Raw genomic sequence first — 57,431 nt, 5'->3', positions numbered from 1 at the left:
CTCCAGCGTCTTACGAATTTTTTCGCCGCCGGGAATTTCGCCGACGCCCGTGTGGCCGGAATTATCTTTAACGATAACGATATTGCGGGTAAAAAATGGCGCGTGGGCGCCGCTGAGGTTCAGCAACATGCTGTCGTGACCGGCGACCGGGATGACCTGCATTTCTGTGATCAGTGGAGTAGCCTGACTCATAACGTATTCCTTCTGTAAGGTTCAGCGCCCAAAGGCCGGGCGCTTGCGATCGAATGTCCAGCCGGGGATCAGGTATTGCATGGCGGCGGCATCGTTGCGCGCGCCGCCGGGCAGCGTTTTATAGAGCGCATGGGCTTTTTCAATTTGCGCCCAGTCCAGCTCAATGCCCAGTCCCGGCGCGTCCGGCACGGCAATCTTGCCGTTGCGGATCTGTAACGGTTCTTTGGTCAGGCGCTGATCGCCTTCCTGCCAGATCCAGTGGGTATCAATGGCCGTCGGCTTGCCCGGCGCGGCGGCGCCCACGTGCGTAAACATCGCCAGCGAAATATCGAAGTGGTTATTGGAATGGCAGCCCCAGGTCAGCCCCCAGTCGTCACACAGCTGGGCGACGCGCACCGCACCGCTCAGCGTCCAGAAGTGCGGATCGGCCAGCGGAATATCGACGGCGTTTAGCATCACGGCGTGGTTCATTTCCCGCCAGTTAGTGGCGATCATATTAGTGGCAACCGGCAGGCCGGTCGCACGGCGGAATTCCGCCATCACCTCACGGCCTGAAAACCCCTGCTCCGCGCCGCACGGATCTTCCGCATAGGTCAAAATACCCTGCGTGTCTTTACACAGCGCGATAGCTTCATCAAGCAGCCAGGCACCATTGGGATCGACGGTGATCCGTGCTTCGGGGAAGCGTTTTTTCATCGCTTTCACCGCCTCGATCTCCTGCTCGCCGGGCAACACGCCGCCTTTGAGCTTGAAATCTTTGAAGCCATATTTATCCTGCGCGGCTTCCGCCAGCCGCACCACGGCCTCGCTGTCCATCGCTTTCTGATGACGCAGGCGATACCAGTCGTGCGTGGCGTTCTCGCCGCTCAGGTAGGGAAGATCGGTTTTTTCCCGGTCGCCGATATAGAACAGATAACCCAGCACCGTCACTTCATCACGCTGTTTGCCCGGCCCCAGCAGTTCCGCAACCGGCACGTTCAGGCACTGTCCCAGCAGATCCAGCAGCGCCGCTTCCAGCGCGGCCACCGCGTTGACGCGCAGTTCAAACGTCCACGCGCCTTTGCCGAAGGTATCAAAATCCGCTGACTGGTTGCCCTGATGCACCTCCTGCACCAGCCGGTTCATCCTGGCGACTTCCCGCCCTTTAACCTGGTGGGCGGCATCCAGCAGCGTCTGGTAAATCGTCTCGCCGCCCGGCGCTTCTCCCACGCCGGTGTGTCCGGCGCTGTCGGTCAGCACCACGATATTGCGGGTAAAGTAGGCGCCGTGCGCGCCGCCGATATTCAGCAGCATGCTGTCGTGTCCCGCTACCTGGATCACTTTCATATCGGTGATCACCGGGCTGCTTTGCGTCGTCATAACTCGTCCTTACAAAGGTTTCAGTTCAATACGCTTGATGTCGCGTACCAGCACCAGGTAGCTCATCACTGCGACAAACGCATGAATACAAACGTAAATCAGCGCGCCGTTATAGGAGCCAGTGGTGGCGATGATGTAACCGATAACCACCGGCGTGACGATGCCGGAGATATTGCCGAACATATTGAACAGCCCGCCGCTAAGCCCGCTGATCTCTTTCGGCGCGGTATCCGCCATCACCGCCCAGCCCAGCGCGCCAATCCCTTTGCCGAAGAAAGCCAGTGCCATAAAGAACACCACCACCCATTCCGTTTCGACGTAGTTACAGACCACCATGGTGATAGAGAGCAGCATGCCGAGAACGATCGGGGTTTTACGGGCGATATTCAGCGATCCGGTTTTACGCATCAGCCAGTCGGAAATAATGCCGCCCAGCACGCCGCCCAGGAAACCGCAGATGGCCGGAATCGACGCCACCATGCCGGCCTTAAGAATGGACATGCCGCGCGCCTGCACCAGATAAACCGGGAACCAGGTGATAAAGAAGTAGGTTAAGGCGTTGATGCAGTACTGACCCAGGTAGATACCTATCATCATTTTTGACGTAATCAGCTGCTTTATCTGGGCTTTCTTCTCCGCCCAGCTGACTTTACGCTCGGCTTTTTTCATATCCATATTAATCAGCGCGCCGCCCTGCTCCATATATTCCAGCTCGGCTTTATTGACCCCCGGATGGTCGTTCGGATCGTGGATGACTTTGAGCCAGATAAAGCTGATGATGATGCCCAGCCCGCCCATAAACCAGAACACGTGCGCCCAGCCGACTTCGGAGGTAAGCCAGCCCATGATCGGAGCGAAGATCACCGTGGCGAAGTACTGCGCCGAGTTAAAAATAGCAACGGCGGTACCGCGCTCCTGCGCGGGGAACCAGGCGGCGACGATGCGGCTGTTGCCGGGAAAAGAAGGCGCTTCCGCCAGGCCGACCATAAACCTGAGCATAAACAGCGTGACGATAATGCTAAAGCCGCTGAGCAGATCGACAAAGCCCTGCAGCAGCGTAAACAGCGACCACAGGAAGATGCTCCAGAAATAGACGCGCTTTGAGCCGAACCGGTCCAGCAGCCAGCCGCCGGGGATCTGCCCTATTACGTAAGCCCATGAGAAAGCCGAGAAGATATAGCCCAGTCCGACCGGATCCAGCCCGATGTCTTTCGACATTGCCGAACCGGCGATAGCGATAGTGGCGCGGTCGCCGTAGTTAAATGAGGTGACGATAAATAGCATCACCACTATCCAGTAGCGAGCATTAGTTCTTTTTTGCACGGTGCTCGCAGCACTGCTGATTGAATCCATGATGCACTCCTGAAATATAGCGGTCAGGCAAACTCACTCTGGACTGCATACACATCGCGTTGGGTATCAGAATGATGTCAGGTTAAACACAGCGATTAAGTGGCAGAATAATCACAACGTTCAAAGCTTTCGTCCCGTTTGTTAAAAAGTATAGGGAGGCCTCCCGGCTAAAGCACCGGTAAAATGCCCTGTTAAAACGGGAAAAACCCGGAGATGTTGTTGCATATGCCCAATCCCTTGCGGAGTGGCTCACGGAAATACACGGTTCTGCGGGTGCGGTCACGTTCCCTTTTCCTTTGTGAGCCTCCTCACTACCGCCTGTACTCTTGCCTGAAAATATGCTGATTGTTACCGCGCCATGTCGGACATTTGCATAATGTTTTCGGCCTTAAGCCTCTCTATACTGTCCAACAGCAGAATAATTCCACCCGAAAACGCGTCTCACCCACCTTTAAAATAAAGAACGTGCCGATTCATTTATCTCAGGACTTGTCGAGCAATGAACATTTCCAGAAACGATCTCCCCCTTTATATAAAGGTGCATGAAAATGATAACGTCGCCATTGTTGTAAATAATAATGGATTAAAGGCTGGTACGACTTTTTCATGCGGACTGGTACTAAAAGAACATATTCCCCAGGGGCACAAAGTTGCACTAAACGATATTGCGCAAGGCGGCAATATTATTCGCTATGGCGAAGTGATTGGTTATGCGGTGCGCGATATTCCTCGCGGCGGCTGGATTGACGAGTCGCTGGTGGTACTGCCCGAAGCGCCGGATCTTGCCAGCCTGCCGCTGGCCAACAACGTGCCGCCCGCACTGCCGCCGCTTGAAGGCTATACCTTTGAAGGCTATCGCAACGCCGACGGCAGCGTGGGCACGCGCAACCTGCTGGGTATTACCACCAGCGTGCACTGCGTGGCGGGCGTGGTCGACTACGTGGTACAGATTATTGAGCGTGAATTGCTGCCAAAATATCCTAACGTCGATGGCGTGGTGGCGCTGAATCACCTTTACGGCTGCGGCGTGGCGATTAACGCGCCGGCCGCCGTGGTCCCAATCCGTACCATTCACAATCTGGCGCTGAACGCCAACTTCGGCGGCGAAGTAATGATTGTCGGCCTGGGCTGTGAAAAATTGCAGCCCGAGCGCCTGCTGGAAGGCACGCCCGACGTGCAGGCGATTTCGCTGGATGATAATGACGTGGTGCGCCTACAGGATGAGAAGCATGTTGGCTTTGAATCTATGGTTGCCGATATTTTACAGGTTGCCGAGCGCCATCTGCAGCGTCTGAACCAGCGCCAGCGTGAAACGGTGCCGGCAGCGGAACTGATCGTCGGCATGCAGTGCGGCGGCAGCGATGCCTTTTCCGGCGTAACCGCCAACCCGGCGGTAGGTTTCGCTTCCGATCTGCTGGTGCGCTGTGGCGCGACGGTGATGTTCTCAGAAGTGACCGAAGTGCGCGATGCGGTGCACCTGCTAACGCCGCGCGTGGCGACACAAGAAGTCGGTCAGCGTCTGCTGGAAGAGATGGCCTGGTACGATGACTATCTGAACATGGGCAAAACCGATCGCAGCGCTAACCCTTCGCCCGGCAACAAAAAAGGCGGGCTGGCGAACGTGGTCGAAAAGGCGCTGGGTTCTATCGCCAAATCGGGACGCAGCGCTATCGTCGAGGTGCTGTCGCCAGGCCAGCGGCCAACCAAACGCGGCCTGATCTATGCCGCCACGCCGGCCAGTGACTTCGTCTGCGGCACGCAGCAGATGGCCTCGGGCATTACTTTGCAAGTGTTTACTACAGGACGCGGTACGCCTTACGGCCTGGCGGCCATCCCCGTAATCAAAATGGCGACGCGCAATGCGCTGGCGGACAGGTGGCATGATTTGATGGATATTAATGCGGGCACCATTGCGACCGGCGAGGAAACCATAGAACAGGTAGGCTGGCGGCTATTTGAGCTGATCCTGGATATCGCCAGCGGCCGGAAACAAACCTGGTCCGACCGCTGGGGGATCCGTAACTCGCTGGCGGTATTCAATCCGGCACCGGTTACCTGATGCTGCGGGCCTTCCCTTCAGGGCGAAGGCCCGGCTATTAATCCAGCCGCTTCAGCCAGGCCTCAACCCACGGCGAAGAAAGCGTTTCAGGCTCCGGATAGTCGTTGGCATCGATCAGCAGTACATCACCAATCCGCTTCGCCGAGTGTTCCTGCAACAGCGCATCGAACTTTTTCCCCGCGCCACAGAAATCATCGTAGTTGCTGTCGCCCAGCGCTATCACGCCGTAGCGCAGATTGGGCTGATGGCCCAGCTTGTCTTTGATAGCACAAAACAGCGGCGTGATGCTGTCCGGCAGATCGCCCTGAGCCGTGGTCGAGGTGATGACCAATGCCACGCCGTCGGCGTACCGCTGCCACTGTTCAAGCGTGGGATCTTCAAAAATTTCCACCTGATGACCGGCATCCGTCAATAAAGGCTCCGCTTCTTCCGCCACCAGCAGCGCGTTACCGTAAACCGTCCCTACAAAAATGCCTATTTGCGCCATGCTTATCTCCTCGTTGCCTGGTCTGAACCGCTATCCTGCAGGCAAGATGCCGCAAACTCAACCCTGGGAAGAGTGGGGAGAGCCTCTTCCCAGCCAAACTGCGCCATCATTCCCTGCCAGACCGGATCCAGGCCCGCGCGCAGCAGCAGAGGCTCACCCGTTACCGGATGCGTCAGCCGCAGTTCGCTGGCGTGCAGCATCAGCCGCGTCATACCGAAGTGCTGCGCCGCGCTGCGATTTTGCCGCAGATCGCCATGCGCGCTATCGCCGATAATCGGATGACGCAGATGGGTCATATGCCGCCGCAGCTGGTGCTTGCGGCCCGTCTGCGGCTTCAGCTCCATCAGCGTATAGCGCGAGGTATCGTACCGGCTGACCGGCACCGGCAGCTCCGCTTTATCCAGCGCGCGCCAGTGGGTCACGGCAGGCTGCGGTTCCTTATTCTGCTCGCTGAACTTGTCAGCGATCTTATCCAGCTCTTCAGTTAATGGATAATTCAGCGTTTCTTCGCCATCCAGCCAGCCTCTGACCACGGCATGATAGGTTTTTTGCAGCTGGTGCTGCTCAAACTGCTGCGAAAGCAGGCGGGCCACCTCGCTGGATAAACCCATCAACAGCACGCCCGACGTGGGGCGATCGAGCCGATGAACGGTAAATACGTGCTGGCCTATCTGATCGCGCACGGTTTGCATTACGAAAACGCTTTCATGCCTGTCGAGCCAGCTGCGGTGCACCAGCCAGCCTGAGGGTTTATTCACCGCGACCAGCCACTCGTCCTGATAAAGGATCTCCAGCATCAGGCGTCGTGCTCGAACAGTTGATCAAGCTGGTTCAGCATGTGCAGCAGATTGGCGCGGCCCGGAATAGCGCCTTCCAGCGCCACTTCATAATAAGGGGCGATAGCCAGCTTTACCGGCAAAGCAGACTGAGCATCCAGCAGCGCCTGCATACGCGGCAGGAAAACCCACTGTAGCCACTGGATCGGCATCATGGTATCTACGCAAAAAGGTTCGGTGCTTTCAAACGCCTCGGCGTTTGGCGCGCAGGTTTGCCACAGCCCGGCGTCATGTAAGGCCTGCTCAATAGCCTGCAGGCGATTGCGGATTTCAAGTTCCCGGCTCATCTAAGCTCTCCTGGTCAGTTTTAAAGGGTCGCAAGCATAGCATTACCGCCGACAACGGGATAAGTATGGACGAAAAAAAGGGAGCACTGTAAAAACAGTGCTCCCGGTTCGTTCGCAGCAATCCAGCTACATTTAGTGCTCCCTGCTCATCCCTGATAACTTTGTCCTGCAGTTTTCCCTACAATTTCACCGTCAATGGCGATGTCCCTAAGCATCCTGGCTTACCGCTCTCCGGCAGTACGTTTCTCCTTCCTGGAGGTGTCCCTTTTTCTCACTCCTGAGATATCTTGCGCAGATCTGAAGTCCTTAACGGGTTCTTTCAGGCTGCCGACCGGCTTGTTCCTTAAGCCACCATCCCTTGTGACAGGCTCAAGTTTGCCTTAATGAACCTGACAAACAATAGGCTGAAAAATTTTTTTTGACCCCGGCAGGTTTTCTTACAAAAAGCGTCATAACAACTTTATGATTTACTTTACTTTTACCGGAGAAAACGTCTTTTTTTCTTAAGATATAAAAGCGATCTCTTACAGAGTCTGTAAGAGATCTCTCACAAGATAAATAACATTTTAGCTTAAGGGATCAATAATTGGTAAAGAAACAAGGAATTGCTCCAGGTTAGCGGCCAGTACCGTTTGCTTTTTGGTACCCAACTTTTCCAGAATCACTTCCCCGCTCAAATTACATACGGAAATGATTTCCAGCTCGGATGGCGTGGTGGCAATAAAAAACGTTGGCGAGTGTTTAAGACGGCGCTTCATAACCAGATGACCGATCAAATTTTCCTGCATACGCTCGAAATCATCTTCGCTCCATATTTGCAGCAGCGTGCAGGGCTGGTCGTTGACCAGCGTCTTCATATCGCCTGCAAATTGTGAAGTATACCAGGCAACGACGGCAGGCTGAATTTGTAAATCGAGCGCGCGCTCTATGTTTTCCAGGTTTTTGGCGAGGGTAAAGGGCTGCGGCAGCCACCAGACCTCATCGCCAACGATTTGCTGCACGCAGGGCGAGGGAACGCCATACAGCTCGCTGCTGGCGGGCGGGTGACCGCATTCGCTGACCCACCGATCACAATAGTTGCGGGTAAAATCAGCCAGGGCGCGGGAGGTTTCATCAATCATTCTTTTTTCACTCTCTGGTGCCTGAGTTACACTAAGGCTATACGTTTTTAGTTGCGTCGCCCGGGCCTTCCCGGCCGCAGACGATTGATCACTTCACCTGTCATATCAGGCTATAAGGTAATGCAATGTCTTCAGATACACATCAGGCACTGAGCGGCCTGACGTTAGGAAAACCCACAGAGTACCACGACCAGTATCAGCCTTCTTTGCTCCAGGCAGTGCCAAGAAGCATGAACCGTGAGCCGCTGGGGCTTTATCCTGACAGTTTGCCCTTCCACGGCGCCGATATCTGGACGCTGTACGAACTCTCCTGGCTGAATGCCAAAGGCCTGCCGCAGGTGGCGATTGGCGAAGTCTGCCTGGATGCCCACAGCGTTAACCTGATCGAGTCCAAGAGCTTTAAGCTCTATCTTAACAGTTTTAATCAGACCCGCTTTGGTGACTGGGGCGAAGTCCGGGCGACGCTGGAGCGCGACCTCAGCGCCTGCGCGCAGGGCGAGGTCAGCGTTGCGCTGTTCCGGCTGCGGGAAATTGAAGGACAGCCAATAGGCCACTTCAGCGGCCACTGCATTGACGAACAGGATATTGAGATCGACAGCTATACCTTCAGCACCGACTATCTCCAGCAGGCCACGCAGCCGGAAGTGGTGGAAGAAAAACTGGTCAGCCATCTGCTGAAGTCTAACTGCCTGATCACCAACCAGCCGGACTGGGGTTCAGTGCAAATCAGCTATCGCGGCCCGCGTATTCAGCGTGAGGCGCTGCTGCGCTACCTGGTGTCGTTCCGGCACCATAACGAATTTCATGAGCAGTGCGTTGAGCGCATTTTCAATGATATCTTGCGCTTCTGCCAGCCGGAAAGCCTGAGCGTTTATGCCCGCTATACCCGTCGCGGCGGCCTGGACATCAATCCCTGGCGCAGCAACGGCGCATTTAAACCCGGTCTGTCCAGGCTGGTACGCCAGTAGCACTTTGCGTACCGTCGCGCATAAACGCACGATAACATTGTTAACTGTTTGAGAATAAGGCTAATCTGAAGCGGGCATCGGGTGCCCGGGAACCTTTTTTCGCCGTCACGCTCGCCGTCTGTTCGGCGGGCTTTTGATGGGGAGCGACCACCGCCCGGACGGGTGCAAAGGAGTTAATTTGATCACACATATCAGCCCATTAGGCTCCATGGATCTGTTGTCTCAACTGGAAGTCGATATGCTGAAGCGCACCGCCAGCAGCGACCTTTACCAACTCTTCCGCAACTGTTCCCTTGCCGTACTCAACTCCGGCAGCCAGACAGACAGCAGCCATGAACTGCTGTCGCGTTTTGAAAACTTTGATATTAACGTGCTGCGGCGCGAGCGCGGCGTCAAGCTGGAGCTGATCAATCCGCCGGAGGAAGCCTTTGTCGACGGTCGCATCATTCGTTCTCTGCAGGCCAACCTGTTTGCCGTGCTGCGCGATATTCTGTTTGTAAATGGCCAGTTTGACAGCGGTTTTCAGCAGCAGGACGTGGATGACTCGGTGCGCATCACTAACCTGGTGTTTTCGCTGCTGCGCAACGCCAGAGCGCTGCACGTCGGCGAGCTGCCGAATACCGTGGTTTGCTGGGGCGGCCACTCGATTAACGCCGTTGAATATCAGTACTGCCGCAACGTCGGTTCGCAGCTGGGCCTGCGCGAGCTGAATATCTGTACCGGCTGCGGGCCGGGCGTCATGGAAGCGCCGATGAAAGGTGCCGCCGTGGGCCACGCGCAGCAGCGTTACAAAGAGAGCCGTTTTATCGGTCTGACCGAACCGTCGATCATTGCCGCAGAGCCGCCGAATCCGTTGGTCAACGAACTGATTATCATGCCGGACATCGAAAAACGTCTGGAAGCCTTTGTCCGTATCGCCCACGGCATCATTATTTTCCCGGGCGGCGTGGGCACGGCGGAAGAGCTGCTCTATCTGCTTGGCATCCTCATGAACCCACAGAACCGCGATCAGGTGCTGCCGCTGATCCTCACTGGTCCGAAAGAGAGCGCCGATTACTTCCGCGTGCTGGATGAGTTTATCGTCAGCACGTTGGGCGAGGCCGCTCGTCAGCACTACACCATTATTATCGATGACGCGGCGGAAGTGGCGCGCCTGATGAAAAACGCGATGCCGAAAGTGAAAGAATATCGGCGCGAGACGGGCGACGCCTATAGCTTTAACTGGTCAATACGCATCGCGCCGAATTTGCAGGTGCCGTTTATGCCCACGCACGAAAATATGGCCAATCTTAATCTCTATCCCAATCAGCCTGCCGAACAGCTGGCGGCCTCGCTGCGCCGCGCGTTTTCCGGCATTGTGGCGGGCAACGTCAAGGAGCCCGGGATCAAAGCGATTAAGGAACAAGGCCCGTATAAGATACACGGCGATGCAGAAATCATGCGCCGCATGGACGATTTGTTACAGGGATTTGTTGCCCAGCACCGCATGAAGCTGCCGGGAACGGCCTACATCCCCTGTTACGAAATCATTAAGTAACCCTCAGCGGAGCGGCAGCCGTGCCGCTCAGTATCCCCTATGACTATTCATCTGTTGATTATCGATGCGCTGAATCTGATTCGTCGCATCCACGCCGTGCAGGATTCCCCCTGCCAGGAAACCTGCATTCATGCTGTGCAGCAGCTTATCCTGCACAGTAAACCGACCCATGCGGTAGCGGTATTTGACGACGACGATCGCCACGAAGGCTGGCGTTATCACCGCCTGCCGGACTATAAAGCCGGACGCACGCCCATGCCGGAGACGTTAAAAACAGAGATGCCGCAGATCCGGGCGGCGTTTGAAGCGGCGGGCGTGGCCTGCTGGCACGCGCCGGGCGAAGAAGCGGACGATCTGGCCGCCACTTTGGCGGTAAAGGTTGCCGACAGCGGCCATCAGGCCACCATCGTATCGACCGATAAGGGCTACTGCCAGCTGCTGGCTCCGAATATTCAAATCCGCGACTACTTTCAGAAGCGCTGGCTGGATTTGCCGTTTATCGAAAAGGAGTTTGGCGTAGCGCCCGCGCAGCTGACGGATTACTGGGGGCTGGCCGGTATCAGCAGCAGTAAAATCCCGGGCGTGGCGGGCATTGGGGCGAAAAGTGCGGCAGAGCTGCTGCAAACCTACGGCTCGCTGGCGGCGATTTACGAGCGGCTGCCGGAAGTGGCGGATAAATGGCGCAAGAAGCTGGAGCAGCAGCAGGAGATGGCGCATATCTGCCGCGAGGTGGCGACACTGAAAACCGATCTGCATCTGGCCGGCAACCTGAAGGATCTGCGGCTGCCGTAAAGGCAAGCGCGCGTCCGGGGCCTGCCGTTGATAGCGGACATAGCGGCAACTTCATTGCCGCCTGTCTTTTGCCAGCGGGCTGCGGCCCGGAGCCGCTTTAGCGCTCGTCGCGGCGTCCTGGCGTCGCGCCCCAGATGCGGCGAATATGCACGGTAACTTCTTCGCGGTCATGATAAAGCTGGCGCGCCTGAATTTGCGCGTTGATGCCGTTGGCCTTCAGCTTCTCGTCAATCATCGCCAGGTTTTGTGAGACTTCTTCATAGCGCTTTTTCATCGGCAGCTTGAGGTTGAAGATAGTTTCACGGCACCAGCCGTTCACCAGCCAGTCGGCTATCAGGTTAGCCACGCGTACCGGTTTTTCTACCATATCGCATACCAGCCAGTAGATGTTGCTGCGCGTCGGGCGATATTTAAAGCCGTCCTCGCGATGGTGGAAAACCTGCCCGGTATCCATCAGGCTCGGCGCCATCGGACCGTTATCGACGGCGTGCACCATCATGCTGCGCTTCACCAGCTGCCAGGTCCAGCCGCCGGGACAGGCGCCTAAATCAACCGCATAAAGGCCGCTGCCCAGGCGTTCTTCCCATTCGTCGGCCGGTATAAAAACGTGAAACGCTTCTTCCAGCTTTAACGTCGAGCGGCTTGGCGCATCGGACGGGAACTTCAGCCGTGGAATGCCCATAAAGAACGGGGAGTTGTTCTGCGGCAGCGAGTAGCCGACGTAGCAGTAGCCCGGCGCGATAAAAAAGACGTGCACCACGGGACGCTTGTCGCTTTCGTAATTCAGCAGGATGCCCGCCGAGCGCAGGCTGGAACGCAGCGGCACGGTGAACTTGCGGCAGAATTTCAGCAGCTCTTTGCTCTCATTGGTGTCCGGTACTTCAACCCGCAGCTCGCCGCCCTTTTCCACCACGCCGGTCAGCATCCCCGTCACCGGCGTGACGCGATCCTCCGGAGGCAAATCGCGCAGCAGCTCGCCCACTACGATCATCTGACGCGAGAAAATCAGCTCGCTGAAAGGCAGCTCGCGCAGCAGTTTTTCGGCGTCTTCAGGCTGATAGCATTCGAACAGCACGTAAGCGGAATCTTCTTTTACCCGCGCGAAGCCAAATACTTCTCTGGCTGCGGCTTTCGCGGTGATCTCCGCCGCGCACTCTTTCTCAAAGCCCTGACGGCAATAGAGTAAAACTTTATTCATGGCGTTCTGCCCTTTTTTTCAGACGCAGTGCGCCAATCAACATTAAAACCCAGCCGATCAGGAAGCAAAAGCCCCCTACCGGCGTAACATAAACCCAAAGCTTAAGATGGGACAGCGCCAGACAGTAAAGACTGCCGCTAAACAGTACGGTGCCCAGCGCCAGCAGCGCGCTGCTCCAGTAAAACCAGATATTGGCGCGGCTGCGCATCGCTGCCGCCAGCCCCAGGATTGCCAGCGTGTGGAACCCCTGATACTCCAGGCCGGTTTTCAGCCAGGCCATCTCGCCCGGCCCCAGCGACCTGCTTAATATATGAGCACCAAATGCGCCCAGCATGACAAAAACAAACCCGCTGATGGCCGCAAAAATCAGCATTGCACGACTCGACATTCTTATCATCCTCTGAGACAGCACGCGCCGCCGCCCTGGCAACGCATGATTAAGGGTTCAGCTTTCGTAGCGGAAGCGGAATTTTTCCTGTTCGCTGGCCGCTTTTGCCAGGATCCACTGACGAAAGGCGGCTATTTTACCCAGTTCTGCCTGACTGTCATGACAAACCAGATAAAAAGCGTTTTTACTTACCAGCACGTCGTTAAAGGGACAGGCCAGCCTGCCCGCTTCTATTTCCGTTTGCGCCATCACGTTGTTCGCCAGCGCCACGCCCTGGCCGTGGATAGCCGCCTGTAAAACCATCGCGCTGTGGCTGAAAATAGGGCCGTGCTGCACGTTAATATTTACGCCCAGCTGGCGCGTATAGGCCTGCCAGTCGCGACGGGAAGCGTCATGCAGCAGCGTAAAGCGCGTCAGATCGGCCGGCGTTTTAAGAGGATTATCGCCGGTTAGCAGCAAAGGTGAACAGACAGGCAGCAAATATTCGGCATAAAGTTTTTCCACCCGCAGGCCCGGCCAGTTGCCGCGCCCATAAAAAATCGCCACGTCGACGTCATCTGCCAGCTTCTCTTCTTCCCGATCGACGGCCTGGATACGCACGTCTATCCCCGGATAAGCTGAGTTAAAGCTGGAAAGACGCGGCACCAGCCATTGGATCGCAAAGCTGGGCAGCAGGCTGACCGTCAGTGCGCCCTTTGCGCTTCGCGCCTGAAGCTTGCGGGTAGCGTCGTTCAGCGCAGTAAAAATTTCTTTGATATCCAGGTAGTAGCTCTGGCCTTCCTCAGTAAGCAACAAGGAGCGATTGCGCCGCCGGAACAGCTTAAGGCCCAGAAAGTCCTCCAGTGACTTGATCTGGTGGCTTACCGCAGCCTGGGTCACAAAAAGCTCTTCCGCGGCCCGGGTAAAACTGAGATGACGTGCGGCAGCATCAAATACGCGCAGAGCATTTAAAGGAGGAAGACGTTTCGACATGATTACCGGTTACAGAGTGTTGGCTTTAGATATAAGACCGCTGACGCAGCTTTACGTATTAGTTTTTTTTATCCGAGCCATTATAATTTGTCCGTTGAGGATGCACCAGCAAATACCTATAGTTGCCGCACTTCCTGAGCCGGAACGAAAAGCAGTTTGAAATTGAAGCGCTTGCGCGGGGATTTTAGAAGGCTTTTGGCTTGTGGTCGTGATGTTGTGTTTGCAATTGATCTGCCTTTTGCAGATCGGGTAGTCCGACTACCGCTTTTAGATTTACCCTGTCTGTCCATAGAGATTTAATAGCACCGCAAATTGCGGTGCTTTTTTTTGTCTGGAACTTACTGGCCCATTTCAACCATTTCTTTTACGTCTGAACGGTTGATCTGCTGCTTGTTGCCGTTAGCATCTTTGTAGCTAATCATACCGGTATCGTCGTCCACTACAGGTTTGCCGTCGGCGACGATGGTACGGCCATCATTGGTATGCATGACATAATTGCTTGAGCAGGCGGCCAGGCTAAAGGTCATGGCACAGGCGGCCATAATAGCAGCAAATTTTTTCATCTTTATATCTCCTTGCAGATAGTAATGCGATAAACCACCCGCAACGCGCGACCCCGAGGCAAAAAGCGAGTAAATTGCCTGTCCTGAGAAAGCTTATTTGCGGGTAATAGTTTAAACCTTGCATAAATCAGGATAACTCGCTTTTCAGACATTGCCAGGAAAGCGCCTGTAATTCAGTTGGATTCGGTAAAAACCGCATTAATTCACCCTTATCCGAGGAGAACATGAGCATATTTTCGCCTGTTCATTTTCGCCAGCAGTTTCCCGCGCTGGACGAAGCCGGCATCTATCTTGACAGCGCGGCCACCACATTGAAGCCGGCGGCGGTGATTGCAGCCACGCAGGCGTTCTACAGTCAGGGGGCCGGAACGGTACATCGCAGCCAGTTTACCGCCGCGCGTGCGCTAACCGACCGCTACGAAAATGCCCGTGGTCAGGCGGCGCGATTGCTGAACGCCCCGCTCGCCAGCAATATCGTCTGGACCAAAGGCACCACGGAAGCGATCAACCTGGTTGCCCAGGGCTATTTTCGACCACGCCTGCGGCCAGGCGACGAGATTATCGTCAGCGAAGCCGAGCATCATGCCAATCTGGTGCCGTGGCTGATGGTGGCTGAGCAGACCGGCGCAAAAGTGGTGAAGTGGCCGATCGGCAAAGATTTGCTGCCCGGCATCGCCACGCTGGAAACCTTACTGAATGCGCGTACGCGGGTGCTGGCGCTTGGACAAATGTCCAACGTCACCGGTGGCTGTCCGGATTTAAGCAGGGCCGTTGCACTGGCGCATCACGCAGGTGCAAAGGTGGTAATAGACGGCGCTCAGGGCGTAGCGCATCGGCCGCCCGACGTAGCGGCGCTGGATATCGACTTTTATGCTTTTTCCGCCCATAAACTTTATGGGCCGATGGGAACGGGCGTGCTCTATGGCAAAACGGCGCTGCTGGAAGAGATGCAGCCCTGGCAGGGCGGCGGCAAAATGCTGACCGCCGTCAGCTTTGACGGCTTTACGCCGCAGGCGGTGCCGTGGCGTTTTGAGGCGGGAACGCCCAACGTAGCGGGCGTCATCGGGCTGAGCGCCGCGCTGAGCTGGCTGGGATCCGTAGATATGCCGGCGGCAGAAAGCTGGAGCTGTGGGCTGGCAGACGTGGCGGAAGAGCGGCTGGCGGATCTACCCGGCTTTCGCAGTTTCCGTGCCAGCGGATCCAGCCTGCTCGCCTTTGATATCGCGGGCGTGCACCACAGCGATATTGTTACGCTGCTGGCGGAAAGCGGTATCGCGCTGCGCGCCGGCCAGCACTGCGCCCAGCCGCTGCTCCAGGCGCTTGGCGTCAACGGCACCCTGCGCGCCTCGTTTGCGCCCTATAATACGCTTAACGATGTTGAAGCGCTGGTCAGCGCCATGACCACCGCACTGGAACTTTTGGCAGATTAACTATGACGACTTTACCGGCTCCGCACCCGTTCGGCACGCTGATTACCGCCGACGGCTTAAAACAGACTTTTTCCGCCTTTACGCAGTGGGAAGAACGCTATCGCCAGCTGATTTTGCTGGGAAAACAGCTGCCCGCGCTGGCAGATGAGTGGAAAACCGCGGAAATCGAACTGAGCGGCTGTGAAAACCGCGTCTGGCTGGGACATCGACAGTCGCCCGACGGTAGCCTGCACTTTTACGGCGACAGCGAAGGCCGCATCGTGCGTGGGCTGCTGGCGGTGCTGCTGGTCAGCGTGGAAGGAAAGCTGCCCGAAGAGATATTGCAGAGCGATCCGCTGGCGCTGTTTGATGACCTCGGGCTGCGCGATCAGCTCAGCGCCTCGCGCAGCGCCGGACTGGCGGCACTGGCGGAAGCGGTGATGAAGGCGGCGAGCGAAGCGGGTTAAGGAAAGCAGAAGCGGCGTCAGGCGCGCGCCGCTTTCGCCATCATTTTTTTCAGCACGTGGGAAACGGCCACGAAGCCGAAGGTGGCGGTGACCATAGTAGCCGCGCCGAAGCCGGAAGCGCAGTCCATCCGCTTTGGCCCTTCCGCCGTACTGCGTGAAGCGCAAACGGAACCGTCCGGCTGCGGATACATCAGCGCCTCGGTGGAAAACACGCAGTCAATACCCAGCTTGCCCTTGCTGTTTTTAACGATATTGAAATCACTTTTTAACCGTTCGCGCAGCTTAGCCGCCAGCGGATCCTGAATCGTTTTCGCCAGATCCGCCACCTGGATCTGCGTGGGATCGATCTGCCCACCCGCGCCGCCGGTGGTCACCAGCGGGATTTTATTGCGGCGGCACCAGGCCAGCAGCGCCGCTTTTGGCCGCACGCTGTCGATGGCGTCGATCACCCAGGTAAAGCCACCGCTCATCAGCTCAGCCGTATTTTCCGCAGTGATAAAGTCATCCACGCAGGTCACTTTGCATTCCGGGTTAATGGCCAGGATGCGTTCCGCCATTACCTCGGTTTTCGCCTGCCCTACCGTACCTTTCAGCGCGTGGATCTGCCTGTTGGTATTGGTCATGCAGACATCGTCCATATCGATTAGCGTGATTGCACCGATACCGGTGCGCGCCAAGGCTTCAGCGGCCCAGGATCCTACGCCACCAATGCCGATCACGCAGATATGCGCCTCGGCGAAAAGTTGCAGAGCAGACTGACCATATAAGCGTGCCGTGCCGCCAAAGCGCTGTAGCCAGGCGTCGGAAAGAACCCTCATGATTTACCTCAACGTCGGCAGCGGGCCGGAAACGCCGGCCCGCTGACCTTAATTATCGACTGACCAGCGCCGCGCTGCCATTTTGCGCGGTGGAGACCGTGGAGAAAGGAGAAACGCCCGCACCCGGCGCCGCTTTCAGCACCCAGACGCGACCATAGTGATTATACCAGCCAGCCATATGGCCCGCCTGCTCGCCGATGCCCTGATAGATATCAAAGTGCTGGCCCTTAATAGCGCCGCCCACGTCGAGCGCCACCATCACGCGCATTTCATATTTGCCGTTGAACTTGCCTTTATCGTTCAGCAAAGGCACCTCCGCCAGCAGCACCGTACCCGGCGGGATCAGCGAACGATCGGCGGCCACCGAGGCTTTGGCGATCAGCGGCACCGCGCTCGCACCGCGCACCGGCGCAAACTCTTCCGGCTTAAAGAAGACAAAGGACGGATTCTGCTCCAGCAGCTCGCGCACCTCGGCCGGACTGTGATTTTCGCCCCACTGGCGGATAGCCTGCATCGACATATCTTCGCGCTTCACTTCGCCGCGATCGATCAGCACCTTACCAATGCTGCGATAAGCATGGCCGTTCTTGCCGCCGTAGCCGAAGAAGGTCAACGGACGGCCGTCGCCATAGTCAACGTAGCCGCTGCCCTGCACATCCATAATAAAGTTATCCATCAGCGAATTGCTGTAACCGATAACGTAACGTTCATCCAGGCCGCCGCTGTAGATTTCCGCACGATCTGGCAAACGGCGCTTGCCGCGCGGCGGCAAGCGGTATAAAGGATACTGAAATTCGCCCTGGCGGGTATAGCGGGCGTGGATAACCGGCGTGTAGTAACCGGTAAACTGCACGTTGCCGTAGTTGTCGGTGCCTTCCATCTGATACGCATCCACGCCGTACTGGCGCAGCTGCCGCGTATCCCCGCCCGCCATCAGCCAGCTTTTTAGCGCGCTGTAGGTGGAGAGCTGGCGGGAAAACATGGCTGGCGAGGCGGCCTGGATTTCCAGCAGCTGATCGGCAAAATCTTTGCCGTTAACGGGGCGCCCTTTGGCGTTAGGTTGATTAACCAGCCCCAGCGGCTGCTGCAGCTTGCCGTCCTTATACTGCTGGCCGCGATCGGTAGGTTTGGAGGAACATCCCGCAAGCAGGGCGATTAACGCCCCGGTGACCATATACTTTGCCCAACGTCCTTTCATTATTCTCTACCTTTATACGCAATTGCAGGCGAAGATAGCAAAGCGCCCTACAGATTAAAACGTTCTCGCCAAAAAGAAGCGTTGTTTTTGCACAACAATACAACAATCGGCTGACAAATTAAGCAGTAAGGGCGATTTCAGGCGTTAATTTGCAAAAAGGGGTTGCAACAAAATCGCCGGAGAGTATAGTGCGCATCCACGGACGCGGGATGGAGCAGCCTGGTAGCTCGTCGGGCTCATAACCCGAAGGTCGTCGGTTCAAATCCGGCTCCCGCAACCAATCCCCTCTGGGGAAAAGCAGTAAACCTGTCGTGATGGAAGCGTCAGCAAGTTCGGACGCGGGATGGAGCAGCCTGGTAGCTCGTCGGGCTCATAACCCGAAGGTCGTCGGTTCAAATCCGGCTCCCGCAACCAACTAAACACCCTTCCGGGTGTTTTTTTGTTTCTGGCGTTCTGACTTTCTTATTTTATCGGACGACTTATCGCCGTCCGCTTTCCTAACGTGGTGCTAACGGTGCGCCGTGGGCAAAATAGCCTTTAATCCCTGCCAGAATCGACTCCGCCACCTGACGCTGAAACGCTGCCGTACGCAGTTTGCGCTCCTCCTCCAGGTTACTGATAAAAGCCGTTTCCACCAGAATGGAAGGAATGTCCGGCGCTTTCAGCACCGCAAAAGCCGCTTGCTCCACCTTCTTCTTGTGCAGATGATTAATTTTGCCCATATGTCCCAGCACTTCTTTGCCAAACTTCAGGCTGTCGTTAACGGTCAGGCTCTGCACCATATCGAACATAGTGTGGTCAAGGTAGCGATCGCCGCTCATGCTGACGCCGCCAATCAGATCCGATTCGTTCTGCGTTTGCGCCAGATAGCGCGCGGCGGTGCTGGTTGCGCCTTTAGTCGACAGCGCGAACACGGAAGAGCCCCGCGCCGCCCGGCTGGTAAAGGCATCGGCATGAATAGAAACAAACAGATCGGCGCGCAATCTGCGCGCTTTTGCCACCCGCACCTTCAACGGAATAAATACGTCTTCGCTGCGGGTCATATGCGCGCGCATATTGGGCTGTTTATCGATTAGCGCTTTCAACCGACGAGCAATTTTCAGCACTACGTCTTTTTCTTTGGTTTTATGCTTGCCGATAGCACCGGTATCTTCGCCGCCGTGACCGGGATCGATCATGATAATAATCGGACGATCCCGCCCCGCTTTGCCGGGCAGCGGCGCGGAAGCGGGCTGGCCGCTCTCCAGCTCGCCTTTATTGTAATCCTGCAGCAGCGCCAGCAGCGGATCGTCTTCATGGTTATGGCTGCGGTTTCTGGCCGGATAGAGATCCAGCACCAGGCGGTTTTTGATGCCGGCGACCGGATCGAGCGTAAAAATTTTTGGCGTCACGCTCTGCTTCAGCTCCAGCACCAGCCGCACCGTATGGCGATCGAACTGGCCGACGCGCGCGCTTTTGATATAGGGATCGTCGCTGCGCACCAGATGCCCGACCTGATGCAGGGTCTGATTCAGGTGCACGCCGGCGATATCCACCACTACGCGTTCAGGGTGGCTTAACGCAAACTGTTTATATTTCAGCGGAGTATTGGATTCCAGCGTGACGCGGGAATAGGTTGACGACGGCCAGATGCGCACGGCCACAATATGGCTGCTTGCCGCCAGTCCCGCTTTGCTGACGCTCAGCAGCAGCGCTGCGCCAGCGCCCTGTAGCCAGCGACGTCGGCCGGGCGAAGGTAAATCAGACATGCCACTCCAGTAAGAAATTGCTGTTTTGTAGGGAAAAATAAAACCAAAAAACCACCAGGCGCAAAACTGTAGCGAATCCTGCTGTCGGTGTCACCCCCAAAAACCCTTCACCAGCCGTAGCGTTAAGCTATGTTAAAGAGAAGGTTGAAAATTGGCACTTGCGCCCGCGCGATAAAAGAATAAAAATACATTTTTAGCGAATAATAATTCATAGAGGGTTTGCCGTGAAGGAACGGAGTACCGAGCTGGTTCAGGGGTTTCGCCATACCGTGCCCTATATCAATGCCCATCGTGGTAAGACGTTTGTCATTATGCTGGGCGGCGAAGCCATCGAGCATGATAACTTCTCAAGCATCGTTAATGATATTGGCCTTCTGCACAGCCTCGGCATTCGCCTGGTAGTGGTATACGGCGCCAGGCCACAGATCGACGCCAATCTGGCAGAGCATCAGCTGGAGCCGGTTTATCACAAGCATACCCGCGTCACCGACGCACAGTCGCTGGAGCTGGTCAAGCAGGCGGCAGGCCGTTTACAGCTGGATATTACCGCGCGCCTGTCGATGAGCCTGAACAATACGCCGCTCCAGGGCGCGCATATCAACGTCGTCAGCGGCAACTTTATTATCGCGCAGCCGCTGGGCGTGGATGACGGCGTGGATTACTGTCACAGCGGTCGTATCCGCCGCATTGATGAAGAGGCTATCCACCGCCAGCTCGACAGCGGCGCTATCGTGCTGCTGGGACCGGTGGCTGTTTCCGTGACCGGCGAAAGCTTTAACCTGACCTCGGAAGAAGTTGCCACCCAGCTGGCGATCAAGCTGAAAGCGGAAAAAATGATTGGTTTCTGTGCGGAACAGGGCGTGACCGACGGCGAAGGCGCGATTATCTCCGAACTGTTCCCGAACGAAGCGCAGCAGCGCATTATCGAGCTGGAAGAAGGCAATGACTATCTTTCTGCAACCGTGCGTTTTTTACGCGGCGCGGTAAAGGCCTGCCGCAGCGGCGTGCGCCGCAGCCATCTGATTAGCTACCAGGAAGACGGCACGCTGTTGCAGGAACTGTTCTCGCGTGACGGTATCGGTACGCAGATTGTGATGGAAAGCGCCGAACAGATCCGCCGCGCCACCATCAACGACATCGGCGGCATTCTTGAGCTGATCCGCCCGCTGGAGCAGCAGGGCATTCTGGTGCGTCGCTCGCGCGAGCAGTTAGAGATCGAAATCGATAAATTTACCATTATCGAGCGAGACAACCTCACCATCGGCTGCGCGGCGCTCTATCCTTTCCCGGAAGAGAAAATCGGCGAGATGGCCTGCGTCGCGGTACACCCGGACTACCGCAGCTCGTCGCGCGGCGAAGCGCTGCTGGAAAGAGTGGCGCTACAGGCGCGGCAGATGGGGCTGAAAAAGCTGTTTGTGCTGACCACGCGCAGCATTCACTGGTTCCAGGAGCGCGGCTTTACGCCGGTCGATATCGAAGAGCTGCCGGAAAGCAAAAAGCAGATGTATAACTACCAGCGCCGCTCAAAGGTGCTGATGGCCGATCTGAGCCATGCGAGGATGGCGTAGCGAAAAAGCTATGTACCTGCCTCCAGGGGGAGATTAAATCAGCCGTGGAGGCAGTTGAACTCATCGCAGGTGTGTTAACCAGTTATGTATTGACGACCCCGTCAACATTCCAGAGCAGGATTTAGCTATGTCGCCGCGTGAACTTAAAGAAAACAACATCAGGTCTATGCAGAGCGTATGAAAGCGCTTAACAAAGGCCAGCTTGCTTCTCAATCTTTGAGTGAAAAGCCCTGCTATAGCGCCAGCCCTAAGTCGTCTCGTCGGGCTAACGTTAGCTTTGCATAATGAAAATAAACCCTCCTCGGGATGGTTATTTTTGTATTAAAAATGATTAACTCAACTTCCTGATTTGCCTTACTGACTTTAATTTCCTGAGACCATCCGCTATCGACATCCTTTTTAATTTTGTCGGTTAACGCTATGGCAGAACTACACATTCCCACTTCTGGGCAGGTTTACCTACTGAATCATGCGCTGATAGCACATGCGGATGAACTACAGGATCCGGTAATCACGGTCGGCGGTCAGGCCGTTTTTTATTGGGCATTTTATTATCAGGAACTTTACCCCGCCAGCCGTTCCACCAGGCCGCTGCGGCGGCGCGTGCGCATCTTCACCGCGCTGTTCAGCACCTGATTATCCGCATACAGCGTCAGGCGTTCTCTGGCGCGGGTAATGGCGGTGTAAACCAGCTCGCGCGTCAGTACCGGCGCGAACTGATTCGGCAGCACCAGCAGCGTATGATCAAACTCCGAGCCCTGTGATTTATGCACGGTCATCGCATAGGCGGTTTCATGCGGCGGCAGGCGGCTGGGCTGCACGGCCCGAATGCTGCCGTCGGGCAGCGGGAAAAACACCTTCAGCGCGCCTTCCGCATCGTTCATCGCAATGCCGATATCGCCGTTAAACAGCCCCAGCGCGCTGTCGTTGCGGGCGATCATTACCGGCCTGCCGATATACCATTTGTTACCAGGCTGGCGCTGGATCAGCCGTTTTTTCTGCAGGGCGGCCTCAATACGCTCATTGAGTCCGAACACGCCAAACGGCCCCTCACGCAGCGCGCACAGCAGCTGAAAACGGCCAAACGCCTCAATCACCCGCCGGGGTTCCGCCTGGTCGGCAATCTGCTCAAGATACTCGCGGTAGCCTGCCACGCTGGCGTCCAGCAGATGCTGATACTCTGCGCTGCTGCTTAGCGTAAAGCGGGTAATATCAGCAAAATCCGCATTAAATACTTTTTCAACCTGATGGATATCGCCCGCGTTGACCGCCAGCGCCAGCTGACCGATACCGGATGAGGCGTCGAAACGGTAGCTTTTACGCAGCAGGCAAATGCTGTCGCGCACCTCTGGCGCCAGCTTGTCTTCCTGGCTTGCAATCTCGCAGCCGGTCAGGCGCATCAGCATTTCCGCGCGCTGGCTGCTGTAGCCGGACTCCGCGCAGCGGCAGATATCGCCGAGCACCGCGCCCGCCTCCACCGAGGCAAGCTGGTCGCGATCGCCCAGAAAGATCACCCTTGCGTGCGGCGGCAGCGCGGCGATCAGGCTCGCCATCATCGGCAAATCCACCATAGAAGCCTCATCTACCACCAACAGATCCAGATGCAGCGGATTGCTCGCGTGATAGCGCATCCGCTGGCTGCCCGGCACCGCGCCAAGCAGGCGGTGCAGCGTGGTGGCCTCGGCAGGAAAACGCTGTTTTTCCGCTTCGCTGACCTCAAGCTGCTGCAACGCTTTGCCCAAGGATTCGGTCAGCCGCGCCGCCGCTTTACCCGTCGGGGCGGCCAGGCGAATACGCAGCGAGCCGGAAGAAAGCTCCAGCAGCGTCGCCAGCAGTTTGGCTACCGTGGTGGTTTTACCCGTTCCCGGCCCACCGGAGATCACCGCAATTTGCCGCGTGATCGCCACTGCTGCGGCAATTTTCTGCCAGTTATCCGGCTGCTCGCCAAAATGCCTGTCGAGCGCGCTGCGCAGCCGCTGTTCATCAAAGGGCGTATGGGCTTCACGCACGATAAACTGCGCCACCTGCCCTTCAGACTGCCACATGCGATGCAGATAGAGACGCTGCTGATGAAGCACCAGCGGCGTTGCCGTCGTGCCGTCGCCCACGGCCTGCGCCGATGACAGCAGATGATGCCAGTCCGGCTCGCCAACGGCCCGCCATAGCTGAGCGGCCAGCTCGGGATGGCGCCCGCCGAACAGCAGCGCTTCGCTAAGATGCGTCAGCGGCAGGCACACGTGCCCCTCGCCCGCTTCGGCGCTGACGCAGGCGGCAGCCAGCATCAGCGCCGGATGATCGTCGCCCGCCACCATGCGGGCGAACTGCACGTCCAGCGGACGCAGCAGTCGCGCCTCACAGGCGGACAGCAACAGTTGCGCTATGGCCATAGTTCCTCCTGAAATTCCCCGGCAAACAGCGCGTCGAGCGACTGAACAAAAGCCGCTTCCGGGCAGGTGCGGAAGATGCCGTTTTCACGCGCCGTGCCGTCCACGCCGCGCAGGAAAAGATAGATAACGCCGCCGAAGTGGCGCTGATAATCGTAGTCAGCCAGACGATGACGCAAATAGCGGTGCAGCGCCAGCGTATAAAGCTGATATTGCAGATCGTAACGGTGCGCGCGCATCGCTTCCGCCATCGCTTCCGGCGTGTAGTGCTCGCCCGACTCGCCCAGCCAGTTGGATTTATAATCCAGCAGATAATATTTTCCCTGCCAGCAAAACACCAGATCGATAAAGCCTTTCAGCATTCCCTGCACCTGCTGAAAGTTAAGCGGCGGGCAGCCGGCCGACAGCGGATCGTAATGGCGCACCAGCCGATCCAGCTTTTCCGCCATCAGCATTTGTTTGATGGGTAGATAAAACTGCAGCTCCACCTGACGGCTTTCCGCCGGTAGCTGGCTCAGGCTGACGCCGGTTTCATTCAGCGGCGTGGTCAGCACGTTTTCCAGCCACTGTTTCATTACCGGCAGCCAGGCAAGATCGTGCCCCTGTCCGGCAAGCTGTTCGCTCAGCCAGGCTTCATCCACCGGCTGGGTAAAGTCGAGGTTTTCAAACAGACCGTGCAGAAAAGTCCCCGGCGCCGCGCCGCGAGGAAAAGTATGCGGCGTCAATTGCGCAACCTGCTGGCTTTGCGCCTCGCCCGCCGCGTCAACGTCCAGGCGCGGCAGCAGATCCAGCGTGACGGAATGGCCGTGCTGCTGTAGCCCGGAATAGCTGGTCACCCGCCATTCGTCGCGCAGCTTGCGCGCCATCGCTTTGCTGCTGAGCGCGTGTAAGGGGTGCTGCTGCGGCTGCCAGGGGGCGCTTTCCGGCGGCTCCGCCAGCACGGTTTCTACCGCCTCGTTTTGCATGGTAAGCAGCCGTTCACGCAGCGCGGTGGCGTCAGCCGGTTCGCCCTGCTGCAACAGCCAGCCCAGCGCGCTGCGGTGCAGATCGCTGTTGCCTTCTTTTTTACGGTTGCCCTTGATCAGCGGCGCAACGCCCACGCTACAGTGATGAACGGAACGCGTTAGCGCCACGTAAAGCAGGCGTAAATCCTCGGCGAGGCGCTCCTGCTCGGCCAGTTCGATACTTTCCTCATCCTCGCGCAGATCCAGCAGCGCCTGATAATTTTGCCGATCGTGATAGATGCCCGTCGCCGCTTCGCGGTAGTTGGCGACAAACGGCAGCCATACCAGCGGATACTGCAGGCCTTTCGATTTATGGATGGTGACGATCTGCACGAGGTGGCGATCGCTCTCCAGCCGCAGCTGCTGGCTGGCCGACTGCCCGTTGGGCTGCGCCACTTCCTGCGCCAGCCAGCGCACCAGCGCGTGTTCGCTGTCGAGCGAAGCGGACGCTTCCTGCAACAGCTCGCCCAGATGCAGCAGATCGGTCAGGCGGCGCTCGCCGCTTTCCGAAGCCAGCAGGTTTTCCGCAATCTGTCGGTTTACCATCAGCTCGCGCAGCATCGGCAGCACGCCCCGCTTCAGCCAGCGCTGACGGTAGTGGTCGAACTCGTCCACCAGCGCATCCCATTTGCGCTCGTCCTCGCTCAGATCCTGCAAGGTCGGCGCATCCAGCCCGAAAATGCTGGTGGCAAGCGCGCTGCGCAGAATGCGCTCCTGCTCCGGCGCGAGCACCGCCTGCAGCAGCCACAGCATTTCACGCGCTTCCTGGGTAGCGAACACGCTGTCGCGGTTGGAAAGGTAGACCGACGGAATATTCAGGGCGTTGAGCGCTTCCCGTACCAGCGCGGCTTCGCTGCGGCTGCGCACCAGTACCGTGACGTCCGAAGCCTGCACCGGCCTTAGCTCGTCGCCCTTGCCGATCTGCGCCGTGCCTTGCTGTCCCGCGCTCAGCCAGCGGCAGATCTCCGCCGCGCACTGGCGGGCCATAAACTGCTGATATTCCGTTACGCCCACGCCGTCGCCCGGCTGTAGCCAGAAGCGCAGCGCGGGCTGCTCTTTGCCCTCGACGCTAAAGCTCAGCGCGGCGTTGGGCGCGGCTGGCTCAACGCGAATAAAGGGAATTTCGCTGAACAGAAAGGGGGCCTGCATGCGGGAAAAGAGCTGGTTAACGCTGTTAACCATCATCGGCGACGAGCGCCAGTTAGTCTCCAGCGTGTAGTGAGCGCTGACTTCCCCGCGCGCTTTCATATAGGTAAAAATATCCGCGCCGCGAAAAGCGTAAATCGCCTGTTTGGGATCGCCAATCAGCAGCAGCGCGTTATCGGGCTGCTGGCCGTAGATACCGCGAAAGATGCGATACTGCTGCGGATCGGTATCCTGGAATTCATCAATCAGCGCGACCGGATAGCGGGTTCTGATCGCCTGCGCCAGCGCCTCGCCGCCCGGCTGCCGTAGCGCGCTGTCGAGACGCTGTAGCAAATCGTCGAAGCCCAGCAGCGCGTTCTGCCGCTTCTCTTTCTGGGTTGCCTGGCGGATTTCCTCCAGCGCGGTGGCGATCACCAAATCGCGCAGCGACAGCGGCTCGGCCAGAAAACGGTCGATTTCGTCGAACAGCGGATGCTGCGGTGGCTCGCCCTTTTTGGTTTTTTCATGCAGCACGCGCTGCCCGAAGCGTTCCAGCTCTTTAGGAAACAGGTAGTCCAGCGTTTCCGCCATTGCCCACTGGTTCAGCTTGTCCAGCCAGTTAGGTAAGTGCTTGCTGCTGTAGCTTCGCTTATCCACGCCCGACTGCGCGATCAGATCGTGCAAATTACCGGCCGCCAGCCAGGCCGCTTTCAGGCCGTCGATCTGCGCGATAATTTTGTCATGACGTTCGCTGAAGGTTTCCTGCAAATCAAGCGGATATTTCAGTACCGGCGCTTCGCCGTTCAGCCAGGGCAGCAGCGTGGTCAGCAGCTGCTCCGGCCCCTGCCACATTTGGGTCATTACCCGCGCTATCGGCAGCGGCAGCGGATAGCAGTAGCGGCGCCAGAAGTCGGCGGCGGCCTGACGGCGCAGCGGAAACTCATCCTCAATCAGCTGCTGCTCAAACAGCATGCCTGACTCAAAGGCGTTCAGATTCAGCATCCGCTGGCAAAAGCCGTGGATGGTAAAAATACCGGCGTCGTCCATCTGGCGCTCTGCGGCCAGCAGCTGCGCGGCCGCCTGCGGCAGGTCGCCAATTTCCGTCAGCAGCTGGGCCAGTACGCCGTCAGTCGTATACCCGCGCACGCAGGCGATACGCAGCCGGTGAATGTTTTCACGGATGCGGCCGCGCAGCTCTGCGGTGGCCGCTTCGGTAAAGGTCACCACCAGGATCTCTTCAACCGACAGCGGCCGCCCGAACGACGCTTCGCCGCCCAGCCCCAGCAGCAGACGCAGATAGAGCAGGCCGATGGTAAAGGTTTTCCCCGTGCCCGCCGAGGCTTCTATCAGCCTTTCGCCTTGCAGCGGCAGCGTCAGGGGATCGAGACGCTGTACCTTCATTTATCGCTTTGCACCGGAAAAGATTGCTGTAGCTTCGACACTTCCTGCCAGGTGGTAAAGCCCGCCGGCCTGGCATAGTCGGCCTTGTCGTGCTGGCTGCCGGAGATCTGCGACAGTAACGTCAGGCCCTGCGGTTTGCTGACCGCATCGTGGAAAAAGGCCGCCAGCTTCTCTGGCGTCAGCGCCTGAATACTGGCAACCACTTTTTCACGGGTGTCGAAACGGTAGTTCTGCCGGTTGAAATCTTTACTGTAGCGGCCCGCCTCTTCATCCAACGTTTGCGGACGCTGCTTCAGCTCGTTGATCATCGCCGTCTGATACTGGGCGAAATCCTCTTTGCTCATCTCACGCAGGCGCTTTTCCGCCGTCGGGTAGAACGCCTCAAAGCGCTGCAGCAGATAAGCGGGCTGTTTAACGTTGCTTTGCAGCAGGAAGCCGATGCCCCACTGGCGCCCAACCGGCATCTGGAAGGCGAATACCGCATAGCCAAGCTGTTCCTCAGTACGCAGCTGGTTATAGAACCACGGCTGCACAATCTGGCTGAGCATGGCGCTGCTGGCGATGCTGTCGAACTCCTCATAGCCAAGCGGCACGTACAGCGCGGCCAGCGCGGAATCGGTGCTGCTGCCGGCCTGTTGTAAATTGGCGTTTGCCGCTTTATCCACCCTCAGATAATCGCTGTGCCAGCTGCTCTGCCCTTCACAGTTAAGCTGTGCTTTCAGCGTGGTCGCCAGCGCCTTGACGCTCTCCGGCGTCATATTGCCGACCACCATCAGCTCCGGCGTCGCTTTTTCTAACAGCATACTGCGGTAATTTTTCAGATCGGACAGCGTAATATCGGCCACCAGCTTACGACGCTCGCTGCGTTGGGTATAGGGCAGCTGCGACAGCATTTGTGCGGGCTGAATAGCCAGCTCGAAGGCCTTTCCTTTTTCGGCGGCGTCCAGACGCTCCAGATACCAGGACTTTGCCTGATCCAGCTGCTGCTGCGTTGGCTGATAGCTGGCGTACTGTTTCAGCAGCGCCTGCATCAGCTCCGGGAGGTGCTGAGTAAAGCCGCTGGCGTTAAAGGTCACGCCGTCGTTTTCGCTGGTAGAAAAGCTAATGCCGCCAACCGAAGCCTGCGAGTTCAGCTCGTCCAGCGCCTGGCCCGCCAGGTAATCATTCATGCCAAACAGCACCTGATTTTTGGCGGTGCTCATCGCCTCTTTATTACGCAACGCCAGCGTGATGTTGGCTTTGGGATCGTCCGCGTAAAAGCGGCTTGGCATATAGAACACGCGCAGGCCCGGCTGGTTAATCAGCGTCTGCGGACGATCAACCTGCTGCGCCGGTTTAATCAGCGTGAAATCAGACGGGATATAGGGGTTCAGCACGGGCAGGTCCAGCGAAATAGCCGCGCTTTCCTTTTGCCAGGCGGCAAAACGTTCCGGCGTGATGCGATCGACCTGATAAGGCGCATTGACGAAATAGGCGGTCTTGTTGTGCGGCTCGTTCGGGCTGATAAACCAGATCCGGGCGTTCTGCGGCGTCATGCCATCCAGACGCGCTTTGATGGCCTGCGGATCGTAGCGATCGGCGATATAGGACGCGACCAGCGTGTCGGTAACCGGCACGCGCAGCATGGTGTCCACCAGCCATTCGATATAGTCCATGTCGCGCGTGATCGACGGATAGCGGAAGTCCAGATCCAACACGTGCGCCATTTCATCAAAATAGCGTTTGTCGATGCCTTCATTACGCAGCTTGTTCAGATAGCTGAACACGGCGGCCACCACCCGATCGCGGTTTGCCTGACCCCGATCGGTCAGCGAAATGGAGATGGAAAAGACGCCGCCGTTGCGATCGATAACCGGATCGGCGCCGGCATCAATGGAATCGGCCAGGCCCTGGCTTTGCAACCAGTCGGAGAGCGTGTTCTTGCTGCGGTTGCCGATCAGATAGGCGATTAGCGTGTCGGTCTTGCTGCGAAACTGATCGCTGTTATTATCGATGCGAAACTCGATCCTGACCTGCTTGCGCGGCTGGGCCGGCACGTAGTGGATCACAATGCCTTTCTGCTGCTCCGTCACCACCGGCACGGTAATCGCAGGCACCGCGGCGTTGTGGTTCGCCACTCTGCCAAAGGTAGTGGCCGCGATTTTTTGCAGTTCCACCAGCGGCTTATTGCTGTAGATCACCGCTTTCATCAGGTTGGCCGAATAGTAGCGCTGATAGAAATCCTGCAACGCGTCGTGCAGCCTGCTGCCCGGTTTATCTTTCAGCGTGTCCAGGTTACCGCCGGAAAAAAGCGAGCTGGGATGGTCGGGATTCAGCGTTTCCGCACCGACCTGCGCCATGCGCAATCCGTCGCGCGAGCGTGCCATAGTCAGCTCCGCATTCACCGCGTGGCGCTCGCGATCGGCATTAACCGGATCCAACAGCGGCTCGGCAATGGCATCCGCCAGCCGATCCACCGCCGGTGCCAGCGCGTCGTTTTCCACTTCCAGATAGAAAGCCGTGCGGTAGGACGCCGTGCTGGCATTGTGGCTGCCGCCGTGCTTTTTCAGGAATTCCGCCAGATTATCCGGCTGCGGATAGCGTTTTGAACCCATCAGCAGCATATGCTCAAGATAGTGTGCCAGGCCCTGCTGGTTACGCGGGTTGTCCAGCGAGCCGATGGGCAGCGTCAGCGCCGACAGGGATTTTGTCGCCTGCGGATCGGAAACCAGCAGTACCGTCATGCCGTTGTCGAGTTTGATCGCCTGATACTGGCGCGGATCTTTTTCACTTTTGCGGATCGCTTCGGGGATCGGCTGCCAGCCTGACCGTGCCTGGCTCAGCGGACTCCAGAAGGTAAAAAGCAGAAACAGCGTGGTGAACCAGACTGCATAACGACGCATTCAAACTCCTCGACAATCTAACGTGCTTTCTGTGCGCCCCCGGAGCGGCGACAGCTAAACGACGACCCTAAAGATTCCGCTGGCTAAGAGCGGACAGAAAAAAAAGCGAAATGGGGTTATAAAGTAACACTACAGGATGTCTCAGTTAATGTCATTCATCCGCAGCAGCGGCAACAGCCAGACTTCGGCGTTGTGCGTGATTTGCTGCAACGTTGCTTCATCCAGTGTGCGGAACAGCCGTGCCAGATAGGGATCGCTGCCCTCACCTTCTGTTTGTATGTTGCCCTGCCAGGCCTGCAGCAGCTTATTGCGCGCTTTTGCCTGCGTCGCCTCATCGTAAGAGACCGCCGCCGCCTTTTCGTCATAGCAGGCTTCCAGCCAGGCACCGCCGGTTTTGGGCAGCAGCAGCAGCGGCGCGCACATGCCGGCTTTATAGCCTTCGATATAGCGTTCAAGCCAGCCGCTGGCTTCAACGGCGGAGAGCGGCGGGAACCACCAGCGGCTCTCTTTACGTCCGTACATGCGGCTGGCGCCGCTGCCGCCCAGCACGCAGTAGACCAGGTGTTCCAGCCACAGCGCCAGCCCGTCGGTAAAGTTAAGGTGGCCCGGCCGCCAGCGCAGCAGGCCATCGTCCTGTACGGCAGGCAGCCAGCCGCTCAGCTGAAGTCCGCCAACCTGAAGATTGATTTCCTGGCTGACGGCATCCTTGCGCTGCTCGCGCACCACGCCGGCCAGTTCGGCCATATCCGCCAGCTGATCCTGCCAGAACAGTTCACCCCAGGCGCCATACGGCAGATTGCCCGCCGCGCGATGACGATCGAACAGCGGTTCGCCCGGCTGGCCTTCAATCAGGGTATTCAGCAGCTGGGTGTTAAGCTGGTAACGGCTGAGGTTATCCAGAATAAAAGGTTCCGCATCCGGCAGTTCCATGTCTTCCGCGCTGAAGCTGACGCCCAATCGCAGGCTGAAAAAGGCGCGAACCGGATGACGCCAGAAACGCAGCAGCTGGTCGAAGTTAAGCTCGGTAATATTTTCCTCCGGCAGCGGCTGCATAAATGGCGGATGCGGCACGCCGCTCGCCTTCGCTGCCGGTAGCCACTCCGCCGCATAGCTCTGATAGCGCGCCTGCGGCAGAAAGTTTTCCGCCGCAAACGGCATCCTGCTGTGCAGGTGATGCAGATGCGCGATAACCCGCGCCGCGCTGGTATCCACATCGCTCTGACGGTCTTCCGGCAGACAGAAGCTTTGCCCGATATAATCCACCAGCTCGCTGACCAGCACCGAAGGGAAACGTTCTGAATTGTCCTGAATGGTGCGGCCGATATAGCTGATGTAGAGCTGATGCTGGGCGGAGTTAATGGCTTCCAGAAACAGGTAGCGGTCGTCGTCGCGACGGCTACGATCGCCTTTTTTCGGCTGCTGGCTCATCAGATCGAAGCCCGGCGGCGGCAGCGTGCGCGGATAGACGCCGTCGTTCATGCCCAGCAGGCAAACCACCTTAAAGGGAATGGATCGCATCGGCATCAGCGTACAGAAGTTAACCGGACCAGCAAGAAAGCGCTGGCTGATCCGCTCCTGATCCAGCCTCGCGCGCAGCTCGTCGCGCAGCAGCGACAGCGGGATAGCCTGCTGATACTCGGCCTGAATGCCGTAGCTGATGGCCTGCTGCCACTGCTCTTCAATCAGCGCCAGCGCCGCTTCCGCCTCGGCATCGCCGGCAAAGAAATCGCCCAGCAGCTCGCGACAGAGCGGCAGCCACGCCTCCAGCGCTCTTGGCTCGCTCAGCCGCTCGCGCCAGCGACGCAGCTGCATTAACAGCTCGGCCAAATGCCCTACCAGCTCGGCAATCAGGCCGCTGGATTCATCATAGGGCAGCACGCCCTGCCAGTGGCCGATATCGCTGTGCATAGCGTAGCCCAATAGCATTCTCGTCAGGCCGAACTGCCAGGTATGCTGTCCGGTTGGCGGCAGATCTAGCTCGCGCACCGTATCGTCATCCAGCCCCCAACGAATGCCGCACTCACCAACCCAGTGCCGCAGCCGCCGCAGCCCTTCTTCATCAATGGAGAAACGGCTGGCGACCGCCGGCACTTCCAACAGCGCCAGTACGCTTTCGGAAGTAAAGCGGCTGTCCGGCAGGCTCAGCAGCGAAATAAAGGCCTGCAAAGCGGGATGCGCCTGGCTGGCGCGACGGTCGGAGATGGAAAAAGGCAGCCAGCGTTCCGCAGGCGCATTGCCGAAAACCGCCTGGATAAAAGGCGTATAGGCGTCGATATCTGCCACCATCACGATAATGTCGCGCGGCGAAAGCTGCGGATCTTCCGCCATGATCGCCAATAGTCTGTCCTGCAATACTTCCACTTCGCGCTGCGGGCTGTGGCAGAGGTGAAAAGTCACCGACTGGTCATCGGGATCCAGCACCCGTTTACCCAGGCTGGATTCCCACTCTTCCCGCTTCAGGCCAATCACGGCATTATCTTCCAGCTCCAGCAGATCGCGCTGTAGCGTTTGCAGCAGCGTGGTCGGTTCGATATCGACAAAGGCGTCGATTTCCCGGCATTCCATCTGCGCCAGCAAAAACAGGTTGTCGCGCCCGAGCTTGCCCCAGGAAGCCAGCAGCGGATTGCTCAGCTGCTGCTCGCCCGCGTCGTTAAACAGGCTGGCGGCGTCTTCTTCACGAAACAGCGCGCTTTCCCGCTGCTGTTTGTAGTGCTCGCGGCGGCGGCTTTGCAGCTTAGCCAGAAAAGCGTAATCCTGAATGTCACCCCAATAATGGCGGCACGGATTGGTAAACAACAGGTGGATATCGATATGCTTGCCGAGCGCCTGAAGCGCCTGGAGGTAGACCGGCGGCAGCGCGGAGATACCGCAGATAAATACGCGATCCGGCAGATTTGGCGGCCGGGTGCTGCTTTGTTCCAGCGTGGCGATAAACCGCGCGTAAAGATTAGCGCGATGCCATTCCGGGTGGCCCAGCTCGCGGTTCCACGCAACCAGCTCTGCCCACAGCGGCGCCTGCCACTGCTGCGCTTCGCCCAGCCCTTCGATCTGCTGCCCCTTTTCCCAGCTGTTAAGCCACTCCGAGCGGTAAACCAGGTACTGGTCGTAAAGATCGGCCACCCGCGACGCGAGCTGAAACAGCTTACGCTTGTCCTCGTCGTCAGAAAGGTAGTGGCTCAGCATAACGAATTCCGGCCGCGCCAGCAGCTTTGGCAGAATAGTCATCAGCTTCCAGCTCATGCTGGCTTTGCTGAAGGCGCTCTCTTTAGGTATGCCCGGCAGAACGCGAACAAACATATCCCAGATAAAGGAGGCGGGCAGCGGAAAGGCGATATTAGCCGCAATGCCGAACTGCTCGGCCAGCGACATTTGCAGCCACTGCGCCATCCCCGGACTCTGCACCAGAACCACTTCGGACTGGAATGGATCGCGCAACGGCTGGTTTTCAATATGAAAAGCCGCCAGCGTTTTTAAAAGATCCAGCTGATTCGAGTGATAAACGGTAAACATGCCTGCTCCTAGTACGGTATTGCGCTCTGCGTGCACACTCTACCCCGTCCGGAGGCTGTTGCAAATGCAGCTGTCGGGTCGTTTACCGTTTATATGGCCGAAAGTTATTTAAAGGTGTAAGCGACCCCCAGCCTTAAGCGCAGCTGGCGCTCGCTGGACCAGGCGCTGCGGCCGATATCGGCGAAGGTGACATAAGGGCGCCACTCTCTGTTTGCGCCCACTACGTAATCAAACTGTAGCTCCTGCTCGTAGTTATTTTTCTTATTGGCGAACAGTAAATCATCACCATGCATATAAATATATTTATAGGTGGTGGTTAAATCTTTCCAGCGGTAACGGAAATAGGCATCAAAGCGGTTAACGGTACGGTGTTTATCCAGGCTGCAATAGTCGTGACCGGCTTCACCGCACCGACCGTCATGCGCATAGTCGCTTAGCTCCAGGCGATACATGCCGCCAACAGACCAGCTGTCATTAATTTTATACCAGGGCACGACGCCAAATTTCCATTCCGTTCTCACCGAACTGAACTCTGGTTGAACAAATGGGGTAAAACTCCAGCCGTCGTAAAAAAAGTTTTTCATCAGCGTCATTTCTACTACGTTCAATACTATGTCATTATAATATTTATCTTTCGGGTCCGGGCCGCCGGTTTTAAATTTGGTTTCGACGCTAAAAACGTAATTATCAGGCAGGCTGGCGCCTAACGCCAGCTTATCGTAGTGGGTGCGGTCGCGCAGGCGGTAGCCGTGTCGATAATCTAAAGTCACATCTTTGACGGCATCTGCGCCCGCCGGGGGAAGAAATACCGCGGATAAAGAGAGGGAAAGTAAAATGCGCGTGGCTATTTTCATTTTATTTCATCCATGAAGGTTTATTAAAAATTCCTGTTACTGACTTCAGTAATTTCCAATCAGATTCAGCTGGGATAGTTAACCGTCCTGGTATACCTCCTTACTGCGCAAGCTGCTGTCGAACTGCGTTAATCCTCACCTGGGAAAAGATATTTTTATAAAAAAATTAAAACCATCTAAAAAATAAATTCTCTTGATGAAAAATGTTATAACAGGAAAAGTAATGGATAGTTACGTCCTGAACCTTCGCTATTTTGTCAGCTTATTTTTTTCTGTGGCAGCAGAAAAAAGATTTCTGGCTGCTATCTCTCATAAAAAGATAATCGTCCGCTGGCTGCTTTCAGGCTTTATCAAAACCACGAAAGCATAAACTACCTGCGCCGCTCTGCACTTTCCTGTTCGTCTTCGCTTCTACAGCTCAGCTGCGATAATGCGGCTTTAGCCCCGGCAGGACTGATAACCCGTGCCGTTAACAGCACGCAGCTGCCGGTCAGCGCTTGCTGTTCGAGCGTCGTCTGCCAGCCCGGCGCCTGATAGCCTTCGAACCGCTGCCGGGCCAGCCTGACCGCTTCCCGCTGCTGTAGCTGCAGCTGAAAGCTTCTTCCCAGCGCCAGCTGATACTGAGTCAGCGCCAGCGAGCTCAGGCCAAACAACAGCAGCGCCACCAGCGTTTCCGGCAGGCTAAAGCCCTGCGGTTTCCCTGTCCGGCAGGCAATCTTCTTCCTCCGCCAACGGACAAAAATCAAGCCAGCCGTGCGGCTGTGGATGTACGCGCCCATTTTGCTCATCGTGGGTTACCCATTGATAAAAGGCGATAGTGTCTTTGCCGCCGTCACCACGTAATAAGGCTTCACCTTTCGTTGTCACTTTAAAACAGGCCCGCCAGGCAGGCTGCTGCCGTGCCGTAAGGCAGCGCCAGGCCACCGTCGACGCCCATTTTTCCCGTATTCCCGCTTCCAGCGCCGAAGTGGCCAGGCTGGCCTGCCGCAGATAAAGCCGTTCGTCCACCACAAGGCTTAACGATGCATCCAGCTGCTGTCGGGTGGCGTTGAGCAGCGCCGTCGACATCAGCAACAGCAGGATCACCATCAGCAGCGCACCGCTTCCCTGCTGCTTATTCACAAGTTTTCCGCCGTGACCCAGCGCTCGAGGGTTAGCGGCAGCTGCGGCAAACGTCTGGCATAGCCGCCAAGCAGCAGCCGGATCTGTCTTGCCTGCTTAAGCGCGCGAAAATCGCTGATTACCAGGGCGTCCGGATCGTTCATTTTCTCCCATCCGCCGCCGTCGCAGCTCTGTACGCCGCGCTGCGCCTCCAGATTGCCGTCGCGCAGCCGGAAGCCATAATAGTCACTGTTGTCATTGCCCGGCCCTTCCCAGCGGCCGTTGCTGTTCTCGTCCCAGCGCACCAGCAGGCATGTGTTTTTTTCGCCGATCGTCTGCAGCCCTTCTCCCTGGCATTTACCTTGACAGTAGCCCGCGCGCCGCACGTTTTTTTCCAGCGTGCTCATCATCAGCTGTAGTTCTTCGTGGAGCTGAAAGGTCTGCAGGATACGCAGATTGCCGATCTGCAACAGCGGCAGAAATTTTGCTGCGCCCAACATTAGTACGCCGCCGATCGCCAACGCCACCAACATTTCCGGCAGGGTAAAACCTCCACGCTTCACGGGCAGGCCTCCTGACAAATGCGCACCCTCGCCCTCGACGACAGGATAATATGGCGTTCGCCCGCCGCGCCGACGATCACAATCCGGCCCGGTTTGGCCACGTTGCGGCGGCCATAAAATCCCATCCCCTCCGTGAGCGAGGCTATTTTTATCGCAGGCCAGGGCGCAATTAGCGTTTGGCGCTGGTGGCCATGACAGGACGCCTGCACCGGGCCGCTGCCCAGGCACCACAAAGCGCCATCCGTTTTCCATAGCAGCGCCTGCCGGTTATGCCAGTTTGCCTCGCTGCGCAGCCGCAGTAAAAAATGCTGGATTTGCTGCGCGCTCGCGTTTAGCCGCTGCGTCTGCTGCCACTGCTGCCAGCCACCGACCGCGCCGACCATCAGCATGCTGGCGATAGTCATAACGATCAGCAATTCCGGTAAGGTAAAGCCTGCTCTGTTCATACACTCTATTGTGCCGCTGGCGAGTAAAGTTACCAGCGACAAAAAGTCATCATGCGAGCGGCTTTCCAGCCGTTTACGCTTTGGATGTTTCATTAACTTTTTTTTGCGCCCTGCCTCGGAAAAACAACCTTTGCGGCACGGTTTTATCGCGTCATCCTGTCGGCAAAAACTAAAGTTCAGACAGGTGCGGCGCTTAAACTCAGGTCAGGACAGGAAAGAAGCCGAGGAAACAATGGCGTCAAGATAGCGACGTTTAAAATCAGGTCAGGAAAGAAAGAAGCTGCGACAACGGCAGCAGCTTTGCCGGGTCGTAAAAAAGGGAGCGAAAACTCGCTCCCTTGGTTGGTCAAATGGCGACCGGTGCCTTAATGGCAGGATGCGGATCGTAACCTTCGATATCGAAATCTTCAAAACGATAATCAAACAGCGAAGCGGGCTTACGTTTGATCACCAGCTTCGGCATCTCACGCGGCTCGCGGGTCAGCTGCAGAGTCGCCTGCTCCAGATGGTTGCTGTAGAGGTGCGTGTCACCCCCCGTCCAGACAAAGTCGCCCGGTTCCAGATCGCATTGCTGCGCCACCATATGCACCAGCAGCGCATAGCTGGCGATATTAAACGGCAGGCCAAGGAACACATCGCAAGAGCGCTGATAGAGCTGGCAGGAAAGCTTGCCGTCCGCCACGTAGAACTGGAAGAAGGCGTGGCACGGTGCCAGCGCCATCTCATCAAGCTCGCCCACGTTCCACGCGGAGACGATAATGCGGCGCGAGTCCGGATCGTTTTTCAGCTGGGCCATCACTTTTGCCAGCTGATCAATCTGGCGGCCGTCCGGCGCGCCCCAGCTGCGCCATTGCTTGCCGTATACCGGGCCAAGGTCGCCATTTTCATCGGCCCACTCGTCCCAGATTGTCACTTTATTTTCTTTCAGATAGGCGATATTGGTGTCGCCCTTCAGAAACCACAGCAGCTCATGAATAATCGAGCGCAAATGACACTTTTTGGTGGTCACCAGCGGAAAGCCTTCCTGTAGGTTGAAACGCATCTGATGACCAAAAATCGACAGCGTGCCGGTGCCGGTACGGTCATTTTTCGGCGTGCCCCCGTTGAGCACTTTCTGCATTAAGTCCAGATACTGTTTCATTTTTCCTCACGAACGTGTTGCACGGTACGGCGGCGATACGCCCAAATCATCATAATGGCGCCGGCGATAATCATCGGCGTCGAAAGGATTTGTCCCATGCTGATAAAATTGTCGAACAGGCCCAGCTGGGCGTCTGGCTGACGGAAATATTCCACGATAAAGCGAAATACGCCGTAGCCGATCAGGAACAAACCTGATACCGCGCCCATCGGACGATTTTTACGGATAAAAACATTCAAAATGATAAACAGCACCACGCCTTCCAGCAGCAGCTCATAGAGCTGAGAAGGATGGCGCGGCAGCACGCCGTAAGTAGCCAGCAGCGACTGCCATTCAGGATGGGTGGCGGCCAGCGCTACGTCTTCGCCGCGCGAGCCGGGAAACAGCATCGCCCATGGCAGATCGGGCGCTACGCGTCCCCAGAGTTCACCATTGATAAAGTTGCCCAGGCGTCCGGCGCCCAGTCCGAAAGGGATCAGCGGCGCGATAAAATCCGCCACCTGGAAGAAGTTACGTTTGGTACGATGGGCGAACCACAACATCACACAGATAACGCCTATCAGGCCGCCGTGGAACGACATGCCGCCATCCCAGACCTTAAACAGATACAGCGGATTATCCAGAAACAGCGGCAGATTATAAAACAGCACGTAGCCGATGCGGCCGCCCAGGAAAACGCCGAGAAAACCCGCATAGAGCAGGTTTTCCACCTCTTCTTTTTTCCAGCCGCTGCCCGGCTTGTTGGCGCGGCGTACGGCCAGCCACATAGCAAAGATAAAGCCGACCAGATACATCAGACCATACCAGTGCAGGGCGACAGGCCCGACGGAGAAAATTACCGGATCAAATTGGGGGAAAGCCAGATAGCCGTTAGTCATCTTTCACCATTATTAATAGTCCCTGATTTCAGGTGACGGAATGAATAAAGCGCGCGTGCGGCGCGGCGCAGAGGCGCGCATCATAGCACAGGCCGCACGAAGGCGGCCCGATGGAACTTTGTAAACTTTAATAAGAGAGCTATCGACCGCCGCGGATCAGACCGCCCAGCCCGCGCCGTTCCATAAAGGCGGCGACCAGGTGGCGTACCTCGTTAGCCTGTTCCGCCTGCAGCCCCGCTTCCGCCAGCTTCTGCGCCTCTTCGTAATCGATGTGGTGCAAAAGATATTTCACCCTGGCGACGTTGCGTCCGTTCATGCTCAGATGGTGATAGCCCAGCCCCACCAGCAGGGCAACGCAGCTGGAATCGCCCGCCATTTCGCCGCACAGACAGAGTTCGATATCGGCCCGCTTCGCCTCTTCTGCAATGGTTTTCAGCGCGCGCAGCATCGCCGGATGCAGGCTGTCGTAAAGGCTGGCGACGCGCGTATTGTTGCGATCGACGGCCAGCAGGTACTGCGTCAGATCGTTAGTGCCGACAGAGATAAAATCGACCCGCTTTGCCAGATGACCGATCATAAAGATCATCGAGGGCACCTCAATCATCACGCCGACGCGCGGCCTGGGAATGGGGTAGCCCAGCATCTCTTCCACTTCCTTTCCGGCTCGTTCGATCAGCCTGAGCGCCTCGTCGATTTCATCGATGCTGGTGATCATCGGCAGCAGAATGCTAAGGTTGTCGCTGGCGACGTTAGCGCGCAGCATGGCACGAACCTGAACCAGAAAAATCTCCGGCTGATCCAGCGTCAACCGGATACCGCGCCAGCCCAGGCAAGGGTTCTCCTCGCTTATCGGCATGTAGGGCAGCTGTTTATCAGCGCCGATATCCAGCGTGCGCAGCGTAACCGGCTTTTCCAGGAAGAGTTGCAGCATCCCCTGATACTGCGCGACCTGCTCCTCTTCGGAGGGGAAACCGTTTTGCAGCATAAAGGGGATTTCCGTACGGTAAAGCCCGACGCCATCCACGCGGCCGCCCTGCGCCTGCTCATGCTCCGCGCTCAGGCCCGCGTTGAGCATTACCTTTACCGGCTCGCCCGACTTCAGGGTCGCAGGCCGCTCCACCACGTCTTCCGCCAGCTTACTCAGCTCGTTTTCTTCGCTAATCAGCCGCTGATATTCCTGCACCAGCACCGGTTCCGGATCCACCAGCAGCTCGCCGCGATAGCCGTCCACGATCAGCAGCCTGCCGTTGAGCGCCTCGGGCTGAATATCCGCGCCCATCACGGTCGGAATACCCATCGCACGCACCATAATCGCCGCGTGCGAGTTGGCCGCGCCATCCCTGACCACCACGCCTGCCAAACGATCGTGCGGCAGCTCGGCCAGCGTCGTGGCGGTCAGCTCGTCGGCCACCAGCACGAAGCGTTCGGGCCAGGTATTGGTGCCCTGCATGGTGTCATCGAGGTGAAACAGTAAACGCTGCCCCAGCGCGCGCAGATCGCCCGCCCTTTCACGCAGATAGCTGTCCTGCAGGCTGGCAAACTGGGCGGCGAACTTCTCAATGACCTTTTTTACCGCCCATTCCGCCACGAAGCCGTTGTCGATCTCCGCAAAGAGATCTTTTTTCAGCCTGTTATCGCTGAGCAGGTGCGAATAGAGATCGAAAATGGCGGCGCTTTCTTTATGTACGCTGGAGGTGAAACGTTTGCTGTAGCGGCGGAACTCGCCGGAAGCCTCGTCCATCGCCAGCGACAGCCTTTCACGTTCGCGCACCGCATCCAGCGTGGAGGCCGCCGAAACGGTATCCAGCGATGGCTGGTTGCTTTCTACCCAGCCTGCCGCCACCGCCACGCCCGGCGCGGCGGCCAGGGCACGCACACGGGTTTGCCGGTACTGTCCGAACAGCGCATTCAGCTGCGATTGAGAGAGAATGGTGGCCATTTGCGTAGCCAGCGTCACCAGAAACGATTCTTCGCTCTCGTCAAACTGGCGGTGCTCGCGCTGCTGAACGACCAGTACGCCCAGCAGCTGGCGGCGGCTGATAACCGGCACGCCGAGAAAAGAACGGAAGCGCTCTTCTTTTACGGAAGGAATATACTTGAAGCTGGGATGACTTTGCGCATCGGCAAGGTTGATAGGTTCAGCAAGGCGCCCTACCAGCCCGACAATCCCTTCGTCGAAAGCCAGCGCGACGGTGCGGCCGCGCGGCTTTTTCAGGCCGCGCGTCGCCATCAGGTAATAGCAGCGACGGTCGTGATCGGCCAGGTAGACCGAACAGACCTCGGTATCCATCGCCAGACAGATTTCGCTGACCAGAATGTCGAGCGCCTCGGTCAGCCGGGGCGCTCCTGCCACTTTCTCCACTATCTCGCGCAGCTGTATAAGCATATCTGAGCGGCTTACCCTCTCTTCCGTCGATAAGGCGTATTTCGCGGTACGGCATTCTCCTGCAGGGGCATCACCACGCTGGCGAACTCCTTCATCACCCGGCGATAGACGTCGCGTTTAAAAGAGACAACCTGACGTACAGGATACCAGAAGCTCACCCAGCGCCAGCCATCGAACTCCGGCGTGCTGCTGGTTTGCATGTTGATATCCGCGTCATTGCACAAGAGTTGCAGAAGAAACCACTTCTGTTTCTGGCCGATACAAACCGGCTTTGTGTCCCAACGCACCAAACGTTTCGGCAACTTATAGCGTAACCAGTTCCGGGTAGAGGCAAGGATGCGCACATCTTTGCGGTGCAAACCGACTTCCTCAAAGAGTTCTCGATACATCGCCTGTTCTGCCGTTTCGCCAGGGTTGATGCCTCCCTGAGGAAACTGCCAGGAGTGCTGGCCATACCTTCTGGCCCACAACACTTGTCCCTGCCTGTTACAAATTACGATACCAACATTCGGGCGGTAGCCATCATCATCGATCACTGGACTACCTCAAAACTAATACTCGGATAGCCTGATTGTTTCATACTCCTTACAGACGGTAAACCACTGCTTTCGGGGCGTTACCGGCGGCATTCACGGGATAACTTACAGACATTTGTAGAGTTATAAACAGAAAACGCTACTTTTGCGCGATCTTATTCACCTTTTCTGTGGATATCTTTGTGCAGAACTCTCCTGGCCACTGGGGAAAACTCAGACTGGCGCCTTTTATCCCGAGGTTAACACTTTGGTTAACGCTTTATAAATATTGGAATTTATCCGATCCCACTGCGTCCCCGTGCTGTTTCAGGCCTCCCGCTTAATGACGGCACCGGGCAGGTGGCGAAAGATCGAACACCGACTTTTTTATCCACAGGATATGTTGCTATCCTAAGCAAAAAATACGGCAACCCGGGTAAAACCGCCCCGTCAAGCCTGTAAATCGAAACAGTATTATTTAAAAAAACGACTTATCCCATTTTTCTGTGGATAACTACGTGTAAGATCCTGTTCATTGTCGGTGTGCAGACAGGCATAACCTTTTCAACTTCACGATCGCGACCGCAAAGTGGCAAAAAAAAGCCGCGATTAATCATGCTATTATTGCGCTTTTCCTCAGGGAGAGACGTCTCTCTTTTGACAGGGAAAACCACCGTTCATTTTTTAACCAACAAGCAAGAGCAGGCGATGCCAGACTATTATTCTCCGGTTTTACCGCCGGAAAACGAAGCCGCGTTACTGGAACGCGCGCGCCAGCTGGCTGGCTTTACGCTGGACGAACTGGCGTTGAGAGCGGGCCTTACGATACCGCGCGATCTGCGTCGCGATAAGGGCTGGGTGGGTATGCTGCTGGAGCGCTATCTGGGCGCCAGCGCAGGCAGCAAGCCGGAACAGGATTTTGCCAACATCGGCGTAGAGCTGAAAACCATTCCTGTCGACGCGCAAGGCCGTCCTTTGGAAACCACCTTTGTTTGCGTGGCGCCGTTGACCGGCAACAGCGGGCTGGTCTGGGAAACCAGCCATGTGCGGCATAAGCTGGCGAGAGTGTTGTGGATACCGGTGGAAGGCGATCGGGCTATTCCGCTGGCCGAACGTCGCGTCGGCGCCCCGCTGCTGTGGAGTCCCAGCGAAGAAGAAGAGTTACTGCTGCGGCGCGACTGGGAAGAGCTGATGGACATGATCGTGCTGGGACAGGTAGAGCGTATTACCGCCCGGCACGGCGAAGTGCTGCAAATTCGGCCCAAGGCTGCCAACAGTAAAGCCCTGACGGAAGGCATCGGTGAAAACGGCCAGCCGGTGATGACGCTGCCCAGGGGCTTCTACCTGAAAAAGGCTTTCACCGCGCCCTTACTGGCACGTCATTTTTTACTGTAAAGCTTTAGCTGAGCGGCATCCGGATGAGTATACTCTTCGTTTAACTTTCGTTTAGGATGCAACGTTGTATGTTTGACTGGATTGCCGATCCCAACGCCTGGCTGGCGCTGGGTACACTGACGATTCTGGAAATCGTTCTGGGTATTGATAATATTATTTTTCTCTCTCTGGTGGTGGCTAAACTTCCCAAACAGCAGCAGAACGCCGCGCGCCGTATCGGCCTGGCGGGCGCCATGCTGATGCGCCTGGGTCTGTTGGCCTCGATTGCCTGGGTCATTCGCCTGACCACGCCGCTGTTTACGCTGATGGATCACTCTTTTTCCGCGCGCGATTTAATTCTGCTGTTCGGGGGGCTTTTTCTGCTGTGGAAGTCCAGTATGGAGATCCACGAAACAATAGAAGGTGGCGAAGAAGAACATAAAAGCAATGTTCATTCCTTCGTCGGCGCGATTGTGCAGATTATGCTGCTGGATATTATCTTCAGTCTTGATTCGGTAATTACTGCCGTAGGCCTGTCCGATCATCTGATTATTATGATGGCGGCAGTGGTGATTGCAGTGGGGGTGATGATGTTTGCCGCCCGCGCTATCGGTGAATTCGTTGAACGCCATCCTTCGGTAAAAATGCTGGCGCTGACTTTCCTGATCCTGGTAGGTTTCACCCTGATGCTGGAAAGTTTCAATATCCACGTGCCAAAAGGCTATATCTATTTCGCCATGTTCTTCTCTATGTCGGTAGAGTGCCTTAACCTGCTGCGCGGCAGAAAAAACCACGCCTGATATCAGGCCGACCGGTGCTGCCGGTCGGCTTCTTCCCGTTGTTTTTACGATCAAAGTCAATAGTTCGTCGTGCTGTGACGCCTTTTTAGGAGTTCTGCGGTTAACGCTTTCCGTAAAATGCGCTATTACTGATGCAGGCAAATTGAAGGCTAAGGGAGCGAAGTATGAAGTTGATGTCTGGCGCGGCCGTTCTGATGCTGGCCACGCTGCTCGGCGGTTGCAGCAGTGATTACGTGATGGCGACAAAAGAAGGCAAGATGATTATGACCCAGGGTAAACCGGAGATCGATCAGGATACCGGCCTGGTGAAGTACACCGATCGCTCCGGCCATGAGCTGCAAATTAACGGCGATGAGGTTTCATCGATTGTTGAACGCTAAGCCCAATCCCGCCACCTGACGCTTTCCGACAGGTGGCCCCCACCGCACTTCCCGATAAATCCGCTCTTCCCCCTGTAGCGCCCGACGGTTATAGTCAAAAGCCGGATCTGGCGTTTGCTTTAACGATTTTACCCCTTACGCCAGGCTGGTCTTTTAATAATGAAAAAAGGAAGCCGGCACATGCATTATCATCGCATCCCCCACAGTACGCTGGAAATCAGCAGCCTGGGATTAGGCACCATGACGTTTGGCGAGCAAAACAGTGAAGCCGATGCCCATGCGCAGCTCGATCTGGCGCTCCGTTCCGGCATTAACCTGATCGATACCGCTGAGATGTATCCGGTGCCGCCGCGCCCGGAAACGCAGGGGTTAACCGAAACCTATATCGGCAGTTGGCTGAAGGCGCGCGGCAATCGCGAAAAAGTGGTGCTGGCCTCTAAAGTCGCCGGGCCGGTACGCGGCGCGGATGCTTCGATCCGACCGGGCCAGGCGCTGGATCGCAAGAATATCCGTCAGGCGCTGGACGCCAGCCTGAAGCGGCTGAACACCGACTATCTGGATCTTTACCAGCTGCACTGGCCGCAGCGACAGACCAACTACTTTGGACGGCTGAACTACGAATATGCGGAAGATACCGCCACGGTCACGTTGCTGGAGACGCTGGAAGCGCTGAACGAGCAGGTTCGCGCCGGTAAAATACGCTATATCGGCGTCTCGAACGAAACGCCGTGGGGCGTGATGCGCTATTTGCAGCTGGCGGAAAAGCACGAGCTGCCGCGCATTGTGTCTATTCAGAACCCCTACAGCCTGCTCAACCGCAGCTTTGAAGTGGGCCTGGCGGAAATCAGCCAGCACGAAGGCGTCGAGCTGCTGGCCTATTCCTGCCTGGCCTTTGGCACGCTGAGCGGCAAATACCTGAATGGCGCTAAGCCTGCCGGCGCGCGCAACACGCTGTTCAGCCGCTTTACCCGCTACAGCGGCGAACAGGCCGAGCTGGCTATTGCCGGGTATGTGGCGCTGGCGAAAAAGCATAATCTTGACCCGTCCCAGATGGCGCTGGCTTTTGTCCGTCAGCAGCCTTTCGTCGCCAGTACACTGCTGGGCGCGACTACCCTGGAACAGCTGCAGCTGAATATCGACAGCTATAATCTGACGCTGGATGAGGAAGTGATGCAGGGGCTGGAAGCTATCCATCGCCGCTACACCTTCCCGTCGCCTTAACTTGTTTTTTGACGAAAACGGTTAACGGTAGCCAGTAAAAAGGGGCGGAATATTTCCGCCCCTTTTTTGCTCTGAAAACCCGTTTATTTCCCTACTCTGGTGTGGCGATGCTGCGCCAGCTGCCAGCCCCACAGCACGGCAATCGCCAGCGCAAACAGCGCACCGAAGCCCACGCCGGTGGCTACCGGCGGCGCGCCCAGCTTTATGGCCAGCGAGTAAAGCCCCAGCATGATCAGCATTGCGCCGTTCTCACCCAGGTTTTGTACCGCAATAGCGTTGCCTGCGCCGACGCTCTCTTTGCCGCGCATCTGCAACAGCGCGTTCAGCGGCACCACAAAGAAGCCGCCGAGCATGCCGATAGCTATCAGTAAGCCGTAAGCACCTGCCGCCGTATGCTGCAAGGCGAAAAATACCACCGCCACGCCAATCAGCACGCCTGCCGGCATACATCTGCCGACCGTTTTCAGGGTCACCAGCTTCGCGGCCGCGCCTGCACCGAATACAATGCCGATGGCGACCATAGCATTCAGCAGCGTGGGCGTTTTGTTATCGGTAATACCCAACGCGACCGGCACCCACAGCACCAGCAGAAAACGCAGGGTGACGCCCGCGCCCCAGAAGAGGCTGGTGCCCACCAGCGAAAAACGCGTTTCGCCATTGCGCCACAGCTCGCGGCAGGCGTGGAAAAAGCTGAGCGACATGCGCAGCGGATGCCAGCTTTGCCCCGCCCTCGCCGCCGCCAGTTTCGGGATCAGCACGTTCGCCGCTACGGCAAGCCCGTAGGCCAGCACGCAGGCGATAAGCGCGCCGGTCAGGTTCCAGTCCGCCAGCACGCCGCCCGCGATCGATCCCAGCAAAATAGCCGCAATGGTTGAGGATTCCAGCAGGCCGTTTGCCTTGACCAGCGTTTCGCCGCCGGTGATTTCGCCCAAAATGCCGTACTTGGCTGGCGAATAGGCCGCCGCGCCGACGCCAACCAGCGCATAGCCGATAAAAGGGTTAAAGCCGAAACAGATAGTCAGCGCGCCCAGCAGCTTGAGGCCGTTGGCGACCATCATCACCCGGCCTTTGGCGAAGCTGTCCGCAACCTGGCCCACAAAAGGCGCCAGGATGATATAGGTGGCAACAAAAACCATTTGCAGCACCGGCTGGCTCCAGTCCGGATAGACCTCGTTTTTGAGCACCGCCAGCGTGGCGAAGAGCAGCGCATTATCACCAAAAGCCGATAAAAACTGCGCGGCGATAACCGCCATCATGCCGCGCGAAAGCAGCTTTTCGCTGCCGGATGAGTTATGCATTTTCCGCCTCTTTTTCCGGCTGTTCCGCCATGCTTTTCAGCGTAACGAAGTCGGGTTTCCCGCTGCCCAACAGCGGCAGCTGCGGCAACACGCGTATATCGCGCGGCACCGCCAGCTCCGGTGCGCCCAGCTCGCGAGCCGCCTTCTGCAGCCTGTCGCGGGTTAGTTCGCCGTCGGTGGTAAACAGCACCAGCGCTTCGCCACGGCTGCCGTCGGGCTTTATCGAGGCGGCATGCTGTTTTTCCGCCGATGCCTTTAGCGCAATCTGCTCGACGATTTCCAGCGACACCATTTCGCCCGCCAGCTTAGCAAACCGCTTTGCGCGCCCCTGGATCTGACAAAAGCCATGCTCGTCAAAGCTGACAATATCGCCGGTATCGTACCAGCCTGCTTCCATCTGCCCTTCGCCGTTATCCGCCTGCGGCGCCTCCAGCACGCCTGGTTTTTCCACCCGGAGGTAGCCTTTCATAATATTGGGCCCGCGCAGCTGTAGAAGTCCGCCCTGCTCAATCCCGGGTACGGAAATCAGACGAGAATCCATGCCCGGCAGAATACGCCCGACGGTATGATTTTTCGCCGCCATCGGCACGTTGATGGCCACCACCGGCGCGCACTCCGTCACGCCGTACCCTTCCAGAATGCGGATGCCGAATTTCTCCATCCAGGCCTGGCGCGTGCCCTCCTGCAATTTTTCCGCCCCGGCCACCACATAGCGCAGGCGCGCGAAATCATACGGATTAGCAAAGCGCGCGTAGTTGCCCAAAAAGGTGGAGGTGCCGAACAGTACGGTGCAGTTCCGGTCATACACCAGCTCAGGAATAACACGATAGTGCAGCGGGCTGGGATAAAGAAACACTTCTGCCCCGGTCATTAGCGGCGTAAACAGCCCAACGGTCAGGCCAAAAGCGTGAAACAGCGGCAGCGCGGACATAAAGCGGTCGCGCGGCGTGAAGTCGGCCACCGTGCGGATTTGTTCCACATTCGCCAGCAGGCTTTTATGCGAATGCACCACGCCTTTGGGATGGCCTTCCGAGCCGGAGGTAAACAGCACCATCGCCGCGTCTTCCGGCTGCTGCTGCACTTCAGCATGTCGTGGCACAAGGAGATGGGCGAAGATCCAGAGTTTATCCTGTGTGGTGACCGTTCCTTTCAGATCTTCAAGAAAGATCCATTTTACCCCGGTAAGCTGCTCGGGCAGATGCCAGAGCTTGCCCTTGTCCAGGAACTGACGGGAGGTGAAAACCGTTTTGACCTCTGCCGCTTTCAGCGCGCTGCCCACGCCTTTAACGCCAGCGGTGTAGTTAAGCATCGCCGGAACGCGGCCGCGCATTGATGCGCCCAGGATCGCGGCGGCGGTCACCGTCGTATTCGGCAGCAACAGGCCGATATATTCGCCTGGCGACGTATAACGCTCCAGGATCCGGCCAACGCCCAGCGATTTTTTCAGCAGCCCCGTGTAGCTGTCGGGCTGGAAATTGACGTCTTCGATACAGGGTTTGAAATAGCCATAGCGCGTGCGGGCAGCCAGAAACGCCTGGTAAATCGTCTCGCGCGGGCGTACCGCCATCCGCGCCTCCATCATAATATGGTGCAGATGCTCGCCTGCCAGCCTGCGGCGCTCCCGCGCGGTTTTGGCCTCCGGCATGGGGATAGTGGTAGCGGGCAGCACGGTGATGTTAATGCGGGGGAAAAGGCGGCGCTTAAACACGCCGGCCAGACGGCCAAACGGCGAAAACTCCGCGCCCTCTATCCGCAGCGGCACAACGGTAGCCTGCGACTTCGCCGCGACAAAACCGGCACCGTCGTAAATTTTCATCAGCGATCCGGTGACGGTAATTCGCCCCTCGGGGAAAATCACCACCGGACGGCCCTGCGCGATCGTTTTCACCAGATGTTTGACCGACAGCGGTTTTGCCGGATCCAGCGGCACAAAATCAACCAGCGGGCGCACCCAGCGCATATACCATTTTTCGCTGATGGAGGAGTAGACGGCAAATACCGGCTTAACCGGCAAAAACAGCGCCAGCAGCATGCCGTCCAGAAACGACATATGGTTGGGCACAATCAGCACCTTTGACTGGCGCAGCGGGGAAAGATCGCCAGCCAGACGGGTGCGGTAGAGCGCCCCAACCAGCAGACGAAAAAAAGAAAGCAACATGCCATCTCCTTAGCAGATAAAGTTGCCTGTAACGATGCAGGATATGGCTGCGCATGACAATGGCGGAATATAAAAATCAGGACGTGCTAAATCAATTTATGTGTGGATACCGCAGCGTTGCAAAAAAATTTGCGGCGCTGGCCGAAGCAACAGGTTCCTGCTGGCGAACAACCAAACCGGTAGCGCTCACGCTGTTTAAGCACCTGTGTCAGACGGCAGCATAAAAACCAGGCCTGGTTACTGCTGACAGCCCGGCTCGGTAGCTGATTTCCCTGCGGCCCGTTCCCTTCTCAGCTATTGCCCGGCGTAATAATGCCCCGACGCAGCATGGCCTGCATTATCGTGGCCTGCCAGTGCTGGCCTGGCGCTTCCGGCGCGCTATTCTTCAGCCGGGCCGCCAGCTGCATGGCGCACTCCTGGGTAAACTGTCCGCGTCCGGATAACTGGCTGTTGTGGTGCAGAAATTCGAGCTGGCTGTTAACATCCAGCCTGTCGAAAATGACGCTGACCAGCCGATCCCGCACTTTTTGCGGCATTTACTGCCAGGCTTTATCCGGCACCCCCTCTTTAAGCACTCCCATGCTGCGGCTGATATGGCTGTCTGACGCCGCCAGCAGACAATCGGTGCCGCGCCGCCGCGTTTCAGGATCCTCGCTCCACATATCTTCAAGACTCAGATCACAGCGTAACCTGACCGCCTGTTCACGACCCGTACGGGAAACACCGCGCATGCCGGAATCGATAAATCCTCCCAGCAGTTCATCCAGCGCCTGACGATCGTCCGAGGCGGCCACTTCCTCCGTTAGCTGCTCACTGCTTATCAGGTGGTCAAGATACCCCACAATCGAAGCCACTTTATTCAGCGTGAAGTTTTCAGGAAGTGCCGCCGTAGCGCGCAGCTCCGTGACGCTGGCTTCGTTTCTTTGTTGATTACTGATTACCGGAGCGGCATTTTTCCCGGCCTGGCGCAGCTTTTCGCTGAAGGGCTTGTCGTGCAGCGAACGGCGCTGCTCCGGCGTCAGGGCATCGTTAACCAGCTGTTTTGCCAGATGCAGAGCTGAACCAATAGTGAGAGAAGGACGATCCAGCTGCATTTCCCTGCTCAGCATCCAGTTTCTTTCGATGCTTTCAGGTTTCGTTTCGCTGCCGTGACTGAGACGCAGCATTCTGTCGTCATAACCCGGCAGATTACCTATCGAGCTAATTGTGCTTTCAGTAAAGCCAAAGGAGCCTCGGGCACGAATCAAATCACTCTCTATAATCTCAGCTGGACTGTACGTCCAGTGCTGCGCCTTCCCTGAATTGGCGTTCAGTTGAAAGCTGGGATAGCGCGCTTCCGGTTCGAGGCTATGCGTGTTCAGCATGGAAAAAGGCTTATCGTTATCGTGGCCAGCAAAACGTCCGTGCCCGTTTTCACCGTTAAAACAGTGTTGCGCAATAAAATTACCGTTATTGATAGCCTGCTGCAGCATTGCAGGCTCATGTTTGACAGCACTCTGCGTGATGTGTGTAAGAAGCTGGCCTTCACCATGATGAAACCAGTTCTGGCTGGCCTCGTAACGGCGAAACCGGTTTTGTAGGGCTTCGTTTCCCTCTGTTTTCGCTCCCACCAGCGTCAGGCTCCCCCCAGCACTTTGGTTGCGCCCAGATTGCCGAAATTTTGATGGCTTTTGCACAGGAACAACCGCAGCTCGTTGTTGACCAGCGCTTCGCTAAATGTCCCTATTAGCGCCTTCATTTCTCCTTCTTTTTCAATAGTGGTGTCAATAACCACGTTAAGCGGCTCCGCTTTATTTTTGCGGTTTTCCATCTCCTGCCCGATGCCCTCAATCATATCCTGCAAAGACCAACTGTGTTCGGGTTGACCAGGGTGGGCGATAAAGCTGTCGCAGAAGGAGGTGTAAAACGCAGGCGACTGCTGCTGCGGATCGGCCAGCTTGCCGAAGCTGTCCGCATACTCCTCGGCCTCGTAATAGAATTGCGTGCACTTTTCTCCGTTTTTCAGGGGCGCTAATCCGCTGCGGCTGGCGATCAGGGCGGCTTCAAGGGCTTCCGTAAGCGCCTGCATTCCTGAGGACAACAGGAACGGTTCGACCGGGCAAAGCTGCATTGCCTGCTGCGGCGGCAGGGCTTCGCGGATACGCTGCGAAGCGTATGCCTTGAAAGCATTGGCCTTGTAAGGACAGAGGGTGCCCAGCACCACCTGAATTTCTTCCATCAGCGCACGGTGAGCGTTGCCGAATCGGGTGCTGTCCGTAGCCAGCGCGGGCATGGCTTCAGCGATAAAGCGGATGCCCTGCAATCCCTGCGCAACTAAAGGATTTTGCTGATGACGCTGGGCCAGCTGCGGGTAGCTGAGTATGCGGGTAAGTTCGTCGATCATATCCGCATCCGCTCGTGCCAGCACGCTGGTGCTGAGCGAGTCAGGTATCTTTCGCAGCTGCGTAACCGGCCCCTGAGCATGAGGGGAGCGAAGCGCCGCGACGGCCAGGTGATTCTGTAGCCGCGGAGCGTTGATAAAAGGCTGCTGCCGTGCGCCGACGGCGTTACGGGCCACCTGGTAAGCCGAAGGACGGGCGCCAAATTTATCAGCGAGTAAATCCAGCGCCTGCCAGTCATCCACGCTGTCACAGCTGACCGCAATAATACCCGGCGCGACGGCTTCCTGTTTTAACGGCCCGTGCCCGGGATGCTGGGCCTGGAAACGTTTAACAATTTTATCCGTCATAAATTCGCTGTTGATAAACAGACGCTGCTGCTGCTTCGCCTGCGGATAACGCAGCTGGTAGAGCTGGTGGCACAGATTGAGGGTTTTTCCCGAAGGCGCCATACGCTGATAGTAGCCATTCATTTCATGCCCGATATCCAGCTTGCCGAACGGGACTTTACCGCTTGTTTCATCATGCGCAAACCCCAGCCCATACTGCGCGGCGGCCACCTGCCCGCCCGGCGTAGCGTTCAATTGTGCGCACCGCATACGCTTCCAGGTTTGGGTTCCCAAAAAATCAGCCGTGGCCGCTTTTTCATAGCGACGCTGGCCCAGCATATGCTGATGCACATCAGCGCTGAACGAGCCGGGCGCGGCTTCGAGATCGTCCTTTGCCCGGATCTTATTAACCTGCTCTTCAAGCTCAGTAACCTGCTGTTGCAGACGTAAATTCGCCGATCCGCTGTCCATACTGTGACGACGCCCGGTGGGCCGCCCGGCATGGTGAGCCTCTCCGCTGCGCAACGGCGTAGTGTGTTCCTCGCGTAACCTGTTTCCCTGGCTCGGGTTTTGGTACGGCCTCAGCTGGCCGGAAACGAATTTCATAAGTTCACCTTATTTTCTAAAGCGATTTAGTGGTGACGTGAAACTTATGGTTCCTTACCACGATGGCTCCATCCGGATTGCTGGTGATCCCATTATTTTACGGGAACCGTTGACGCGTTAAGGACACTAAAGCCCCCTCATATCCCATCCCTTTTATTGAGGAAGACGCGTGCAGGTTAATCGTTCAGGCATATCGGCGCCCGCTCTGGCTACAGAGCAGAATCAACAGGCAGCCTCTGCAACCCGCCATCTACAGGGGCCGCTAAACGGCTTGCATCATGGCGCAGCTGGCATCAAAGGAAGCGTTGCCCCTGACAACCTTCAGCAAGGATTGTTGGGGATGGGCCAGGTCGCCTTGCTTAAAGGAGATAATCAGCAGATGGAGACAGGCGGATGCGGCCCCTGTATTGGCGTAGGCATCACTTATCGTTCTCGTGACGGGGAAACAAGCGGGTTGCTTGCTCATCTGCAACCGGAAGCGGATATCAAAGATTTTGCGGCCAACGTCCGCCAGGCGTTCGACGATCATTTTGAATCTGAAATTAATCTCACGCTGGCTACCGTTCTCGATAAAGATCCGGCCGTTGCCGACCAGCAGCAAACCCGTTTAGCAGCGCTGCAGCAAAATATCAGGTCGCAATATGATTATCTGGATTTGGACGACGATAACGTCCATGTTTCTACCGCGCACTCTGCGCTTTCCGTCGATCTGGCAGCTAATGAAATAAAAACGAGCCTGGAGACAAAAAAGGATTTCAGCACCGCTGATATGGACTACATGCGCGATCATATGCTGAATGACAGCAGCACGCTGCGCTACTTCACTGAGCCTTCCGGGCAGCATTGATAACGCGCGATTAAAACTTTTCGGGCGTGCTGTATGGGCGCGTCCAGATTTATGCTGTATCAGCCATAACGCTGTCACACAGATGTTTAAACATACTGGCTGAAATCAAGGGATGTTCGGATTGCCTGAGCATTTATATTTTTCGCCGCAGAGGAGAAGTACTCTATGCCGTCACCCGCCATCCACCGCATTGTTACCGGACACGACGCCGAAGGAAAATCAACGATTTATAGCGAGGGTTCGCTACCTTCGGTCATTGAGACGGAAGCGATCCCGGGGCTGATTTTTCACGAGGTCTGGGAAACGTCGGCATCGCCCGCGCCAGTCAATAACGATCCGGATCCCACTAGCGGACCGGTAATGCACAACGCGCCAACCAACGGCACGCGTATTCGCTTCGTCGATCTGCCGCCCGATGCCTCTTACCTGGATCAGGAAGATAACCGCATTAAAGATCTTTTTGAACAGGTTAACTATACCGACGGGCTGACGGTAAAAGCCGATTCGCCCCACCCCATGATGCACCGCAGCGAGGCGGTCGATTATTGCGTGATCGTACACGGCGAAGTTTATCTCGTGCTTGATGACTCCGAAGTGCTGCTCAGGCCCGGCAGCGTAGTTGTACAGCGGGGCACTAATCATGCGTGGTCCAACCGATCGCAGGAGTCCTGCCGTATCCTGTTCGTTCAGCTTGATGGTCGTTACGATCCGGCTCTGGCGGCCCAACTGGCCGGGAAATAATGTAGTTCATGGCCTGGTTTTAGCAGTCCAACTGGCCGGGAAATATTGTCGTTAAGGCAACCAGAGGTATTTGCGGCCAAAACGGCGATATTTGTGGGTGCCGGAATTTGCCTCCGTAATGCGGGCCGCCGTGGTCACCATACTGCCCGCTATGCTGATATTCCGGGTGCTTTTCAGACCTGTTTCCTGCCCGTTGTACGGCCTGCCGGAACAAGGGAAATTAATTTATTCTCTGAAGCTGCCTCGCAGTTTTACCTCGTGTTTTCAGTGAGTTTACATAGGTGGTGTTGTATATTTAAACAGGAAAATCAGAAGGGGTAAGCAGGTAAGCAGGTAAGCAGGTAAGCAGGTAAGCAGGTAAGCAGGTAAGCAGGTAAGCTAATTTTTAGCGCGGCGGTAAAGGGCGGCAACCCTTTACCGCCGCTGACCACAACCAACTATCAAGGAGTTGATTATGGCTGAGACACATCATAAGCCAGAACACGTTTCAACCAAAGCCCGGCGTTATACCGTGGGCTATATTCGGGATCATATTAAGCACCAGCCGTCACCGTCGATCACGCTACGGAGCCACTGGATGGGGGATCTGGGGTTTGAGGCAGGGAAAAAGGTTGAGGTGCTGTGTGAGTGGGGCGAGTTGATCATCCGGCTGGCTGAGGAGTGATCGACGAGTAAAAATATCCCGGCTCGATTTGGCCGGGATCTTCTTTAAGAGTTCCACCTGACATTAAAATCAGCTAACTGATTGTTTAGGAACTCTTTTTTTTCAAACCAATAATCAAATGATTGAGCTTCTTTACTACGTAAAATTAGGTAAAAGCCCCCAGTATCACCATTAGTATCATCGACGATTTCGATTTCCCATCCTGCATACTCACCGTTAATAATGATGCCATTATTCAAAATCATTTTGCTTCCTTAATCCTCATAAGGAACATGATTGTTAGAGATATATTTTCCAGTTTCAGGATTTTTCACACCAAAATGAACATGTGGAACACCAGGCGCATGAGCACCACCAATTGAACCTGAGTCGATCCTAAATTCTTTTGTTCCATCAGCACTATGGTAAACACCTGATCCTGGCTTACCGATCTCTTTATATCCTGATCCCAAGAACTTCAGACCAGCGGCTAATGCTTCATCGGAGGTCAGAGTTGTTGAACTAGTGAAATTTTTCTTACCTGACAAGGTTTCGTTGATAACATTGTCTATCTTACTGTTTGAGTTTTCTGACAGATACACTATGTCTTTTTTAGTGAATGGATCAGCACCAGGGTTAACTAAAATATTCCCACCTGCATCCGGTGCACCTTCAGTATTTCCGGTGTGGCTGGCTCCCTGAACGCCAGACTGATCCGGCGTGATCAACGAAGTCCCTTTATTCTCATCCTGAGCCGGGTTAACCAGTTTTCCTCCGGTCAGATCGTCATTCACCGGTACGGTTTCGGTTTTGCTGCCTGCGCCGCCGGTATGTTGCTGGTTCTGCGCCGCAACCACCGCCATTATCACACAGCTGGTATTTGCCAGACAGGTCGCATCAAGGCCCTGCTTAACGGCTTTGGTCAAAGCCAGCGCCGCCTGCTCATGGGCTCCGCCCTGGCCCGCTTCAGCCATTGCCGCCGAATCCAGCAACGATTTGGCCTGCATCATCTGGAGCATACCCATGCTGACCATATTATTGCTGATTTCGTTCTGGCCTGCCTGCGCTCCGGCTATCGCATCCACTGTGCTGTCTCCGACAAGTCCACCCGCAAGACCTGCTGCCAGGCTGCCCAGCGCGACCAGCGTCTGCTTCTGCTCTTCACTCATCTGGCTGACCGGCACGTTACCGTACAGCGCTTTTTTGATGGCTTCACCCATAAGTGCCGTGGCGGCGGCACCTGCCGCGCCTGCTGCCGCTGAGTTACCCTGGGCTGCCGCTATCACACCCGCTACCGCCGCATGGGCCATCACCCGGCTGGCTTCATCCGGCGCAGTCTGTTTGATGACCTCTGCGATGTAGGGGGCTGAGGCTCCGGCGATGACCGCTTTCAGGTCACCTCCCGCCAGTCCCTGCACCGCCGCCGTCGCCGCCTGGATGCCCTGCTGGATGGCGCTGCCCGTTCCCCACCGTTGCTGCACCGCTTTATAGCTGTCTGTCGCGGCGAGCTTCTCATTATAATTCGCCCACTCTTCTTTCGTGGCGTTTGCATCCGGCGCTTTAACGCCTTTCCTTTCCAGCTCTGCTTTACCGGCATTGGTCGCCGCTATCTGGCCTTCCGTCCGCGCAATACCCATTGCCCGAGAACCTATTTCCGCGATCAGCTGCGCCGCCCTCAGCCGGTTCCGTTCTTTTTCAGCGTCGAATATTTGAACAACAAACTACTCAGAATAATAACATTACCTATACAAGAATACATATACTACTGATGCAATGTATAAAATACGGAGTAACCATAATGAAGTACCAGCTATTCCATATGTTTTTCCTTTGAAGAGTATATTAAAAAATCCTTTTCGTTCTTCAGCTACCCCATTAAAGCGATTAGCATACTTATAACAATATAAAGCAATACCCCAAGTTATCACTATCAATGGAAAGTAAACTGCGCCCTCACCATCCCTAATAAATTTAAGGGCATAAGACAGTGGGAAACCAACAAGCAATGCTATTCGCCCAAAAAACAAGCTGAGAGATCCCTTTCTGAGGAAAAAAATGCCACTAAAATACTCGTTCATACCTATTGGGGAGGTAAGGGGGAGTTTGGCACTTCTGGCATAGTAATAGAATGACATAAAAAATATTACCATTGATAATATGATCGTGATGATGTCCGGGCTCATTTTTTATCTCTTGGTTGAAATCATAATGATAGAATTCAGTTCCAGAAGAACCATTAATATCTACTTTTTCACCGGAAATATTGGTTGATATACCGCTCCATCCCCATGCTGGCCCTACTCCAAAACTAAAGCCAAGACCATCTTCTCCATAAGATATTTCGCCAGAAACGATACCAAGCCCTAATCCTACAGAACTATTTCTTTTGGAATCAATAGTTCCGGGGAAATATGGTCCAAACTGAATCCCCACTTGCCCGGAGATACGTCCACCGACAGCTAATGTTTCTCCACGATTAGCTGAAATCTGGTATGGATCTATACTCGTATCAAAATAATAACCGGCCCTGCGCCTCCAGCCACTTCACCTTTTACATATGGTTTAACTTTATACTCCGCTCCCCAAGAAGGCCCTTCGCCAGTAGCAATTCTATTCACTCCTTCTTGAGTTTGCTCCGGTGTCAGATTATTGTCCTGCGCATACTGATTCCAAGAGGCTACTGCCTGTCCGTAATTCATCATCCCCGTTGGCAGGTTAAACGTGTCGTTATTTTCTGACGTGTTTTTACCTGCCTGCGCGCCTGCCACGGCTGCAGCTGCACTGTCCCCGGCAAGCCCGCCCGCCAGACCTGCCGCCAGCGTTCCCAGCGCCGATATCGTCTGCTTCTGCGTTTCATCCAGCCTGCTGTAATCATCAGTGCCATACAGCGTTTTTGCTATCACGGAAGTTGCGGCAGATGCAGTTGCCGCACCTGCGGCCCCGGCGAGCGCTGAGTTGCCGGATGCGTAAGACGCTACCGCCCCGACGACCGCATGGGCCATCGCTTTCGCTTCCGGGTTGCCTTCCGTCAGGACGTGTATCTGCTCTGCCAGATACGGCGCTGCCGCGCCGCTTATCGCCTGACCGATATCACCGCCCGCCAGGCCCTGTATCGCCGCCGTCGCCGCGCTGATTCCCTGTTGCAG

52 protein-coding genes and 2 tRNA genes (1 of these 54 only partly in view) are annotated in these 57,431 nt (G+C 56.5%); 18 read left to right on the top strand and 36 right to left on the bottom strand.

Annotation, left to right across the window (positions count from 1 at the left end):
- The 3 genes in view from gudD to EGK14_RS02130 are tightly spaced (at most 21 nt apart) and all read right to left on the bottom strand, a layout consistent with a single transcriptional unit that may run on beyond the window.
- Window positions 1–192, bottom strand: the start of a protein-coding gene (gene gudD, locus EGK14_RS02140; RefSeq protein ID WP_125287417.1) for a glucarate dehydratase. It extends 1,143 nt beyond the left edge of the window; the window shows 192 of its 1,335 coding nt (coding positions 1–192); its start codon is at window positions 190–192; its stop codon lies beyond the left edge, outside the window.
- Between the two features lie 21 nt (window positions 193–213).
- Window positions 214–1,551 (bottom strand): enolase C-terminal domain-like protein, encoded by a 1,338-nt coding sequence (locus tag EGK14_RS02135; protein WP_125287416.1) that lies wholly within the window; start codon window positions 1,549–1,551, stop codon window positions 214–216.
- Between the two features lie 9 nt (window positions 1,552–1,560).
- Window positions 1,561–2,904, bottom strand: a complete 1,344-nt coding sequence (locus EGK14_RS02130; RefSeq protein WP_125287415.1) for an MFS transporter — start codon at window positions 2,902–2,904, stop codon at window positions 1,561–1,563.
- Window positions 2,905–3,403: 499 nt separating this feature from the next.
- On the opposite strand from EGK14_RS02130, the gene garD reads away from it, so the two are divergent.
- Window positions 3,404–4,963, top strand: a complete 1,560-nt coding sequence (garD, locus tag EGK14_RS02125; RefSeq protein WP_125287414.1) for a galactarate dehydratase — start codon at window positions 3,404–3,406, stop codon at window positions 4,961–4,963.
- A 37-nt stretch (window positions 4,964–5,000) separates the two neighbouring features.
- Here garD and EGK14_RS02120 read toward each other — a convergent pair whose 3' ends face one another.
- The 4 genes from EGK14_RS02120 to syd all read right to left on the bottom strand — a co-directional run bounded on the left by EGK14_RS02120 (window position 5,001) and on the right by syd (window position 7,694).
- A complete protein-coding gene (locus tag EGK14_RS02120) occupies window positions 5,001–5,450 on the bottom strand; it encodes a flavodoxin (protein WP_125287413.1) in 450 nt (149 codons plus the stop codon).
- A gap of 2 nt (window positions 5,451–5,452) precedes the next feature.
- Window positions 5,453–6,247, bottom strand: a complete 795-nt coding sequence (truC, locus tag EGK14_RS02115) for a tRNA pseudouridine(65) synthase TruC (RefSeq protein WP_125287412.1) — start codon at window positions 6,245–6,247, stop codon at window positions 5,453–5,455.
- Window positions 6,247–6,573 carry a YqcC family protein gene (locus EGK14_RS02110; RefSeq protein WP_125287411.1) on the bottom strand — a complete coding sequence of 109 codons (327 nt, stop codon included), beginning with the start codon at window positions 6,571–6,573 and terminating at the stop codon, window positions 6,247–6,249. The genes truC and EGK14_RS02110 overlap by 1 nt, the downstream gene beginning before the upstream one ends.
- Window positions 6,574–7,139: 566 nt before the next feature.
- On the bottom strand, window positions 7,140–7,694 hold the full coding sequence (syd, locus tag EGK14_RS02105; protein ID WP_125287410.1) for a SecY-interacting protein: 555 nt from the start codon (window positions 7,692–7,694) through the stop codon (window positions 7,140–7,142).
- Between the two features lie 125 nt (window positions 7,695–7,819).
- On the opposite strand from syd, the gene queF reads away from it, so the two are divergent.
- The 3 genes from queF to xni all read left to right on the top strand — a co-directional run bounded on the left by queF (window position 7,820) and on the right by xni (window position 10,991).
- Window positions 7,820–8,662 (top strand): NADPH-dependent 7-cyano-7-deazaguanine reductase QueF, encoded by an 843-nt coding sequence (gene queF, locus EGK14_RS02100; protein ID WP_125287409.1) that lies wholly within the window; start codon window positions 7,820–7,822, stop codon window positions 8,660–8,662.
- 178 nt (window positions 8,663–8,840) lie between these two features.
- Window positions 8,841–10,199, top strand: a complete 1,359-nt coding sequence (gene ppnN, locus EGK14_RS02095; RefSeq protein WP_125287408.1) for a nucleotide 5'-monophosphate nucleosidase PpnN — start codon at window positions 8,841–8,843, stop codon at window positions 10,197–10,199.
- Between the two features lie 39 nt (window positions 10,200–10,238).
- Entirely contained in the window at window positions 10,239–10,991 is a 753-nt protein-coding gene (gene xni, locus EGK14_RS02090; protein WP_125287407.1) for a flap endonuclease Xni, read from the top strand.
- A gap of 97 nt (window positions 10,992–11,088) precedes the next feature.
- Here the strand turns inward: xni and rlmM are convergent, their stop codons facing one another.
- The 4 genes from rlmM to EGK14_RS02070 form a co-directional block, all read right to left on the bottom strand.
- Window positions 11,089–12,189, bottom strand: coding sequence for a 23S rRNA (cytidine(2498)-2'-O)-methyltransferase RlmM (gene rlmM, locus EGK14_RS02085; RefSeq protein WP_125287406.1), 1,101 nt, complete (start codon window positions 12,187–12,189; stop codon window positions 11,089–11,091).
- The gene (locus EGK14_RS02080; protein WP_125287405.1) at window positions 12,182–12,577 is read right to left on the bottom strand and encodes a DUF423 domain-containing protein; all 396 of its coding nucleotides are present in this window, start codon (window positions 12,575–12,577) and stop codon (window positions 12,182–12,184) included. The genes rlmM and EGK14_RS02080 overlap by 8 nt, the downstream gene beginning before the upstream one ends.
- A gap of 57 nt (window positions 12,578–12,634) precedes the next feature.
- Entirely contained in the window at window positions 12,635–13,549 is a 915-nt protein-coding gene (locus tag EGK14_RS02075; protein WP_125287404.1) for a transcriptional regulator GcvA, read from the bottom strand.
- A 338-nt stretch (window positions 13,550–13,887) separates the two neighbouring features.
- Entirely contained in the window at window positions 13,888–14,112 is a 225-nt protein-coding gene (locus EGK14_RS02070; RefSeq protein WP_125287403.1) for a YgdI/YgdR family lipoprotein, read from the bottom strand.
- Between the two features lie 224 nt (window positions 14,113–14,336).
- On the opposite strand from EGK14_RS02070, the gene csdA reads away from it, so the two are divergent.
- Both csdA and csdE read left to right on the top strand, forming a co-directional pair.
- Complete coding sequence (gene csdA, locus EGK14_RS02065; protein ID WP_125287402.1) at window positions 14,337–15,542, top strand: cysteine desulfurase CsdA; 1,206 nt, start codon at window positions 14,337–14,339, stop codon at window positions 15,540–15,542.
- A 2-nt stretch (window positions 15,543–15,544) separates the two neighbouring features.
- Window positions 15,545–15,988: a cysteine desulfurase sulfur acceptor subunit CsdE gene (gene csdE, locus EGK14_RS02060; RefSeq protein ID WP_125287401.1), complete on the top strand. Its 444-nt coding sequence runs from the start codon at window positions 15,545–15,547 to the stop codon at window positions 15,986–15,988.
- 17 nt (window positions 15,989–16,005) lie between these two features.
- Here csdE and tcdA read toward each other — a convergent pair whose 3' ends face one another.
- Together tcdA and mltA are read right to left on the bottom strand one after the other, a co-directional pair.
- On the bottom strand, window positions 16,006–16,806 hold the full coding sequence (gene tcdA, locus EGK14_RS02055; RefSeq protein ID WP_125287400.1) for a tRNA cyclic N6-threonylcarbamoyladenosine(37) synthase TcdA: 801 nt from the start codon (window positions 16,804–16,806) through the stop codon (window positions 16,006–16,008).
- A 52-nt stretch (window positions 16,807–16,858) separates the two neighbouring features.
- Window positions 16,859–18,004: a murein transglycosylase A gene (gene mltA / locus EGK14_RS02050; protein WP_125287399.1), complete on the bottom strand. Its 1,146-nt coding sequence runs from the start codon at window positions 18,002–18,004 to the stop codon at window positions 16,859–16,861.
- A gap of 203 nt (window positions 18,005–18,207) precedes the next feature.
- Here mltA and EGK14_RS02045 point away from each other — a divergent pair.
- Window positions 18,208–18,284: transfer RNA gene (locus tag EGK14_RS02045), tRNA-Met, on the top strand.
- Between the two features lie 57 nt (window positions 18,285–18,341).
- Window positions 18,342–18,418: transfer RNA gene (locus EGK14_RS02040), tRNA-Met, on the top strand.
- 83 nt (window positions 18,419–18,501) lie between these two features.
- On the opposite strand, the gene amiC is transcribed toward EGK14_RS02040, so the two are convergent.
- The gene (gene amiC / locus EGK14_RS02035) at window positions 18,502–19,752 is read right to left on the bottom strand and encodes an N-acetylmuramoyl-L-alanine amidase AmiC (protein WP_125287398.1); all 1,251 of its coding nucleotides are present in this window, start codon (window positions 19,750–19,752) and stop codon (window positions 18,502–18,504) included.
- 224 nt (window positions 19,753–19,976) lie between these two features.
- Between amiC and argA the strand changes: the two genes are divergently transcribed.
- The gene (gene argA, locus EGK14_RS02030) at window positions 19,977–21,320 is read left to right on the top strand and encodes an amino-acid N-acetyltransferase (protein ID WP_125287397.1); all 1,344 of its coding nucleotides are present in this window, start codon (window positions 19,977–19,979) and stop codon (window positions 21,318–21,320) included.
- A 563-nt stretch (window positions 21,321–21,883) separates the two neighbouring features.
- Here the strand turns inward: argA and recD are convergent.
- From recD to EGK14_RS02005, 5 genes are all read right to left on the bottom strand, one after another.
- Window positions 21,884–23,707, bottom strand: a complete 1,824-nt coding sequence (gene recD, locus EGK14_RS02025; protein ID WP_125287396.1) for an exodeoxyribonuclease V subunit alpha — start codon at window positions 23,705–23,707, stop codon at window positions 21,884–21,886.
- On the bottom strand, window positions 23,698–27,234 hold the full coding sequence (gene recB, locus EGK14_RS02020) for an exodeoxyribonuclease V subunit beta (protein ID WP_125287395.1): 3,537 nt from the start codon (window positions 27,232–27,234) through the stop codon (window positions 23,698–23,700). Before recB ends, recD begins: the two co-directional genes overlap by 10 nt.
- A complete protein-coding gene (gene ptrA, locus EGK14_RS02015) occupies window positions 27,231–30,116 on the bottom strand; it encodes a pitrilysin (RefSeq protein WP_125287394.1) in 2,886 nt (961 codons plus the stop codon). Before ptrA ends, recB begins: the two co-directional genes overlap by 4 nt.
- Before the next feature lie 141 nt (window positions 30,117–30,257).
- Window positions 30,258–33,626 (bottom strand): exodeoxyribonuclease V subunit gamma, encoded by a 3,369-nt coding sequence (recC, locus tag EGK14_RS02010; protein ID WP_125287393.1) that lies wholly within the window; start codon window positions 33,624–33,626, stop codon window positions 30,258–30,260.
- Window positions 33,627–33,730: 104 nt separating this feature from the next.
- Window positions 33,731–34,480, bottom strand: a complete 750-nt coding sequence (locus EGK14_RS02005) for an oligogalacturonate-specific porin KdgM family protein (protein WP_125287392.1) — start codon at window positions 34,478–34,480, stop codon at window positions 33,731–33,733.
- A 223-nt stretch (window positions 34,481–34,703) separates the two neighbouring features.
- Between EGK14_RS02005 and EGK14_RS21210 the strand changes: the two genes are divergently transcribed.
- Window positions 34,704–34,850 carry a hypothetical protein gene (locus tag EGK14_RS21210; protein WP_158616021.1) on the top strand — a complete coding sequence of 49 codons (147 nt, stop codon included), beginning with the start codon at window positions 34,704–34,706 and terminating at the stop codon, window positions 34,848–34,850.
- Window position 34,851: 1 nt separating this feature from the next.
- On the opposite strand, the gene EGK14_RS02000 is transcribed toward EGK14_RS21210, so the two are convergent.
- The 8 genes from EGK14_RS02000 to rppH form a co-directional block, all read right to left on the bottom strand.
- Window positions 34,852–35,145, bottom strand: coding sequence for a prepilin-type N-terminal cleavage/methylation domain-containing protein (locus EGK14_RS02000; protein WP_233598428.1), 294 nt, complete (start codon window positions 35,143–35,145; stop codon window positions 34,852–34,854).
- 16 nt (window positions 35,146–35,161) lie between these two features.
- Window positions 35,162–35,602: a DUF2509 family protein gene (locus tag EGK14_RS01995; RefSeq protein ID WP_233598427.1), complete on the bottom strand. Its 441-nt coding sequence runs from the start codon at window positions 35,600–35,602 to the stop codon at window positions 35,162–35,164.
- The gene (locus EGK14_RS01990; RefSeq protein WP_125287500.1) at window positions 35,599–36,150 is read right to left on the bottom strand and encodes a prepilin peptidase-dependent protein; all 552 of its coding nucleotides are present in this window, start codon (window positions 36,148–36,150) and stop codon (window positions 35,599–35,601) included. The genes EGK14_RS01995 and EGK14_RS01990 overlap by 4 nt, the downstream gene beginning before the upstream one ends.
- Window positions 36,141–36,683: a prepilin-type N-terminal cleavage/methylation domain-containing protein gene (locus tag EGK14_RS01985; RefSeq protein ID WP_370255920.1), complete on the bottom strand. Its 543-nt coding sequence runs from the start codon at window positions 36,681–36,683 to the stop codon at window positions 36,141–36,143. Before EGK14_RS01985 ends, EGK14_RS01990 begins: the two co-directional genes overlap by 10 nt.
- A gap of 253 nt (window positions 36,684–36,936) precedes the next feature.
- The gene (gene thyA / locus EGK14_RS01980) at window positions 36,937–37,731 is read right to left on the bottom strand and encodes a thymidylate synthase (RefSeq protein ID WP_125287390.1); all 795 of its coding nucleotides are present in this window, start codon (window positions 37,729–37,731) and stop codon (window positions 36,937–36,939) included.
- A complete protein-coding gene (gene lgt, locus EGK14_RS01975) occupies window positions 37,728–38,609 on the bottom strand; it encodes a prolipoprotein diacylglyceryl transferase (RefSeq protein ID WP_125287389.1) in 882 nt (293 codons plus the stop codon). The genes thyA and lgt overlap by 4 nt, the downstream gene beginning before the upstream one ends.
- 139 nt (window positions 38,610–38,748) lie before the next feature.
- Window positions 38,749–40,995, bottom strand: a complete 2,247-nt coding sequence (gene ptsP / locus EGK14_RS01970) for a phosphoenolpyruvate--protein phosphotransferase (RefSeq protein WP_125287388.1) — start codon at window positions 40,993–40,995, stop codon at window positions 38,749–38,751.
- A gap of 11 nt (window positions 40,996–41,006) precedes the next feature.
- Window positions 41,007–41,531, bottom strand: a complete 525-nt coding sequence (gene rppH / locus EGK14_RS01965; RefSeq protein WP_125287387.1) for an RNA pyrophosphohydrolase — start codon at window positions 41,529–41,531, stop codon at window positions 41,007–41,009.
- A 687-nt stretch (window positions 41,532–42,218) separates the two neighbouring features.
- Here rppH and mutH point away from each other — a divergent pair.
- From mutH to EGK14_RS01945, 4 genes are all read left to right on the top strand, one after another.
- Window positions 42,219–42,905, top strand: coding sequence for a DNA mismatch repair endonuclease MutH (gene mutH, locus EGK14_RS01960; RefSeq protein WP_125287386.1), 687 nt, complete (start codon window positions 42,219–42,221; stop codon window positions 42,903–42,905).
- Between the two features lie 68 nt (window positions 42,906–42,973).
- Window positions 42,974–43,684, top strand: coding sequence for a TerC family protein (locus tag EGK14_RS01955; RefSeq protein WP_125287385.1), 711 nt, complete (start codon window positions 42,974–42,976; stop codon window positions 43,682–43,684).
- A 164-nt stretch (window positions 43,685–43,848) separates the two neighbouring features.
- The gene (locus EGK14_RS01950; protein WP_125287384.1) at window positions 43,849–44,064 is read left to right on the top strand and encodes a YgdI/YgdR family lipoprotein; all 216 of its coding nucleotides are present in this window, start codon (window positions 43,849–43,851) and stop codon (window positions 44,062–44,064) included.
- A 180-nt stretch (window positions 44,065–44,244) separates the two neighbouring features.
- Window positions 44,245–45,285 carry an NADP(H)-dependent aldo-keto reductase gene (locus tag EGK14_RS01945; protein ID WP_125287383.1) on the top strand — a complete coding sequence of 347 codons (1,041 nt, stop codon included), beginning with the start codon at window positions 44,245–44,247 and terminating at the stop codon, window positions 45,283–45,285.
- Between the two features lie 83 nt (window positions 45,286–45,368).
- On the opposite strand, the gene lplT is transcribed toward EGK14_RS01945, so the two are convergent.
- Together lplT and aas are read right to left on the bottom strand one after the other, a co-directional pair.
- Entirely contained in the window at window positions 45,369–46,583 is a 1,215-nt protein-coding gene (gene lplT / locus EGK14_RS01940; protein WP_125287382.1) for a lysophospholipid transporter LplT, read from the bottom strand.
- The gene (gene aas, locus EGK14_RS01935) at window positions 46,576–48,741 is read right to left on the bottom strand and encodes a bifunctional acyl-ACP--phospholipid O-acyltransferase/long-chain-fatty-acid--ACP ligase (protein WP_125287381.1); all 2,166 of its coding nucleotides are present in this window, start codon (window positions 48,739–48,741) and stop codon (window positions 46,576–46,578) included. Before aas ends, lplT begins: the two co-directional genes overlap by 8 nt.
- A 53-nt stretch (window positions 48,742–48,794) precedes the next feature.
- Here aas and EGK14_RS21205 point away from each other — a divergent pair, with 53 nt between their 5' ends.
- Entirely contained in the window at window positions 48,795–48,965 is a 171-nt protein-coding gene (locus EGK14_RS21205) for a hypothetical protein (protein ID WP_158616020.1), read from the top strand.
- Window positions 48,966–49,031: 66 nt separating this feature from the next.
- On the opposite strand, the gene EGK14_RS01930 is transcribed toward EGK14_RS21205, so the two are convergent.
- The 3 genes from EGK14_RS01930 to EGK14_RS01920 all read right to left on the bottom strand — a co-directional run bounded on the left by EGK14_RS01930 (window position 49,032) and on the right by EGK14_RS01920 (window position 52,054).
- The gene (locus tag EGK14_RS01930) at window positions 49,032–49,277 is read right to left on the bottom strand and encodes a hypothetical protein (RefSeq protein WP_125287380.1); all 246 of its coding nucleotides are present in this window, start codon (window positions 49,275–49,277) and stop codon (window positions 49,032–49,034) included.
- On the bottom strand, window positions 49,278–50,213 hold the full coding sequence (locus EGK14_RS01925) for a hypothetical protein (RefSeq protein WP_125287379.1): 936 nt from the start codon (window positions 50,211–50,213) through the stop codon (window positions 49,278–49,280). It abuts the gene before it with no gap.
- Between the two features lie 143 nt (window positions 50,214–50,356).
- Complete coding sequence (locus EGK14_RS01920; RefSeq protein WP_125287378.1) at window positions 50,357–52,054, bottom strand: hypothetical protein; 1,698 nt, start codon at window positions 52,052–52,054, stop codon at window positions 50,357–50,359.
- Window positions 52,055–52,223: 169 nt separating this feature from the next.
- Between EGK14_RS01920 and EGK14_RS01915 the strand changes: the two genes are divergently transcribed.
- From EGK14_RS01915 to EGK14_RS01905, 3 genes are all read left to right on the top strand, one after another.
- Complete coding sequence (locus EGK14_RS01915; RefSeq protein WP_125287377.1) at window positions 52,224–52,901, top strand: hypothetical protein; 678 nt, start codon at window positions 52,224–52,226, stop codon at window positions 52,899–52,901.
- A 165-nt stretch (window positions 52,902–53,066) separates the two neighbouring features.
- Entirely contained in the window at window positions 53,067–53,642 is a 576-nt protein-coding gene (locus tag EGK14_RS01910; RefSeq protein ID WP_125287376.1) for a cupin domain-containing protein, read from the top strand.
- 454 nt (window positions 53,643–54,096) lie between these two features.
- Window positions 54,097–54,306, top strand: coding sequence for a SymE family type I addiction module toxin (locus EGK14_RS01905; protein WP_233598423.1), 210 nt, complete (start codon window positions 54,097–54,099; stop codon window positions 54,304–54,306).
- A gap of 44 nt (window positions 54,307–54,350) precedes the next feature.
- Here the strand turns inward: EGK14_RS01905 and EGK14_RS01900 are convergent, their stop codons facing one another.
- From EGK14_RS01900 to EGK14_RS21795, 4 genes are all read right to left on the bottom strand, one after another.
- Entirely contained in the window at window positions 54,351–54,551 is a 201-nt protein-coding gene (locus tag EGK14_RS01900) for a hypothetical protein (protein WP_125287375.1), read from the bottom strand.
- Window positions 54,552–54,560: 9 nt separating this feature from the next.
- On the bottom strand, window positions 54,561–55,922 hold the full coding sequence (locus tag EGK14_RS01895; protein ID WP_125287374.1) for a VENN motif pre-toxin domain-containing protein: 1,362 nt from the start codon (window positions 55,920–55,922) through the stop codon (window positions 54,561–54,563).
- Between the two features lie 424 nt (window positions 55,923–56,346).
- Window positions 56,347–56,772: a polymorphic toxin type 25 domain-containing protein gene (locus tag EGK14_RS21800; RefSeq protein WP_370255934.1), complete on the bottom strand. Its 426-nt coding sequence runs from the start codon at window positions 56,770–56,772 to the stop codon at window positions 56,347–56,349.
- 11 nt (window positions 56,773–56,783) lie between these two features.
- Complete coding sequence (locus EGK14_RS21795; protein ID WP_158616019.1) at window positions 56,784–57,188, bottom strand: VENN motif pre-toxin domain-containing protein; 405 nt, start codon at window positions 57,186–57,188, stop codon at window positions 56,784–56,786.
- Window positions 57,189–57,431 lie beyond the last annotated feature (243 nt).

Source organism: Erwinia sp. 198 (genome assembly GCF_003937915.1).
GTDB classification, from domain to species: Bacteria; Pseudomonadota; Gammaproteobacteria; order Enterobacterales; family Enterobacteriaceae; genus Erwinia; species Erwinia aeris.
This window is presented reverse-complemented; position numbering and strand designations above follow the sequence as displayed.

Coding starts and splice junctions, on each gene's coding strand:
- rlmM (WP_125287406.1), bottom strand. CDS start 12,189: ATGAATAAAGTTTTACTCTATTGCCGTCAGGGCTTTGAGAAAGAGTGC.
- mutH (WP_125287386.1), top strand. CDS start 42,219: ATGCCAGACTATTATTCTCCGGTTTTACCGCCGGAAAACGAAGCCGCG.
- EGK14_RS01985 (WP_370255920.1), bottom strand. CDS start 36,683: ATGAAACATCCAAAGCGTAAACGGCTGGAAAGCCGCTCGCATGATGAC.
- lgt (WP_125287389.1), bottom strand. CDS start 38,609: ATGACTAACGGCTATCTGGCTTTCCCCCAATTTGATCCGGTAATTTTC.
- EGK14_RS01910 (WP_125287376.1), top strand. CDS start 53,067: ATGCCGTCACCCGCCATCCACCGCATTGTTACCGGACACGACGCCGAA.
- EGK14_RS02075 (WP_125287404.1), bottom strand. CDS start 13,549: ATGTCGAAACGTCTTCCTCCTTTAAATGCTCTGCGCGTATTTGATGCT.
- recB (WP_125287395.1), bottom strand. CDS start 27,234: ATGAAGGTACAGCGTCTCGATCCCCTGACGCTGCCGCTGCAAGGCGAA.
- EGK14_RS01925 (WP_125287379.1), bottom strand. CDS start 50,213: ATGCTGCAGCAGGCTATCAATAACGGTAATTTTATTGCGCAACACTGT.
- truC (WP_125287412.1), bottom strand. CDS start 6,247: ATGCTGGAGATCCTTTATCAGGACGAGTGGCTGGTCGCGGTGAATAAA.
- csdE (WP_125287401.1), top strand. CDS start 15,545: ATGACGACTTTACCGGCTCCGCACCCGTTCGGCACGCTGATTACCGCC.
- EGK14_RS01905 (WP_233598423.1), top strand. CDS start 54,097: ATGGCTGAGACACATCATAAGCCAGAACACGTTTCAACCAAAGCCCGG.
- EGK14_RS01955 (WP_125287385.1), top strand. CDS start 42,974: ATGTTTGACTGGATTGCCGATCCCAACGCCTGGCTGGCGCTGGGTACA.
- aas (WP_125287381.1), bottom strand. CDS start 48,741: ATGTTGCTTTCTTTTTTTCGTCTGCTGGTTGGGGCGCTCTACCGCACC.
- syd (WP_125287410.1), bottom strand. CDS start 7,694: ATGATTGATGAAACCTCCCGCGCCCTGGCTGATTTTACCCGCAACTAT.
- EGK14_RS01895 (WP_125287374.1), bottom strand. CDS start 55,922: ATGGGTATTGCGCGGACGGAAGGCCAGATAGCGGCGACCAATGCCGGT.
- lplT (WP_125287382.1), bottom strand. CDS start 46,583: ATGCATAACTCATCCGGCAGCGAAAAGCTGCTTTCGCGCGGCATGATG.
- queF (WP_125287409.1), top strand. CDS start 7,820: ATGTCTTCAGATACACATCAGGCACTGAGCGGCCTGACGTTAGGAAAA.
- EGK14_RS02135 (WP_125287416.1), bottom strand. CDS start 1,551: ATGACGACGCAAAGCAGCCCGGTGATCACCGATATGAAAGTGATCCAG.
- EGK14_RS01900 (WP_125287375.1), bottom strand. CDS start 54,551: ATGATTTTGAATAATGGCATCATTATTAACGGTGAGTATGCAGGATGG.
- csdA (WP_125287402.1), top strand. CDS start 14,337: ATGAGCATATTTTCGCCTGTTCATTTTCGCCAGCAGTTTCCCGCGCTG.
- recC (WP_125287393.1), bottom strand. CDS start 33,626: ATGTTTACCGTTTATCACTCGAATCAGCTGGATCTTTTAAAAACGCTG.
- ptsP (WP_125287388.1), bottom strand. CDS start 40,995: ATGCTTATACAGCTGCGCGAGATAGTGGAGAAAGTGGCAGGAGCGCCC.
- garD (WP_125287414.1), top strand. CDS start 3,404: ATGAACATTTCCAGAAACGATCTCCCCCTTTATATAAAGGTGCATGAA.
- EGK14_RS01920 (WP_125287378.1), bottom strand. CDS start 52,054: ATGAAATTCGTTTCCGGCCAGCTGAGGCCGTACCAAAACCCGAGCCAG.
- EGK14_RS02005 (WP_125287392.1), bottom strand. CDS start 34,480: ATGAAAATAGCCACGCGCATTTTACTTTCCCTCTCTTTATCCGCGGTA.
- EGK14_RS02120 (WP_125287413.1), bottom strand. CDS start 5,450: ATGGCGCAAATAGGCATTTTTGTAGGGACGGTTTACGGTAACGCGCTG.
- EGK14_RS01945 (WP_125287383.1), top strand. CDS start 44,245: ATGCATTATCATCGCATCCCCCACAGTACGCTGGAAATCAGCAGCCTG.
- xni (WP_125287407.1), top strand. CDS start 10,239: ATGACTATTCATCTGTTGATTATCGATGCGCTGAATCTGATTCGTCGC.
- EGK14_RS02080 (WP_125287405.1), bottom strand. CDS start 12,577: ATGTCGAGTCGTGCAATGCTGATTTTTGCGGCCATCAGCGGGTTTGTT.
- thyA (WP_125287390.1), bottom strand. CDS start 37,731: ATGAAACAGTATCTGGACTTAATGCAGAAAGTGCTCAACGGGGGCACG.
- EGK14_RS02130 (WP_125287415.1), bottom strand. CDS start 2,904: ATGGATTCAATCAGCAGTGCTGCGAGCACCGTGCAAAAAAGAACTAAT.
- tcdA (WP_125287400.1), bottom strand. CDS start 16,806: ATGAGGGTTCTTTCCGACGCCTGGCTACAGCGCTTTGGCGGCACGGCA.
- mltA (WP_125287399.1), bottom strand. CDS start 18,004: ATGAAAGGACGTTGGGCAAAGTATATGGTCACCGGGGCGTTAATCGCC.
- EGK14_RS02110 (WP_125287411.1), bottom strand. CDS start 6,573: ATGAGCCGGGAACTTGAAATCCGCAATCGCCTGCAGGCTATTGAGCAG.
- ptrA (WP_125287394.1), bottom strand. CDS start 30,116: ATGCGTCGTTATGCAGTCTGGTTCACCACGCTGTTTCTGCTTTTTACC.
- EGK14_RS02070 (WP_125287403.1), bottom strand. CDS start 14,112: ATGAAAAAATTTGCTGCTATTATGGCCGCCTGTGCCATGACCTTTAGC.
- recD (WP_125287396.1), bottom strand. CDS start 23,707: ATGGCCATAGCGCAACTGTTGCTGTCCGCCTGTGAGGCGCGACTGCTG.
- EGK14_RS21210 (WP_158616021.1), top strand. CDS start 34,704: ATGGATAGTTACGTCCTGAACCTTCGCTATTTTGTCAGCTTATTTTTT.
- EGK14_RS21205 (WP_158616020.1), top strand. CDS start 48,795: ATGACAATGGCGGAATATAAAAATCAGGACGTGCTAAATCAATTTATG.
- EGK14_RS01950 (WP_125287384.1), top strand. CDS start 43,849: ATGAAGTTGATGTCTGGCGCGGCCGTTCTGATGCTGGCCACGCTGCTC.
- EGK14_RS01930 (WP_125287380.1), bottom strand. CDS start 49,277: ATGCCGCAAAAAGTGCGGGATCGGCTGGTCAGCGTCATTTTCGACAGG.
- amiC (WP_125287398.1), bottom strand. CDS start 19,752: ATGTCTGATTTACCTTCGCCCGGCCGACGTCGCTGGCTACAGGGCGCT.